This window comes from Microbacterium sp. UBA7513 (assembly GCF_002478345.1).
In the GTDB taxonomy this organism is placed as follows: Bacteria; Actinomycetota; Actinomycetes; order Actinomycetales; family Microbacteriaceae; genus Microbacterium.
On the sequence record NZ_DLNJ01000020.1, the window covers coordinates 1 to 57,410 of the forward strand.

The following is a 57,410-nucleotide window of genomic DNA, read 5'->3' on the forward strand; positions in this document are numbered from 1 at the left end:
ACCACTCAAACGGACGCGGCCGCTGTCGCGGAGGTCGAGTGCGTTCGCAGCACTCCCTCCGGGCAGTTGCCCAAGAGACACCATCCGTCTGCCTCGTTGCTGCCCCGCGACTTGTCAGAGAACTACCGAGTTCTCGGTCGCGACAACAGTAAGGAGGTGGGACGAATGGTGCGAAGCATCGTCATCCCGCATGACCCAGCCCGTTCCCCGCGGCTGAGACACCTGGCCACGGCCGGCGAGTTTCAGGACGTCGTGGACGGCTGGCTGGGCCTGGTCGAGATGCCCGCCCTGGGCGTCACGGTCTATGTCAACGAGGCAGCGAGGCGCGACCGCGCCCCGATCAACTGCCGCGCGATGGCGCTGTGGTGGCTGTATACCGCTGACCCGATGCAGGGCCCGATCATCCTCGGCGACGTCATCCTCACCGGCAACGGCGAGCTCGATGCTACCGGCGATGTGCCCGAGGTCCTGGTGCAGGACATCTTCGAAGCACGGAGGTTCATCATCGAGGGACGACGTCATGGAGAGGACGCGTGGCGCGACACCTACGCGCGCTTCGACAGCATCTTCGACGCCGCCACCTGGTGCCTCGTGCTCAGCAACACGCTACGCGCGGCGCTCGAGCTGCGGCTTACCAGCCGCGCGGTAAAGGCCGCGACGTGCTTCGATGACCCGTTCCGAGAAAGTGATGCGCTGTGGTGAGGGCGCTGCGCATTCCGGCGGACCAGGATGAACCGATCACGGAGCTGTACGTCGACAAGCTCGAGGACTACCAAGCCGCGGTGGGCGGCTGGATCGAACCGGTCGACATCCCGGAGCTCGGGATCACGCTCTACGTCCACGAGGAAGGTCTGGTGCTGGGGTTGCCCTTCAACCCCCGCGCCACCTTCCTCTGGTGGTACTTCGTCCTCGAAGCGCGGCAGAAGGCGATGCTGGTCGGGCCGGCGCTCATCGTCGGGCTCCCGGACCGGAATGGTGACAGCACCAGCATCCCCGGCGGAGTTGTCGACGTACTCACGGGCACCGGGCCCTGGCGCGTCGAGGTGAAAGTCCACGGCGATCAAAAGTGGTACGGCAACCAGGCGACGTACTCGGACTACTTCGAAGCGCTCGTCTGGGCGATGGTCACGCTGGAACGCTGGACTCAAGCCGAAGACGTTTGCGTCGTTCCCGCGGGTCCCGGCCCTGGCGAGAAGCTCGCCGAGGGAGCGGACCGCACCGAACCCGCCGCCTGACGGACTCAGGCACACGCATCACCACAGCGGCGACCGCCCGGACCTAGAGAACTTCGAGTACTCGGTCCGGTGCGGTTGCCGCCTTCTTCATGTCCGGAACGAAGCGTTGCGGCCCATTGACCATTCGACTGGGCTTTCGTATAACTAGGGCAGGAGCGACCTCATGACACGAGCCGCTCAGCACCTTCGATCGACTGTCGCGGGCCCGCCCACTTGTGGGGACCGCGCAAGTCGTGCCGCCGTACGCCCGGTCTCTTTTTGGTTGAGTGAGGCGTGCGGCACCCTTGGCGCCACTCGCCTGAACCGAGCTCACTGCGAGGTCGGTCCGGACGAATGCTGCCACGGCTGTGGATAACTCCGTCGACGCCTGCGCCTCGGCGCTAGCGTGATCCCATGCTGCTCCAGTTCCCCGGCGACCCGCTCGAGTTCGCCACCAGGAACTGCCCCGGCTGCCTGTCGCCGCTGGAGGCACGCAGCTTCGGTTGGTGGTGTCCTTCGTGCGAGGCGGCGACCGCTCCCGACGAGAGTTCCGCGGTGTCCGACACGGGAGCTAGCATCGAACATCTCTACGACGATGGGGATGATAATGCGAGTTCCGGTACGTGAGGACATCCAACTCTGGTGTGAGGCTGGTGTACCCCGCCGGCTCGTCTGGCGCCAGGAACGCTGGCGTGTGATCGACACGCCCACTCTCCAATCAAGCGGCAATCTATGGGACGCCTGGCGTTTCACCGCCAGGTCAGACCAGGACCACCGCACCGTCGTCGTCGACGTCGAGCGCGTTGGAGAGCGCTGGCTGCTCGTCGCTGCCTGGGACTAAGGGCCGGTGGGCCAGAACCGGCGCTACGACCTCGTCGGACGGGACATCGAGCGCGCAGACCGGGCTCGCGCGCAGCGCGGCACTCCGCTCGGGCTCTCGATCGACGAGGTGCGCGCCACCGGTCGGCGCCGCGACGCCCGAGAACCCATCCCAGTGACAGCGCGGCTCCAGTTCCAGGTTGCCCATGTCGAGCCGAGAGTCGTCGAAGCCGTCGCCGTCGCATGGACCGATGCCGCGGTGCTTGTGCGGTGGCTTAGTGAGTACCGGCAAGAGCATCACGCTTGGGTGTACGCCGGTGCTGTGACACGAGCGTCGTCGCGCGGCCAGGTCCCACGCGACTGTTAGCCTCCAACCATGAGTCAGCAGGCGCCCGCAGGATGGTTCGCGGATCCCTTCGGCCGTCACGAGCACCGCTACTGGGACGGCGCCCAGTGGACGGAACACGTCGGCTCGCAGGGCCGCCAGATGGTTGATGCACCTGTTGTTGCGCCACCGGCTCCAGTCGTCGCTCAGCAGCAGACTGTCGCGGTCGTGCAGACCGTCGCCCCGACTCCGGTCGCCAACAAGAAGGTGCAGCGGCAGCTACAGAAACTGGGCGTCGGCGATCCGAGTCGCGTAGGCGGCGGAACGCTCTTCACAGAGCAGGTGCTTGTGGTCAACCAGAAGGCGAAGCTCTGGGAGAAGAAGGCCGAGTACGCCGTCTTCAATCAGCACGGGCACAAGGTCGGTGGCGTTCGCGAGTACGGCGCGAGCATGTCGCGAATGGTCGTGGGTCGCGAGAACTCGACCAAGCGTCTTCAGATTGTCGACGCCGACGGCCGACCAGTGCTGACGCTCACGCGACCCGCGACCATGCTCAAGTCCAAAGTGATCGTGATGGGTGAAGACGGCACGCCTGTCGGCCAGATCGCACAGGAGAACTTCGGCCTCATGGCCTCAGTCCTCGGAGGCCGTTTCAACATCCGGTTCCGTATGGAAGCGGGCGGCGAGACGCTCGGGACGATCAATGCGGAGAGCTGGCGCGCCTGGGACTTCAGCATTCAAGATCCACAGGGCGCCGAGATCGGCCGCATCACGAAGGCCTGGGCCGGGTTCGGCAAAGAGAACTTCACGAAGGCGGACAACTACGTGCTGGAGATCTACCGCCCGCTCGAGGATCCGCTGCACTCACTCGTCGTGTCCGCGGCGCTCGTGGTGGACACGGTGCTCAAGCAAGGCAGCAGCGAACAGCGCAGTCGCTGAGCCGCCGTGCGCGGGCGCTCATTCGCCGTCACTGGTCTTGTCGTCGCTCGCTGCGCCTCGACCTCGGAGCCTGTCGCTGATAGTCCCGACTACCTTCTCTGCGCCAGTCTTGGCGCCCTCGAACGTCCGAACACCGAACTCACCGACGGCTTTGGCGCCCTTCTCCGTGATCTCGACCGCGTCGTCCCGGGCGTCGCTGATCGCCTCACGCCAGGGCTTCGGCTCGATGGCATGGCGGTCGCCCTCGACGCCGATCTTCTCGTGGAAGACGATCACGTCGCCCGCCACTTCGTTGCCCGAGCGCACGACGCGGCCAGCCTTGAGCGGATGAAAGAGCACCTGCTCGTTGGCGCCCACGGCGGCTGCGTCCATTCGCGATAGGAGTCGAGCAGTGCTGGTCGAGATGAGGTCTCGCCGCTTCTGCCGAGCCGCTCGAATCGCCGCCCGGTGGCGGTCGACGTCCCCTGGGCTTGAATCCAGCACTCTGTCGAGTTCGAGCACAGCGAGGCCCTCCTGAAGCTGGAAGCAGCGCGCCAGCACAGCGAGCCATTCCTCGACGGTGGCTTCCGCGGTGTCGGCGAGCTTGTCGAGTTCGCCGACGCGCGACTTCTTTTCCATCTTCTCGGCGAGGGCGTCGAGCTGGCGGAGTGCATAGGCCTGCGTCGTTGCGATGCTCTGCGCGGCGCCGTGCAGGCTCGACCACGTCACTTCGGAGACCCGGCCTACGTGCTCGCGCTTGAGCATGGCGTCATCGATGACCATCCCAACACCGATCATTTCAGCGATGGCCGCATCCTTCTGGGCGCGGAGGATGTCATCGACCTTCTCGTCGATGACCTTGAGGTAATCGGTGATCTCCTCCATGGTCTGCTGCATGGCCATCTGCGCCATGATCCCGGCCGCGCCGGCCAGCATCGCGGGATGGGTCAGCATCGACCCAACGGAGCCGGGCTTGGCGAACTCGAAGATCTTCGTGACCTTGCCCTTGCTTGTGGTCGCGATCGCCCGACTGACGCCTTCCGATGAACCCTTCATCGCGTTGCCTAGCTTCAACGCCTTGGCGGACTCCTCGGTCAGCTTCACCCACCGGCCAGAGTTCGCCGCGAGTTGCGACCCAGCCTGCGCGACGCCCGATCCCGCGTTGAGCGCCGAGCCGAGCTTTTGGTGCAGCTGCAGATCCTTCGAGGGAACGCCAGCGGAGGAGAGGAACAGCTCGACGGCCGTGGCGTCGCCGATGACGGCGAGCCCGTCGCCGTCGCTGATGAGTTCGATCTCGTCGCCCACCGTTCGCCCCATTCCGGGAGAGAAGCTCCCTGGGAGAACGTATCTCAGCCTGGAGACACCACGACCCGACGCAGACGTGAGCGGCTCATGTCCGTGTCGATGAATACAGTCGGAGTATGCGCCCGCTCTCGCCTACGCAGCTCTCGACGCTTCGGAAGATCGAGGAGTTCGGACTGACCGTTCCGACCGTCACGCTGGACGGGCCCTTCGCGATGACTCACCTCGACCTGCCGTGGCCGGGACACGAGATCGTGCGCGTCCAGACCGCTCGTCGCTTGGCGCGCGACGGGCTCATTGCGCCGCTGCAGTACACCCCACCGCCTGGGGAGATCATTATCGAATGGGAGATCACGGACGCTGGACGAGCGCTCCTGCGCGCTGTTGACGAAGCGACTCACGCCGGGGAGTTCGCATCATGAGCGAGGACTTCAAGGCAATCGCGGCGCGCATCGAGGCGAACCCGCTCGGTCGCCTCATGTACGGTCAGCGCGAACTCTTCCACTCCAACCTGATCGGCTGGTACTTCGACCAGCTGCCGGAAGTGGCCGACGCGACCTTCCGGCCGCTGGCTGCTCCCGGCGAGGACTCGCGCCGCTTCGTGGAGCGCGAGCGCGGCCATATGGATCTCGTGTTCCACTGGTCCGATCGTGCCCCGCTGGTGATCGAGAACAAGGTCTTCTCGCTGCCCCACAGAGACCAGCTCGAGGAGTACGAGGCGGCCGCGAGCAAGTGGCCGCACTCGCCGGCCCTCGTGTTGCTGTCCGTCAGCGAGCCGAACTTCGATCTGGTGGAGTGGCGGTATCTGAGCTACGCGGAGTTTGCCGATCGGATCATGGACGCGCTCCCCGCCTCCGACACGTCCTACGAGGTCGAGACGATGCGCCGCTACGCGGCGCTTGTCGCACACCTGCACCAGCTGGTGTCGGCGGTTGACGTGCAATCCGATGAGGAGCGCGTCTGGCTACCGGACAGCCTTCTCTCGGCGATCTCCAGCTCGCAGATGCGCGCAGCGCTTCGCAAGGCACGAGCCCAGCGGGTTGCCCGCGTTATCAATGACCTTCTGCCTGACTTGGAGCAACCCGCTGCCGGCGGTATGAGCAACGCGACACCGCTGGTCGAGTCCTTCGAGTACGTCTACACCCGCGGCATGCATCTGCATCTCGGATGGCAACTCCAGGGTGACCAGTTCCGCCGCGCAGCCGTCTACCACGACCAGTCCATTTCGGGCAGGAGCCAGGACTCTCGGCGGCGCCGCGAAGACGTCAGCCGCGAGCATCCCGAGTTCTACTCATTTCCTGCTCAGCTCCCGCAGGCGGTCGGCGGGCGCAAGGAGTTCAACCACTTCGCTCCATCCTTCGTCTACAAGTACGTCAAGGCGCCCGGCCTGACCATCGCGGACCTCAAGGCAGCGGCGGCCGATGTGCACGCGGAGATCCAGCGGTTTCGTGTTGAGGGCGCTACGGAAACGACGCCGGACGACGCGGTGCGCAAAGCGCCGTAGCCTTCCGAGCGACATAGGCAGCGCTGGCTACGCTCGGGGACGTGGAAGCGTTCGAACAGTTCGTCGCCCTAGCGCTGGAGGTGGAAGGGCTGGTTGTCTCCAGCGCGCTCAAGTTCCCGGTCAAGCGGCGGACGCGAAAGGCCGCTTACGAGGAGTGGCAGACACACGGCTTCGAGGTCGACCTTGTCGCGGCGCGGGCCGACAAGCTCGTGCTCGCGACGGTGAAGTCCTTCTTTGGATCGCGTGGTGTTGTGGCGGCGCACGTGCGCGGCGAGAGCGAGAATCGCACCTGGAACGCCGCCTATGCGCTCCTTAACGATGAGCAGATTCGCTCGACCGTGGTTGCGGCCGCAGCTGAGCGGTTCGGCTTTGATGTGTGCCAGGTGGAGCTGCGGCTCTACGTCGGAAAGTTCGCGGGTGGCGGCAACGAAGCGGCCGTGCGCGAGTGGTGCGCACAGCAGGATGTCGGGGTTGGACCCATTGTTGTCGTTGGCGCGGCCGAGGTCGTGAAGATCGTCCGCAACGTGGCGGGCTCTACGCAGTACCGCGACAACGCGGTCTTGGCAACGCTGAAGGTGCTGGATGCCGCGGGGTCGCTCGTCTAAACCCCACCGCGCCACGCTTGGCCAGATCAAAGCGCTGTCTGTGCGCCTCGCTACCCTGAGGGAGAACCATCTTCTCGGAGGTCCGGGAAGCGACGAAGGAGCGCCGTGACCCGGATCTTTGACAACATCGAGCTTCGCCTCGGTGAACACCTGCAGGCGACACTGCAGGATTTCGATCGCATGGACGTCGCGGTGGGGTACTTCAACCTCCGGGGGTGGAGCGAGTTCGACGAGATCGTCGCCGCGAAGGACGCGACGAGTGCGCCCGTCGCGCGCATCCTCATCGGCATGGTGTTCGCCGGCCCGGAAGAGGAGACCCTCGATCAGCTCCAGGCGACGGTCGACGGACAACCTCGTCCTGATGCCGACGCTCAGATCTCGAAGGAGCGCAAGGCGCAGCTCCTTGAGCACCTCCGGGTGCAGCTCATGCGCGGTGCCCCGACTGCCGCGGACCGCCGGACACTCGCCGCGCTCCGCGGGCACCTTGAGTCCGGAAAGGTCGAGGTGAAGGTATTCACCCGACGTCCGCTCCATGGCAAGACGTTCATCTTCCATCGGCAAGATCTCAACTCGCCGATCATGGGGTTCGTCGGCAGCAGCAACCTGACAGCGCCCGGACTGAATTCCAATCTTGAATTGAACGTCGACGTGCCGGACTCGTTCGGCGGCGGCAAGGATTTGTCCGCTTGGTTCGAAGCTCGCTGGAACGACCCCCACAGCCGGGTCGTCACCGCTGACTTGCTGACGCTCCTCGATGATTCGTGGGCATCGGTGCAGCCCAAGCCGCCCTACGAGGTGTTCCTGAAGCTCTGCTACGACTTGTCGCGCGACGTGCGCGAAGGTCAAGACGAGTACTCGGTGCCGCTCGAGGTGCAGTCGGAGTTGCTGGACTACCAGGCAACTGCGGTGCGCACGCTCGCTCGCCGGATCGTGACCCGCGGTGGCACGATGCTCGGCGACGTGGTCGGGCTTGGTAAGACCATTACTGCGGTGGCTGTCGCCTTGATGCTTCGCGAGGAGCACGGGTACTTGCCGCTGGTTGTGTGCCCGAAGAACTTGAAGCAGATGTGGGAGGACTACTTCGACGCCTACGAGGTGCCGGGTCGCGTTGTCTCATACACCGAGGCACACACAGTGCTGCCGACGATCAGCCGGTACCGGTTCGTCATCGTTGACGAGTCCCACACCCTGCGCAACGACAAGCGCCGAGACTACCAGGCAGTCCTCGAGTATCTCGACCGCGTAGGGGCGAAGGCGTTGCTCCTGACAGCCACGCCGTACAACCGCCGCTTCGAGGACGTGGCCAATCAGCTCGGCCTCTTCATCCAGCCTGACGAAGACCTCGGAATCTCTCCGGTGAACGCCCTGGCGGCGGACCCGAAGCTCGCCGACCGCGTCGATGGCAAAGTGACGACACTGCAAGCGTTCAAGCGTTCCGAGGATCCGGACGACTGGAAGCGCCTCATGAGTGAGCACCTCGTGCGCCGCACGCGCTCCTTCATCAAGAACAACTACTCCGAAACAGATGACGACGGCTCGAAGTACCTCCGCTTCGCCGACGGCACGAAGTTCCGGTTCCCGGACCGCGTTGCGCGCCCGATCGACCACCCGTTTGAAGGTGACGATCCGGCAGCGCTCATGGTGAGCGACAACACGCTGAACACGCTCCAGAACCTCGTCTTACCGCGATACTCCCTGATCGTCTACGTCGATGAGAAGCGAAAGTCCGAGTGGTCGGACGACGACAAGCAACTGGTCGAGAACCTGCGTCGGGCGCGTGGGCAGGTCGCTGGGTTCGTTCGTACGACGCTGTACAAGCGCCTGTCGTCGGGCGGCTACGCCTTCACGTTGTCGCTCCGCCGTCACGTCGCCCGCAACGAACTCTTCCTCTACGCGATCGACAACGGGCTGCCGCTCCCTACCGGCACTATCCAAGAGGCAGATCTGCTCGATGACGACGACATCATCGAGCATGAGGTTGATGATATGGAGCGGCTCGGAGACGCTGCGGCGCAGCGCTACCAGGCGCTGGTCGACACGGACCCCGCCTACATCACCTGGGTGCGACCGGAGCTGTTCACGCCTTCACTCCGCGACGCGTTGGCGGCTGACACGGAGGCGCTGGCTGCACTCCTCGATGCGTACGGCCCGTGGGAGATCGGGCGTGACTCCAAGCTCGCGGCGCTCGCGCATCTGATCACGGAGGACCACCCGAACGAGAAAGTTCTGGTCTTCACGGAGTACAAGGACACCGCGAACTACGTCGCGACCGCCCTTCGATCGCTTGGCATCGATGCGGTAGATGCAGCAACGGGTGACGACGACGACCCGACGCAGCTTGCGCGGCGCTTCTCGCCGAAGTCCAACAAACTGCGCGGGAAGTCCGAAGCATCGGACGCTGGCGACGAGTTGCGGGTGCTGATCTCGACTGACGTTCTGAGTGAGGGTCAGAACCTGCAGGACGCCCACATCGTGGTGAACTACGACCTGCCGTGGGCCATCGTTCGCCTGATTCAGCGGGCTGGTCGAGTCGACCGTGTCGGCCAAGAATCGCCCGAAGTGCTGCTCTACTCGATATTCCACGGCTCGCTGAATAACGTCCTCTCGCTTCGTCAGCGCATCGCCGATCGGTTGCAGCAGAACGCACAAGCCTTCGGGTCGGACGAGCAGTTCTTCGGTTCGGAGGACGAGGTGCGGACGATTACTGACCTGTACGACGGAACACTTGATGAAGCGGAGGATGTCGAGGACATCGACGCCGCGAGCCTCGCCTTCCAGTACTGGAGCAACGCTCTGCAGCAGACCCCGGAAGCCGCTGAGCGTGCGCGCCGATTGCCGGATCTTGTCGACGCGACCAGAGCGCGCCGCGTCACCGACCTCGAAGACGGCGTGGCTTGCTATGTCCGTACCGAGGCGGGTATTGACGGATTCGGCTGGACGACGTCGGACGGCGAAACACGACTGCTCACGGGCTTCGAGACGCTGCGCGTGTTCGAGAGCACACCCGACGAAGTGTCCGTTGAGCGCCTCGCGAACCATGACGAACTTGTGGGTGAGCTGGTGCGCGGACCGTTGGCGAATCCAGCAGTTGCCGCGGGTCGGCTCCGCGGCGTCCGGCGCCAGATCTGGAAGCGCCTTGGCGAGAGCCTCTTCGATTTCGGCCCCGAGGCCTCCGCGGCGCTCGATCTGCTGTACCAGCACCCGCTCACGAATGAGGCCGACCGTCGGTTGCGGAATGCCGTCCGCAACGGCGCCTCCGACGACGAGCTGGCCAATCGCGTCGCAGCGCTGGCACGCGAGGACAAGCTGGTCATCGAGCGCCGTTCGGGGAGCGACTCGATCCGAATCGTCAGCACCATGGGAGTGAGCCAGTAGTGGATAGTGCAGTGCTGCTCGGTCTTGTCGATCACCGCGAGTTCCGTGACCTCTTCGTCGATCACCTCGGCTGGAGCAACCCCGACCAGGGCGAGCTCAGCGTTGAGGTGGACGACGGTGCACACACCTTGACGCAGGTCGCGGGTTTCAAGGGACTTCGTGTCTGGTTCCATGACGGGTTGCCCTCGCGGTCAATTCAGCGTCAGATTGACCAGGCCGTCGGAGCGAAGAACCTCGAGCGACTCGTCATTTTTGCCGATGAACATAACCAGGCGTGGCGTTGGCCACGACGGGCTCAGATGGGCGGCGCGAACGCCAAACTCGTGCTCCACGAGCGCCGTGTCGGCGACAGTGATGCCCGACTAGTCCGTCAGCTCGAGGCGATCGCCATCGGCTTCGAGGAGGAACTCACCCTCGTTGACCTGCTATCGCGTATGCGCGGAGCATTCGATCACGAGGCGGAGACCACCGCGGCCCAGGCGGCTCGCCTCATGAGCACGCTGTATGCCGAGCTTGAGGCGGCGGGGTGGGATCAGCACAACTCGACGCTCCTTCTCGCTCGCCTTCTGTTCCTCTACTTCGCCGACGACTCTGGCATGTGGAAGCACTCGGGACGGCCGGACCAGTTCCAGGCATTTCTGGTCAACGACACCACAGACGAAACGCTTGCGGACGACCTGAGCGCGCTGTTCGAAGCGCTGAGCCACGAGCAGCGCAGAGCCGACCTGCCGGAAGTAGTTCGCGCGTTCCGTTATGTCAACGGCGGCCTGTTCACGGACGAGTTCACGATGGGTCCGCTCACCGAGACGTTCCGTGCTGAACTGATCGATGCTGGCGACTTCGACTGGTCCGTGATCTCGCCAGCAGTCTTCGGATCGATGTTCCAGACCGTCAAGACCCGCTCGGACCGTCGAGGCGGCGGCGAGCACTACACGACCGAGACCAACATTCTTCGGACGATCAACCCGTTATTCATGGATGGCCTGCGAGATCGGCTTGAGCGTGCATGGAACGATCGCGGCCAATTGACTCGGCTGCACAACGAGCTCGGCAAGATCCGTGTACTCGACCCAGCGTGTGGCTGCGGCAACTTCTTGATCGTCGCCTACCGAGAGCTTCGCGCGCTGGAGCTCGAGCTGTTGCTTCGGCAGCGCGAGCTCGACCTGCAGGACAAGGGAAAGGACTACGCGCAGCTCTCGTTCGACGTCACGGGCGATCTCAAGGTTCGTCTCGATCACTTCTACGGCATTGAGATCGAAGAGTGGCCGGCCCGCATCGCGGAGACCGCGATGCTGCTCGTCGACCACCTAGCCAACCAGCGGATGGCAGAGGACTTCGGACTCGCGCCGGACCGTCTGCCGATTCGGATCGCTCCGACGATCCACCTTGGCAGTGCGCTGACCATCGACTGGAACGATGTGGTTCCCGCTGATCAACTCGCATTCATCGTTGGGAACCCACCGTTCTACGGGTCGCGGAAGATGGACAAGACGCAGAAGGCGGAGTTGCGGGCGGTTGCGCACGGAATCCGCGAGGCAGGCTTTCTCGACTTCGTCGCTGCGTGGTACCTCTTGGCCGCGCGAATGATGGCGGCCAATCCAAAGATTCGTGCCGCTCTCGTCTCGACGAACTCAATTGCGCAGGGAGAGCAGCCAGCGATCTTGTGGCGACCGCTCTACAACGCCGGAGTGCACATCGACTTCGCGCACCAGACGTTCGACTGGCAGAACGAGGCTCCAGATCAGGCCGCCGTCGACTGTGTGATCGTAGGGTTTTCCGCCCAAGACGAGAAGCCAAAGCGACTCTTCACGTATGAGGGCGACGGTGCCGAGCCAATCGAGGTGAAAGTGACCACAATTAGTCCCTACCTGCTTGCGGGATCGGAGTACGTCGTTGGGAACCGACACACGCAGATTTCTGGGCATCGCGAGATGGCCTTCGGAAACATGGCGGCCGACGACGGCAACCTGATCTTCAGCGTCGCTGAGCGGCAGCAGCTGATAGGGGCCCACCCCGAGGCGGAAGATTGGCTACTCCCGTTCTATGGTTCGCGCGAGTACATCAATGGGAGGCTTCGCTACTGCCTCTGGCTTGACGGTGTAGAGCAACACGCCTGGCGCGCGGTCCCCGAAATCGTTCGGCGAGTGGAATCCAATCGCGTCACGCGAGCGGATTCTGCGCGTCCACAGCTTGCTGCAATTCCGCACCTCTTCGCGCAGATCACCCAGCGACCGAGTGGAAGTTTCCTTCTCGTCCCCAGAACATCATCGGAGCGCCGTCGTTACGTCCCGATGGGATTCTTCGAGGCCGGCGTTGTGGCGTCGGATGGCTGTCTCGTTGTCCCGGACGCCAGTTCGGCTGATTTCGCGCTTATGACAAGTGAGATCCACATGGACTGGATGCGAACGATCGGAGGTCGGCTCGAGAGCCGTTACCGATACTCGAAGGACGTGGTCTACAACAATTTCGTCTTCCCTGACGTGGATGACGCTGCTCAGGTGCAGCTTGCGCAGTTGGGGCACGACGTACTCGAGGTCCGACACCGATATGACGATCGAACGCTGGCTTGGATGTATGACGAGAGGACCATGCCCGCGGACCTTCGCGCGGCACATGGCGCCATCGATCAGTACGTCGACAGCCTCTACCGCCCCCAGGCGTTCACGGGCGGGAGTGAGCGCGTCGCGTTCCTACTAAGGCTCCACCAGGCGAGAGAGGCTGGTCTGCTAGGCCGCGTCGACGGACGGCGTCGAGCGCGCTAGTCTTCGCTGCTCAGACACGCCGAGAGTAAAAAAAAACGCGCGATATACTGACTCTCGTGTACCTTGATCTCATGACCGCAGAAGATGACGCCCTCTCCGCTCTCCAGGCTTCTGGACTCCTCGATGTCCTGAAGTGGGGTGCTCCGGTGGCATTCGCTACGACGGATCAGCACCACGACGAGGATCAGGGCCACGACCAGGGTGTCGTCGGTTATCTCAACTTCAAGCACCTGCGAGATCTCCTCGACCGGGCCACTGCGAACGGGCGCTTCAAGCTGGCCGATGGGCTTGGGAGCCTCGGCGAGGACGTGTTGAAGCGCGGGATCACCCCGAAGGCGTTCGACTCGATGCCGACTCTCCCGACGGACGCGGTCGTCCGCCGGGACTACAAGCAGTCCCCGGGATGGGCGATCGAAGGCTACCGCGTGCTGCTGCAGTCGTACCCGTTCGGCAAGATCGACGAGATCAAGTGGGTGCAGCGCAGCGATGCGAAGAAGCGCGTCGCGGACCAGCTATTCGTCGGCGACAACACCCTCTTCGATGACGAGGAGTTCGGGCTCGAGTCCATCCCTGGCATCCCGGATGACGACGACTTCGTCGGCGTGACGCTCGTTGCGGCGCACGCCTTCAACCCGACGACCAAGCAGTTCGAGCTCTACATCGGCCAGAGCAAGAACCCGGTGTCCGCCGACGATGACTGCTGGTACTGGAAGAAGCTGCTTCTCTCCGGCGGCACTCCGATCGGCGGGTCGGGGCTGCCGGTCACGCCGCAGATGCCAAGCGGCGGCGCCTCGACGGACGTCGAGGATGTGCCGGTGCGGATCAAGCGGACGGGTGCGGGCGAAGGGTCGGGCGCCGCGAATGGCTGAGGTGCGTCGACCGTCCCAGACGCTCGCCGCCGCAGCTTCGTTCTTCAACGGTGAGCGCCTCACCATGGCCCGTCAGCTCCAGGGGCTCAAGAAGTCCCACCTGGCCAGCCTCATCGAGATGTCGCCTGCCTCGGTAACGGCGTGGGAGAGCGGCGCCAAGCAGCCGAATCGTGCAACGGTGGCGAAGCTCGCGCTAGCGCTCCGGGTAGAGCCCCAGTTCTTCGGGGGAGGTGCGCCGCCCAACGTCAGCAAGCCGAACTTCCGATCGCTGCGCTCGACTCCGCAGGTGGCCCAGGATGAGGCCGAGGCGTACGGACGATTCGTGGCGGAAATCACCGGGATGCTCGACAACGCCGTCGAGTTCCCCGAGGCGCTTCTACCGGATCTGCCAGTCGACCCCGACGAACGGTCGATGACCCCGGAGCAGGCGGCACGGGAGGCTCGTGAGTACTTCGGCATCGCGCCGGGGCCGGTGCAGCATGTCGTGCGCCTGGTCGAGCGCAGCGGAGTCGTCGTGGTGTTCAGCGAGCCAGGTGTGGCGTCGATCGACGCGTACTCGCTGCACTCGGCAACGCGTCCGATTATCGTGCTGAACCCGGTAAAGGACGACTACTACCGGCAGCGCTTCGACGCGGCCCACGAGCTTGGGCACCTGATCATGCACCACGATGCCGAACCGGGTGGGAAGGTCGCCGAAGAGCAAGCCAACCGGTTCGCGTCTGAGTTTCTGATGCCAGCCGAGGAGATCGCGCCGTCTCTTCCCACCTCTACCGCAGGCAAGGCATGGGCAACGCTGGCCGAGCTCAAGGAGTACTGGGGTGTCAGCCTGGCGGCGCTGCTCTATCGGGCGCGGGCGCTCGGGATCATGAGCGACGTCTCGTACCGGAACGCGGTCATCCGTATGTCTCAGAACGGCTGGCGCCGGTCGGAACCCGGGCGGATCTCGTCGTTGGAGATGCCGTCGATGCTGCCGCGCGCCCGGGAGGTACTGCGCGAAGCGGGTGTCGATGAGGCGTCCTTCCTTGCAGGCTCTGGCCTACCGGTCGGGCTGTACGAGATCGCGGCGTCACGAGTGCCGGTTTCGGTGGCGCTGTCATGAGGGTCGCCAAGATCCGGATCGAGCGTTTCCGGGGCTTTGAGAGCGCGAGTTTCTTGCTGCCTGCGGATCTAGTTGTCGCCGGAGAGCCGCGGGCCGGACGGAGCGACTTCGTCGAGGCGCTCCGACGCGTGCTAGATCCGAGGAGCACCCGCGCGCGGGTCAACCCTCTCGACATCTTCCGGCCCGTGGGGGCCGGCACGGACGAGTTGCTGACCGAGGTGGAGGTCACACTCCTTGATCTGGGGGAGCTACTCGAAGCTATTCTGAATGACAGCCTCGAGGCGTTCGACGGTGCGACCGCGGAGCCCGCCGGGACGAGTGGTGCCGGCGAGGCGGTGCTTGGTGTCCGGCTTTGCTACCGGATCCGCTATGACCTCGATTCGGACAGTGGCGATCACTGGGTGGACTTCCCAGCGCGAAGCGATCCGGCGGCGAACTCGTTCAAGCGTGTTAGCCGGGTGGAGCGCGAGGCGCTTCCGGTGCAGTTCATCGACAGCTCGCCTGCGTTGCAGCTCCGTGCTGAAGGCGCCCTGCGCACCCTTCTTGTAGCGGCGGATTCGAGCGCACTCGACGAGGCGCTGTCACAGCTCGATCAAGACGTACAGTCGGCGACCGGCGATTTCGCAAGCGCGTCGGTCGTGACTGAGGTGCTCGGCAATGTGCTGGATGCGGGTCCAGAAGTGCTTTTCGGCATTGAAGATCCGGACGCAGTGGAGTTCGCCGCGGATGACGGATCGCTCGCGGCGCTCCTTCGGGCGCTGCAGCCCGCTCTCGCACTGAACGCAGCTGGACCGCTCCCCATCCGTTCCCACGCATCCACGATCCAGAGCGTGTTCTCGGTGGCTGAGGCGATCGCGGCAGCGCGTGACGCAGGCTCCGGTGTCGTCGTCATCGCGGATGACTTCGGGGATGGCTTGGATGCCTCATCGTCTGAGTACATGGCGGGCCTGCTCCACTCGACCGCCGGCCAGTCAATCCTGACCACGCGTCGTTCTGAAGTCGTTCGCGCGTTTAAGCCGGAGGAACTCGTGCGCTTCGTGCGCACCGAGGAGGGTCGCGCTCAGTATCGACTCCCTGAGACGACAGACAAGGCCGCCCGCATCACGCGGCGGCTGGTGCTCGATCAGTTGCTTTCCGCGCTCAGTGCGCGCGTTGTTGCGCTGGTGGAGGGCCCCCTGGACGTCGAAGGCTACGGCCCGCTTGCCGCGAGACTCTTCAAGAAGTCCGGAGATCGCAAGCACAGTCTGGCCGCGAACGGCATCCGTCTGATCGCCCCTCCAGGCACTGATGGCGGCATCACGCGGCTGCCGGCCGTGGCCGAGATAGCGCTTCAGCTCGGGTTCCGCGTCCGCGCCGTTGTGGACAACGACAAGCCTGGGCAGGAGGATCCCGCCGTCGCTCGCTTGGCCGAACTCTGCGAACAGCTCGTGGTGCTCCCCGACCGTACGGCGGTCGAAGCTGCGCTCATTCGCGGGATTCCGGGGGAGAAGCTGCGCGACGTCGCCGAATCGCTTGCGGAGCTCGGAATGCCTCCGCTGCCGGATGGCATCGATGACGATGCAATTGCAGAGCACCTCATCACGAAGAAGATCTTGAAGAAGCAAGGTTTGGGACCGGCATGGGTCGAAGCCTTGACCCATCAGCCGCCAATAGCTCGAGCTGTCATCGAGGCACTGTGCGGCGGCGACCTGGGGCGCATCGATATCCCTCCGCAGTCATGACCTGGGAAGCGCAGAACCCCGAACAGGCGCAGGTAGTTGCCACTGAAGCGGAGCTGACGGTCGTGCTTGGCGGGGCCGGAGTTGGAAAGACGACGAGCGCGCTGGCTGCCGCGGCCGCGCATCTTGAACGCGTTCGCGAGTCCAAGCCGCACGAGAGGGTGTTGTTCCTTTCATTCTCCAGAGCGTCGGTGGCGCGGATTGCTTCGAGAATGAGTGCGGTCCTCGGGAGTCATGCTGACCGCGTTGATGTGATGACGTTCCACTCCCTGGCCTTCTCCGTGGTGCGGAGGTTCGGGAGTCTCGTCGGCCAAGCTGATGCGGTACTGGTGAGTCCCGCCCGAGAGAAGCTCGGACTGGCGCCCAAGGAGATCGGATACGGGCGGCTGATCCCGCTTGCTCTGGAGATTGCTCGGGCGGCGCCAGCGGTCGCGGCGCACCTTCGTTCTCGGTGGGGGCTTGTGATCGTCGATGAGTTCCAGGACACCGGCGATGCGCAGCAGGAACTGCTCGAGCTCATTGCCCCATCCAGCCGCATGATCCTGCTTGGCGACCCCAACCAATGTATCTACAGCGCGTTCCTGGCGGCTGATGGAGTGCGTGTTGAGCGGATCACCGAGGCGTGCGCGTCAGCTGGGCAAGGGAACACGATCCTCCTCCCAGAAACGTCCTTCCGGGATCCATCCGGCGTTATCCCAGCCGTGGCGAACGCCGTCCGAACCCGTGCGTTCGGCTCGCCTGCGATAGCCGCAGCTAGCGGGGACGGTCGCCTAATCGTAAAGAGTGGGATCGACCTCAGCGACGAGGCATCCACCGTGGCGCAACTTGTAACCGAGCTGAGTGCTGAGGGGCTCGGTGTCGCCGTGTTCACCCACCACAACGACATGCTCGCCTCCCTATCGGACGCGCTGGAAGCCGACGGGATTGAGCATGAGATCGCCGGACTAAGCGACGCTCTGGCATCCGCGTTGGATGCACAAGCCACCATGTTGCGGTTCCGGTTCGGCGAGGCAGCGTGGGACCACGTCCTCGAGTCGCTTGCGGTCTTCCTCACAAGCGCACAGCGAGGATCGCAAGTGCCCGTTCTCGCGACCCAGGTTCTCAACGGCACAGGGCCGCAGACACTCCGTCAGCGGCTCGATGCGTTACGCACCAGGCTCACTGAAGCATCGTCTGTGGACGTGGCTGTCAGCGAGGCGCGAGAAGCACACGACACCCTCGGGCTGCCCCAGAAGTCGGGCGCGTGGCAACAGGCAGGGGTCCTTCTCTCGGTGATGAACGCTCGGGCAGCGCGCGTGGGTCGCGACCTGAGCGGCGTGCAGATCGTTGCGTCGATTTGCGCGGAGGCGCGCGAGGCAAGTTACGCGGCACTGACCGAGTCGGCTCTGAACCCACGAGAAGTGCAGCTGATGAATCTCTACCAGACGAAAGGTCGGGAGGCAGACGCGACCGTGGTCGTTCTCCGGGAGGGCGACTTCATGGGCTACGAGACCGAGCCATTTCCGAACACGAGCCGACTGCTCTACGTCGTGTTCTCTCGCGCGCGCCAGCGAATCATCGTGCTGCTCGTTGGGAGCCAGTGGCACGCGGCTGTCGCGCCGCTCGCACGTCTGGCGACATAGAGATCCGTGGATATCTCGATGCGAGGCGTCGCACCAGGATTCTCGGGCCACTTCGGCGCTCGGGCAAGGATGCCGTCGAATCAGCCCGTTTAAGCAGTTATGCCTTTCTCCGAGGGGCACGCGGACGCATGTTTACGCCCACGCGGTGCAGAGCGCGTGCGACAGCACCCTGGGAGAGCTCATGCTTCGTCTGAAGCTCCCGGATTGTGGCGCCCGAGTCGTATTCTCTCGCCATCCGGCGAGCTTCAGCATCGGTAACGATGCGCTTCTTCACGACCACGGCGTTGTCGCGTAGCAGATTCGTCACGGCCGACGCCGAGACCCCGTGCTTCTCTGCCAAGCTACGGGCGCTCTCGCCCGCCTCGTATCGACGCACGATGTCCTCAACCTTCTTTGGTCCGAGACGCTCGGATAGGCCGTGAGCTCGGTACGCAGTGCGATCGCTCAGACCTTCGCTTCTGTTGCCAGGAACCGCGAGATTCCGCAGTTCCTCGATTGTCAACGGGATGTTCCAATGGTTAGAACAGAGGTCTCTTACGTCAGCCAGTCAGAGAAGGCCCGGATTCACGGCGAAGAGCCGCGATCCGGGCCTCTGTCGTTCCCGGGCAGGACGGGGCCCACGAGGCGTCCGTGACGCGGATGAGGTTGCCGTTCCGTAGGCTGGAGGCATGGGATTCCGCGAGACCGTCCGCCGCCTGAACGACGCGAACAGCGTGACGCACGGGGTGGTGACCACTGTCCTCACGGCCGGCCTCGCGGCGATCGAACCGCGCCGACTCACGACCGGACGCCGGGTGGCTTATCGGAGCGCCATCGCCGCGCTGACCGCGTGGACCGTGTGGGCGAGTCTCCGGCCCGCCGACGAGCCGGACCTCCTCGGTCCGATCGGCCGCGGGGCGGTGGCCACGGGCGCCGGCGGCACTGCGTTCGGACTCGCCGAAGCGGGCGAGGCTCTCGACGCGCGCCTCCACGACGGTCTCGTCCGCGCCGGCGCGCGGCGCCCGCGGTTGTGGCTCGTCGCAGGACAGGCTCTTCTGTCGCTCGGATCCTGGTGGGTCGGCCGACAGGGCACGCGAGCCGATTCGGAGCGCACCGAGGATGCCGAGCCGGCGGATCACGTCGAGCTGACGGCGGAACTGCGTGCCCTCGCCGAACTCCTGCTGTCCGCAACGGATGATCACGGTGCTCCGGCGCTGCGTGCGCAGCTCGTCGACGCGCGGCTGGTGCGCGACGACCCTGAGGAGGCGTTCTGGCCCTGGCTGAGCCTGGAGACGCCGACCGAGGGGCCACGGGCCGTGCCGGGCACGGCGACCTTCCCGGTGCTCGGCCGGTACCGCACGCTCGACGACCGTTCGTTCGACGTGCGTCTGCGTGTCGAAGGCGGACGGATCGACGGCCTGCACATCGACGAGGGCGATGACTGGACGGACGAGCAACGGACGCGCTGGGATGAAGCGGACCTCGATCTGAGCGCTCTCGGGAGCTGGCCGACGGCGGACGCGCTCGAGCTCTTCATCGAGACCCCCGACGGGTATCGGTCGGCGGCGCAGTGAGGCTGTGCGCCGAGCCCGGTCGCCCTCGGCTGAGGAGCGCTCACGCGGCATCGAGGAAGGGCTCGTACCGGTAGCCCGTCTCGTCGAGGATCGACACCGTCGATTCGGGGACCTCGAGGAACGCGCCCGGCAGATCGTTCAGCGGCTCGGAGACGATCACGTGCGCATGCCGACCGAAGACGCGCAGACGATCCGCATCGGGGTACATCCCACGAAGCGTCTCGATGTCCGTGGAGTGGAAGAGGGAGCGGGAACGTCCGACGGTCGAGTAGCGGAAGGCCCACACGGTGGTGCCGTCGGACACCGCGAAGGTTCCCTGCACGGGGAATCGGACACCGTGCTCGTGCCCCACGCGCTCGGCCTCCCGAACCGCCGCCCGCATCCCCGCGATCGGATCGTCCTGCAGGCCGAGGGTCAGGGCGAGGTGGAACAGCACCTCAGAGTCGGTGGTGCCCTGGATCTCCGGGTAGAGGGAGGGATCGACGGCGAGGGTGAGGTCGCGTTTCACGGTCAGGAACTCCGCCACGCCGCCGTTGTGCATGAAGAGCCAGTTCGCGTGCCGGAACGGGTGGCAGTTGGTCTGCTGGACCGGCGGCCCGGCGGCAGCTCTCACATGGCTGAAGAACAGCGGGCTGCGTATCGTGCGGGAGATCTCGCGGAGGTTCAGGTCGTTCCAGGCGGGCTCCATGCTGCGGAACAGTGCAGGCATCGGAGGCTGCCCAGAGCCGTCACCGTTCGACACCGGATACCAGCCGAGGCCGAACCCATCCCCGTTCACGGTCTCCGCGCCGAGCGGCGAGTCCAGGGACTGCGCCACGAGGGAATGTCGCGCGTCGAGGATCACCTCCGACGGATGCAGCGGTTCTCCCACGTACGCCAGCCACCGACACATGTCGACACCTCGTCCCCGACCCGATCAGGTCTGTGCCCGACGATACGCCCGCTCGCCCTTCCCGGCGACAGCGGCGGATGGGGAACCGGCTACTCGCACTCCCCGAGGAACCCGAGATAGCACACGGCCTCATGCGTGACGGCCGGCTCGGCATCGTCGTTCGAGACCTGGCGCGTCGCCGTCTCCGGCGTCCGGGTGAGATGCCCGAAGTCGCCCAGGGAGGCCACGTACATCCCGTCCGCGTCCTCCGCGATCATCCGGTCGATCTCGGCGCGGTGCTGCGCGCACAGGTCCGCGGAGGCGGGGACGAGGTCGACCCCGGCGCACGCGCCCGCGTACTCGGCCTCCATGAGGCCGATGCAGTCGGTCCAGTCCTGGTCCACTGCGCACGGGCTCACGCCGTCGTCGGCGACGAGGTACTTGCCGGTCTCGTACTCCTCGCTGTGGAAGGTCTCGGGCTTCTCCGGCACGTCGATCTTGGTCCAGTGACGTGCTGTCGTGAGGGCGAACACCGTCACGATCGCGGCGATCAGGAGCAGCGCGCCCACGATGCCCAGCGTCACCCAGAGTCCGACCCGGCTCTTCCGCTCCGGGCTCTCCGCGGGCGCGGGGGCCCACGGGTCGGCCGCGGGTGCGGGCGGGGGTGCCGCGGCGAATCCTGGAGCGGCGGCGACGGGGAGCTCGTGTCCCCCGAGCGGTGCCGCTGCGGGCTCGGACGCCACCGGCGCCGTGGTCGCGAGGAGATAGTCGTACCAGGCCCGGCTCGCCTGCTCGTCCGCGGCGACCTGCTGCGCTTCGGCGTCGGTGAGCACGAGACCCCACGCGTCACGGGCCGGTGCATGGGGGAGGGCGGAACGGAATTCTTCGAACGACACGGGCATGCTCGCAGAATATCGGCTTCTTCCCCGCGACCCCGGCGGTCATCCGATGTCCCCGGCTCCTGGAACAATGACGAGGTGATCGGTATGAAGTCCTTCTGGAACGCGTTGCCCACCGAGGGGCGCTGGCTGCTGTCGACCGTGGCGATCCAGACCCTCGGGCGGGGGATGACGCTGCCCTTCACGATCATCTACCTCCACGAGGTCCGCGGATTCGACCTCGGGTTCTCAGGTGCCCTCATGAGCCTCATCGCGATCACGGGGCTCGTCGTCACCGGTCCCGGGGGCACGCTCATCGATCGCTTCGGCGCCCGGCGCGTGCTGATCGTGGGCCTGCTGGCGATGATCGCGGGGTGCACGCTCCTCGCCTATGCCACGCATCCCGCCGTCGCGACCGTCGCGGTCGTGCTCATCGGAATCAACTTCGGGGTCTCCTGGCCCGGCTTCAACGCGCTCATCGCCTCGGTGGTCGACGGCGAGGTCCGTCAGCAGTACTTCGGCGTGAACTTCGCCCTCGTCAACCTCGGCATCGGCGTGGGCGGGATCATCGGCGGCTTCTTCGTCGACGTGACGGAGCCGTCGACCTTCACCACGATCTTCCTCATCGACGCGGCCACGAGCCTCATCCCGCTCGCTCTGCTCCTCGGCCCGCTCCGGCACGTGCGCACGCAGCCGGACCCCGACCCGTCGGCCACCACCGAGGGCGGCTACCGGGAGATCCTGCGGCGCCCTGCGGTGCTCTGGATGACGCTGCTGACCTTCTTCTCCGTCTTCATCGGCTACGGACAGATCGAGGCGGGATTCCCCGCCTACGCCCGTCAGATCGCCCAGGTCTCGACCGCCGTCGTCGGCATCTCGTTCGCGGTGAACACGGCCGTCATCGTGCTGCTGCAGTTCGCCGTCCTCCGGCTCATCACCGGGCGCCGGCGCACCAGAGTCATGCAGGTCATGGCGCTCATCTGGGCCGTCTCCTGGGTCATGCTCGGCGCCGCGGGCCTGCTTCCCGACTCGGTCACGGCCGCGATCGCGGTGATCGCGTTCATGGGCGTGTTCGCGTTCGGCGAGACCATGATGCAGCCGACGATCCCGGCCATCTACAACGATCTCGCGACGGACCGCACCCGTGGGCGCTACAACGCCCTCAACTCCGCGGCCTTCCAGGGCGGGGCGATCCTCGGCCCGCTCGTTGCGGGGGTGCTCCTGGGGGTCGGCGTCAGTGGGTGGTTCATCGCGGTCATGGTCGCGGGCAGCCTCGCCGTCGGCGTGCTGGCGGTGGTGCTGGAGCGGGTGCTCCCGGCGGCGGCCAACGGCAGCAGCGCCGAGGTCCATCGAACGGACGAGGTCGAACGGACGCCGCCGGTCTAGGCTCCGAGTATGGCCCTCGAACCGCTCTTCCTCCGTCTCGACCGGATCGCGGGTGGGCGGCAGGCCGGTGTGCTGATCAGCGACGCCGGTCGCACCCATCCGCGGACCGTCCGTGCCTTCACCTGGATCCTCTGGCTCCTCGTCGCCGAACTGGTGCTCGGGGTGGGTGCCGTGGTGGTCGCCCTGGTGCTCGCCGCCGACGGCGACAGCGTGCCCTTCGCCGTGTGGATGCGCACCCTCGTGGTGCTGGCGATGACGGCGACGCTGTTCTACTTCGCGTGGCGCGCGCGCCGCGGATGGCGCTGGGCCTACCTCCGGCTGCGGTTGTTCGCGCAGATATTCCCCGTCATCACGCTCGTCATGGCGGCGATCCCCGGCCTCTACCCGGTGTGGATGGTCACCGAGCAGATCGTCTTCAGCCTGATCATGATCGGGATCGCGGACTTCCTCACCAGCGACCACATGCGGGCGGTCTTCGCGAAGGACGCCGACGCGGATAGCACGCCGGCGGGGTGAGACGCCACTCCCTTCCCGCCGAGACTGCGGTCACTCCACACTCGGAGGAGCTGCACGGCGGGAGGAGAGACGCATGGCGCGACTGGTGCGAGTGGTACCCGGCCAGGACCCGGGTTTCACGCGGAAGCGGACGAGCTCGGGATTCCGGTACGTCGATCCGACGGGGGAGCCGGCGCCCGAGGCGGATCGCGAACGCATCAGCGACCTGGTGATCCCGCCGGCATGGCAGGACGTGTGGATCGCGGCCGACCCGCTCGCGCACATCCAGGCCGTGGGCATCGACACGGCCGGGCGCAAGCAGTACCTCTACCATCCGCTCTGGCGGGTCTCCCGCGACCGTCGCAAGTTCGTCCGTGCGCTGGACCTCGCCGCGGCCCTGCCCAGCGCCCGGGCGCAGGTCACCAAGGCTCTCAAGGAGGACGGGCAGACGAAGGAGCGCGCTCTCGCGATCGCCTTCCGCCTCCTCGACGACGCCGCGCTGCGGATCGGTTCGGAACGCTACCTGGCGCGCCACGGCAGCCGGGGCCTGACCACGCTCCGCCGCCGCGACGTCCGCATCGACGGCGGCGACGTCGCCCTCTCCTTCCCGGCGAAGAGCGGACAGACCGCCGCGATCGAGATCACCGACGAATCCCTCGCCGAAGCCCTCACCGACTTCGCGAGCGGCGCCTCGACCGCCTTCCTCCTGGCGTACCGCAAGGGTCGGCGGCGGGTGAAGATCACAGCCGCCGAGGTCAACACGTACCTCAAGGACGTGCTGGGTGCCAGCTTCTCCGCCAAGGACTTCCGGACGCTGCACGGCACGATCATCGCGGCGGACGCCCTCGCCCGCATCGGAGCCCTCGACCGCCGCGGTCACCGGAACCAGGCCGAACGCCTCGCGGTGCAGGCGGCGGCGACCGCCCTCGGCAACACGACCGCGGTCGCCCGCAACAGCTACATCGATCCCCGCGTGTTCCGGCAGTACGCTCGGGGGCGGACGCTCGATCTCGACGTGACCCCGGAGACCGCGATCCGGCGACTGCTGGGCGGACCGGAGACGTCGCGCAAGGTCAACCGGCGAGGAACGGGGCGGCGCGGCTGAACGCGCCGATGCTCCCCGGTCGCCCCCGGGAAGATGCCAGGATGGGGGGATGCACACCGCGAACCTGACCCGCGAGGAGACCGCGGCGCGATCCGCCGCGATCACCCTGCACCGCATCCGCGTCGAGCTGGACCTGACCGGAGCCCCGGAGCGGGCGCGCACGGGCTTCCCGACCACGACGGTCCTGGAGTTCGATGCGACCGTCCAGAGCACGTGGCTGGACTTCATCGGCGAGGAGGTCGTCCGCGTCGAGGTGAACGGCGAGGAGCGGGCCGTCGTCTATGACGGGGCGCACCTCGCGATCGACGGCCTCGCGGCCTCGAACGTGGTCCTGGTCGAGGCGGTCGGTGCGTACAGCCGGTCGGGGGAGGGCCTGCATCGGTTCCACGACCCGGCTGACGACCGCACCTACCTGTACACCCAGTACGAGCCCGCGGACTCCCGTCGGGTGATGGCCTGCTTCGAGCAGCCGGACATGAAGGCGGAGTACACCTTCGTCGTCGACGCACCGTCCGGGTGGGAGGTGCTCTCGAACCAGTCGCCGGCACACGTCGACCTCGGCGTCGGCGTGCAACGGGTGCAGTTCGCCCCCACGCTGCCGATCTCCAGTTACATCACCGCGGTCGCGGCCGGTCCCTATGCCCGCGTCGACGGGGAGTGGACCAGAGACGAGCAGCGGGTGGCCCTCGGGGTGTTCGTCCGCCGCTCGCTCGTCGACCACCTCGAGGCCGACGAGATCCTGGAGGTCGCTCGACAGGGGCTCGACTTCTTCACCGACGCCTTCGCCTATCCCTACCCGTGGGGCAAGTACGACCAGATCTTCGTCCCCGAGTACAACCTCGGCGCGATGGAGAACCCCGGTCTGGTCACCTTCACGGAGGGCTATCTCTCGCGCGGTGCGGCCACCGAGGCGCAGCGGGCGGGCCGGGCCAACACGATCCTCCACGAGATGGCGCACATGTGGTTCGGCGACCTCGTCACGATGACATGGTGGGACGACCTCTGGCTCAAGGAGTCGTTCGCCGATTACATGGGCTCGCACGCCTCGGCGGTGGCCACCCGCTTCCACGATGCGTGGGTGACGTTCGCCATGCGTCGCAAGGCCTGGGCTTATCAGCAGGATCAGCTCCCCACGACCCACCCCATCGTCGCCGACATCCCCGATCTTGAGGCCGCGAAGCTGAACTTCGACGGCATCACCTACGCCAAGGGCGCCTCGGTGCTGAAGCAGCTCGTCGCTTTCGTGGGCGACGAGGCGTTCTTCGAAGGCGCCCGGCGGTACTTCGCCGCCAACGCGTTCGGCAACACCACCCTCGACGACTTCCTCGTCGAGCTCAGCGCGGTGTCCGGCCGGGACATGACCGACTGGGCCGCCGCCTGGCTGCAGACGACGGGCGTCTCGACGATCTGGACGGAGACCGACGCGGACGGAGGACACCACCTCGTGCAGGACGATGTGCGTCCGCACCGCCTGCGGATCGGGCTGTATGACCGCGTGGACGGCCGCATCGTGCGGCGGGAGCAGCGGGAGCTGGACCTGATCGGGGAGCGCGCGGACGTCGACCTCCCCGAGGCCGATCTCGTGCTACTCAACGACGACGACCTCACCTATGCGAAGGCGCGCCTCGACGAGCGGTCCCTCCGCACCGTCGAGGAGTCGTTGTCCGACATCGAGGACCCGCTCGCCCGTGCGCTCGTGTGGTCGTCGCTCTGGAACGCCACCCGCGACGGCGAGCTCGACGCGGTCCGCTTCGTCGCGATCGTGCGGGCGCACGCCCCGCGGGAGTCGAACGGCGGTCTGCTGGCCGCGGCGCTCCTCGACGCTGCTTTCGCGCTGCGGCATTTCGTCCGCGACGACCGACGCGATGCGGAGCAGCGCGCCTGGACCGAGGCCACGTGGTCGGCGCTGCAGCAGGCGGAGGCCGGCAGCGACGCCCAGCTCTCCTGGGCGCGCGCTCTGGCGGCGGCTTCGGCTTTCGACGACGTCCGCCACGCCGAGATCCGCACCCTGCTCGACGGCGACGTGCCGGAAGGGCTCGTCGTCGATCCCGATCTCCGGTGGCAGCTGCTCACAGCCCTCGTCACGACGGGTCACGCCGACCTCGCGGACGTCGCGGCGGAGGAGCAGCGGGACGACACCGGGGACGGACGCACTGCGGCGCGCCGCGCCCGCGCCTCCGTCCCCGACGCGGCGGCGCGCGCGGCCGCCTGGACGGCCGCGTGGGACGACCGGTCGCTCACCAACGACCACCTCGATGCCGAGATCGGGGGCTTCCGCGCCGGCGGCCGCCGCGACCTCATCGAGTCCTTCGACGAGGAGTACTTCGATCGGATCGGAGCCGCGTGGACGGAGCGGAGCATCGAGATCGCTCGTCGACTGGTGATCGGTCTGTTCCCCGCGCGGTCTTCGCTGGACCTGGTCGATGCCTGGCTGTCGGCCAGCCCCGAGGCCCCGGCGGCGCTGCGACGACTCCTCATCGAGCAGCGAGACCACCTCGCGCGTGACCTGCGGGTGCGGGGCGCTCAGGGCTAGGTCGCGGCCTCCACAGCCATGCCCATCACCGTCCGCACGATCCACGGATGCGCATGGTCGTCGGCGATGTGGGTCATGCCGAGCTTCTCCGCGACCCCTCGTGACGCCTGGTTCTCGGGGTGGATGATGGCGGTGAGGAGTATCGGCGCGAACGTCTGGGCGACAAGGTCGACGCAGGCGCGCGCCGCTTCGGTCGCATAGCCGCGTCGCTGGCGGTCGGTGCGGACGTGATAACCGACTTCGAGCACGGGGGAGCCGTTTACCGACTGCCAGGTGAGACCGCAGTCGCCGAGGAACTCCCCGTCATGCGTCTCGATGATCCAGAGACCGTGGCCGTCCTCGCGGTAGCGCTGCTGCATGCGCGCGATCCACTCGGCGGCCTCCGTTCGCGACTTCGGTGCCGGGTAGTGGGCCATGACCTCCGGATCCCCGAGGAGCGCCGCCATCTTGTCGAGGTCGTCGGCGGTCATCTCTCGGAAGGCGAGCCGCGGCGTCGGGGCGGGCAGGAGGCGTCGCGGTGGGGTCACAGATCCACGGTGTCGCCGGGTTCGAGCACGAGGAACTCGCCGCCGCCCTGCTCGGTCGCCCACTGCAGTCGCTGGCGGTGCATGTTCTTGCCGATCACGGACAGGGTCATGTCGTGCGTGCCGAACGCCCGGCGGGGCTTCACGGCGAGCACGTAGTCGATGGCCTCCCCGATCTTGAGCCACGGGGCTCCGAGCGGCGCGGCGAGGGTGCCGACCTCGACGCCCTCGGGCACCGCATAGGAGTCACCGGGGTAGTAGAACGTGTCGTTGACGAGCACGCCCACGTTGTCGATCGTCGGGATCGACGAGTGGATCACCGCGTGCGTGCCGCCGAAGAAGCGCAGGGTGAAGGCGCCGACCTCCACGGTCTCGCCGGGGGAGACGACGGTGACCTCATAGCCCTGCGCAGCTTTCGCCACGCCCTCCGGCCCGAAGATCGGGGTCCCAGGGGCCGCGCGCAGAATCCGGTCGAGGTGCTCCGGCGTCCAGTGATCGGGGTGCTCGTGCGTGAGCACGATGGCGACCAGTCCGCTGAGATCGTGCAGCGGGGCGGTGAAGGAGCCCGGATCGATCAGGAGGGTGTCGTCGTTCTGGTCCAGACGAAGGGTGGCATGTTCGAACTTGGTGACGCGCATGAGTCGAGTCAACTCCTTCCCGGAGCCTGCGGCAAACAGAAATCGGCGCGCCACGCCCGGGATCACGGGTGGACCGGCCTCGATTTGGCGCAGTGAGAATCGCCGTGGCATACTTGAACGGTTGTCGCGGAACGGAAAAGTTCCGCAAGACGGCCCCATCGTATAGCGGCCTAGTACGCCGCCCTCTCACGGCGGTAACGCGGGTTCGAATCCCGCTGGGGTCACACAACACGACGAAAGCCCTCCGGTTCTCCGGGGGGCTTTCGTCGTTCCGGAGCGTGCGCGTCAGTCGTCCGCGCGCAGCGACAGCGTACGGAACGCGCGAGCCCGGAGCGGCACGAGCATGAGCGCCATCATCGCGCCACCGGCCACGACGAACGGCACCCAGACGGCGGTGAGGGAGGCGAGTGCGCCGAAGCCCGCCATCGCGAGCGGCATCAGGCAGTCGTCGCCGAGCCGGGTGAGGGAGCCCATCCGACCGAGGAACGCGGTGTCCACCGTCGCGGCGAACGTCGCGCTCAGCAACACGGAGGCGTATCCCGCGGTGGCACCGACCACAGCCGCGGCGACGGCCACCGTCCAGACGGGGCCGAACCCGAGCGCGACGATGCCCGCTCCCTGCACGAGGAGAGCGCCGAATCCGCTCCGCGCCTCGTGGCGCGGCCGCCATCTCGCGACCGCGGCCGCGCCCACGGCGGCACCGAGGCCGAGGAGGCCCTCGAACAGGCCGACCGCGGGAGCTCCCCAGCCTTCGGCGTGCGCCCGCAGGGCGAGGCCGATGCCGACGGCCGGCCCGACCGCGAGGTTGAGCCCGGAGAGGGCGATGACGAGCGTGCGCGTCGTGGGGTTCGCGCCGAGGTGGGCGAACGCCGCGCCGATCGCGCGCAGGGACGACGTGCGCGGGGCCCGGGCGAGCCGGAACCGCGGGCGCAGGGCGATCGCCAGGAACCCGACGACCAGGGCGAAGGTCACCGCGTTCGCCGACGCGCTCCCCGCGAGACCGGCCTGGGCGACGAGCAGGCCGCCCAGCGCGGCACCGCCCATCGTGCCGAGGCGGGACGCGGTCTGGATGACAGCCGCGTAGGAGGGGAGGTCGTCGGTGCGCACCAGCTGTCGCCCGATGGTGCCGGCCGAGGGTTCGTAGAACGCGTCGCACACCCCGAACGCCACAGCGGCGGCGAGCAGGACGGGCACGGTGGGCGCATGCGAGACCGTCCACACGGCAGCGGCGACGAGCACGCCCACACGCACCGCGTTGCAGACGATCATCACCCGGCGGGCGTCGGCACGATCCGCGATGACTCCGCCGAAGAGCAGGACCATGGCGCGCGGAATCGTGCCGGCGGCGACGATGAGTCCGGCGATGGCGGGGGAGGCGATCTGCACGGCCGTCCACGCCAACGCGATCGTCCACACGGCGTCGCCGGCGTCGGACAGAGCCTTGACGCCGATCCACGCGTGCACCATCCGGTCACGCCGGAACGGAGGGGGAGGGGAGAGCTCGACGGGCGGGGTGAGCGCGGTCATCACGGCTCCGTGGGGAACGCGTGGGCGAAGAAGAACACCGGCGTGCGCGCCTGGCCGTCGCCTTCGTCGATCGAGGTCTGCCACTCCCGCACCACGCGCAGCACGCGCGTGGAGAGGTCCCGCAGTTCCTCCGGGGTCGCCCACGCGGTGGTCTCCGTGTTGGAGGCGTCGTAGTCCGCGACGGCGGGGTCGCCTCGGCGGCGGTGCCAGCGCTGCAGACGGTCGATCTGCATGCGGATGCCCTGCCGCTGCGCCTCCCGGGCGAGGAGTGCATCGCCGGGGGAATCGGCGAAGTCCTCCACCGACCAGGTCAGGCCGCGCCGGGCGACCGTCCACCAGCTCGTGCGCCGATCGCCGGTCGGGTCGGCGGCGCGCTCGACGATGCCGGCACGCTCGAGCATCCGGAGGTGATGGCTGATGCTGCCGACCTGACTCTCGAGCGCGCGGGCGATCGCCGTCACCTGCGAGGTGTCGTACAGCAGGAGGTAGTCGTAGATGCGTCGTCGCAGCGGATGGTGCACGGCGGTGATCACGGAGATGTCTTCCACGCCCCGAAGGCTATGCAGCGGTTCGGAGACGCACAAGACTTCTTGTATACCGCGGAACGGCGGGCTACTCCTCCGTGCGCAGGGAAACGGCCGCCGCCTTCCGGCGCCGTCGGCCGCGACGGACGAGCCAGACGATCAGCACGACGACAGCGGCCACCGCGAGCCAGGGGAGGAGGAAGCCGAACGCGACCACCAGGGCGTTCAGCGAGACCACCAGACCGTTCCATCCGGCTCGCAGCCCGTCGCCGAAGCCCGCGGGGTCCGCCGCGGCCGGTGCGTCCGCCCTCGACAGATCCACGGTGAGAGACGACAGGGCCACCTGGTCCTCCAGCGCGGCGAGCTGCTGTTCGTACGACTCGAGCTGTGCCTGGCGATCGGTGAGCGCGACCTCGGCCTCGATGAGATCGGCGACCGTGCCCGACTGGCTCATGAGCTCCGTCAGCCGCTGCACCGAGGCGCGGGTCGACTCCACGCGGGCGCGGAGATCGATCGCGGTGGCGGTGACGTCCTGCTTCGTGACGGAGGACGAGAGCACCTCCCCGGTGTCGCCGAGGGCGGCGATCACCGTGGTCAGGTCGTCGGCGGGGACGCGGACCGTGATCCAGCCGTATCCGGAGTCGGCGGGGACCCGCTCGGCGGGAGCATCCGACGCGACCGCCTTGCCGACCTCGGTGCTCTCGACGTAGCCGCCGTGCTCGACAGCGAGGTCGCCGATGGCGGCGGCGGCCTCGGCGATGTCCTTCACCTGCATCGACGCCTGGGCCGAAGCGACGATCTCCCGGCCGTCTTCCGCGGATGCTGCCGCGTCCGATCCGACGGCACCGGGCAGGGTCGCCCCCTCGACAGCGCGGTCCGGCACGGCCGACCCCGCCTCGTCGGTCGACCAGCCCACGACTCCGTCCGCTGTGGACACGGAGGAGCCGCCCCCGCCCACGGCGCCGAGGATTGGCGGCGTCACCAGGACTCCGACGACGAAGGCCGCCGCGATCCCGCCGGCGGTGAGCCATCGGCGTCGACGTCTCCTGGCGCGCTCTGCGCGCGGCGAGACAGGTGGCCGTTCGCCCTGGATCTCGGTGAAGACGGCCTCCTCGATCCGTGCGATGGTCGCGTCGGACACGGGCGGGAGGCTCTGTTGCGGGGTCTGGTCGTTCATGCGTCCCTCACTTCCTTGACAGCGCCGCGCAGCTGGGTGCGCACGCGTGAGAGACGGTTCCGGACGACGGCGTGCGTCACACCGAGCTCGTCGGCGGCGGCCTGGTAGGCGTAGCCCTCGGACGCGCACAGCCGGAAGATCTCCCGGTCGAGCTCGTTCAGGGTGCCCACCTCCGCGGCGATCCTCGCGGCGAGCGCCGCCGTGATCACCTGGTCCTCGACGCTGACGACGTCGGGGAGCTGGTCGTCGGCCGCGTCCGTCGTGTGCGCCTGGTCGCGGCGACGCTGGCGCAGCCGGTTCGCGGCCTGGAAGCGGCAGATCGTCGCGAGCCAGGGGAGGATCGACTCTCCCTGCAGCTCCAGGCCCGGAAGCTTGCGCCAGGCGACCACGAAGGTCTCCTGCGTCACGTCTTCCGCGTCGGCGACGACGCCGAGGATGCCATGGGCGATCCAGTACACGGGCCGCACGTGGGCGCGGTACAGGGCGCGGAAGGCGCTCTGATCGCCGGTCGCCGCCTGGGCGGCCCAGCGCTGGTCACTCGTCTGTCCGGGCATCCTGATTCCGTTCGGTGTCTCTCCTGGAGAGTGTCGGCGGATGTCCCATCGTCTCAGCACGGATTCGGATCCGCCGTCGTATGTCGACTTCCTCGTCCCGACGACCCCCACCTCCGGTAGCATGGCCCGGGCGAGAGGGAGTATCCCGAATCCGCGCGTAACGTCATCACGAGCACCGACATCGCTGCTCCGGGCGCGCGCCGCACATCTGCGGGGGAGAGACTTTCGACTCATTCCCGACCCCTCGCGAAAGGTGCACAGCGCCCGTGGACATCCCTGTCTGGTTCGAGATCACGTCGATGGTCGTCCTCACGATCATCCTGATCGCCGACCTGCTCCTCATCCGGCTGCGACCGCACATCCCCTCCACCAAGGAGTCGACGCTGTGGGTCGTGTTCTACGTGGGCCTCGCGCTGCTCTTCGCGGTGCTGTTGGGGAACGTGGGCGGATGGCAGAACGCCGGGGACTTCATCACCGGGTGGGCGCTGGAGTACAGCCTCTCCGTCGACAACCTGTTCGTCTTCGTGCTGATCATGGCGCAGTTCGCGGTGCCGCGACGCCTCCAGCAGCAGGTGCTCATGGTCGGCATCATCATCGCGCTGATCCTGCGCGGGCTGTTCATCCTCGTCGGCGTGACGATCATCGAGAACTTCTCGCCGATCTTCTACCTGTTCGGCGCCTTCCTCGTCTACACGGCCATCCGCCAGGCGATGCCGGAAGGCGAGCACGAGGACGACGTCAAGCGCGAGAACTTCATCGTCCGGCTGCTCCGCCGCCGGATCGACATCAGCGAGACCTACGACGGCTCGAAGATCCGCACGACCGTTGACGGGAAGCGGATGTGGACGCCGATGATCATCGTGTTCATCACGATCGGCGTCACCGACCTCATCTTCGCGATCGACTCGATCCCCGCGATCTTCGAGATCACGACCAACGGCTTCCTCGTCTTCGCCGCCAACATCTTCGCGCTCATGGGGCTGCGCCAGCTCTACTTCCTCCTCGGCGACCTCCTGGACCGCCTCCGCTACCTGCACTATGGCATCGCCGTGATCCTCGGGTTCATCGGCATCAAGCTGATCCTGCATGCGCTGCACGTCAATGAGCTCCCCTTCATCAACGGCGGCGAGCACGTGGAGTGGGTGCCGGACATCGACAACATGGTGTCGCTCGCCGTGATCCTCGTCTCGATGACCGTGGCGACGATTGCGAGCCTGGTCGCGTCGTCCCGGGAGAAGCGCGCCGAGAAGCGCGCGGCCGCGATCCGGGACTGATCCGGCACTGATCCGGCGAGGCGCGGGTCAGAACGCCTGCAGATTGGCCTGCAGGCCGCCGTCCGCGTACTCGCGCCGGAGGAGCCCGCGACGGCGGAGGATCGGCACCAGCTCATCAAGGGTGCGGTGCAGGGTGACCGGATGGAAGTCACCCCAGAGGAGCACGCCGTCGTTGCCCCACTCGCCGAGCTCCTCGACGAGATCGGCGAACTCCTCCGCGGTGCCCACGAAGCCGCTGCGATCATGCAGGCGCCCGGTCCTGGCGAGTGCGGTCAGGTGCGCGCGGAGCGGGGCATCCTCCCCGCGATCCCCGATGAGCCGCTGGATGCTCCCGCGGGAGACGTGGGCTCCGAAGATCGAGGGGTCGAGCGGGCTGTCCAGATCGAGGGCCGTGAGGTCGGTCTCCAGGTCGCTGGACTGCTTCCGGGCGATCTGTGCGAGCGCGGCGTCGTCCGGGTGGGCGGAGGCGGCCACGATCCGGTCGGCCTCCTCGGCGGACGCCGTGATCACGGGCTGGATGGCGAAGAGGACCTTGACGTCCTCGGCCCGGCGTCCGCGGGCGAGAGCCGCGTCGTGCACCCGCTGGCGATACTCCCGCACCGCCTTCTCGTGCAAGGGGGCGAGCGCCAGCTGGACGTCGGAGTTCGCCCCCGCGAACGCCAGGCCGCGTCCGGAGCCGCCGGGGGAGACGATGGCCGGCTCGCCGTCCGTGAAGGGCAGGGCGTTCAGAGGGCCGTCGAAGTCGTAGTGGGCGCCGCGGTGCTGCACCGGACGCATGCGCGTGCCGTCCGCGTAGACCCCGGAGACGGGATCGGCGACCAGTGCACCGTCGTCCCAGCTCCGCCAGAGCGCGCGGATGCCGGCGAGCCATTCCTCCGCACGGTCGTACGCCTCGTCGTGGCCGAGCTGCGGGGCCGCGGAGAAGTGCCGGGCGCTGCCGGTGTCGGTGACCACGTTGAGGCCGAGCCGGTGTCCGCTGAGATGCTGCAGGGTCGCGAACTGACGGGCCGACGTGTAGGGCAGCGAAGCCGCCGGGTTCACCGTGGGCACCACCCCGAGATGACGGGTCGCCTGGAAGAGGTACGGTGCGAGCAGCAGGGGGTCGTGCTTCGGGCCGCCGAACGCATGACGCACGCGCAGATCGATGGTGTCCGCCGACCCGAGCGAGGGGCTGTCCTCGATGATCACGAGGTCGAAACCGGCCTGCTCCAGGGTGCGCGCGGCCTCCTGGTAGACCTCCGGGCGCGTCCAGTCGTAGTCCCAGTCCAGGGACGGATACCCCCACCCCTGAGGGCCGAAGCCCCGGGCGAGGAACCACCCGAAGTGCTGCAGGCGGCTCATGCCACCGTCTCCCTGACGCTCTCGAGCACCCGCGCGAGGTCGCCGATCAGGTCGTCGACATCCTCGATGCCGATCGACAGCCGCAGGGTGCCGGGGCCGACACCGAGGGTCCGACGTTCCTCGTCCGTGCGCTGCGCGTGGCTGGTCGTGCCGGGATGCAGCACGAGCGACCGCACGTCGCCGATGTGCGTCATGTGCGTGAAGACGGACACCTCCTCCACGAAGCGACGGGCCGCGGAGAGACCGCCGCGCAGGGTGAAGGTGAAGATGGAGCCGAACCCGCCCTCGAGGTAGCGCAGCGCGGTCTCGTGGTGAGGATGCGAGGGCAGGCCGACGTAGTCCACGCTCTCCACGGCGTCGTGAGCGGCGAGCCAGCGGGCGACGGCGAGGGCGTTCTGCGACTGGCGCTCCACACGCAGGCCGAGCGTCTCGGTGCCCTGGCCGATGAGGAACGCGTTGAGGGGCGAGGGGGACGCACCGAACCGCGGGGCCACCGACTCCCTGGCGTACCCGATGCGGGCGCGGCCGCCGTGCCGCGCGAAGACGCTGGGTGCGCCGCCCCGCCCCGGCAGCACGAGGTGCGGGGCATTGTGCCCGGCGCGCTCGGCATCGAACCGGCCGTCGTCGATCACCACGCCGCCGAGCACCGCGCCCTGGCCCGCGAGGAACTTCGACGCGGAGTGCACCACGATGGCCGCGCCGTGCTCCAGCGGCCGGAGGAGGGCCGGGGTGGCCAGGGTGTTGTCGACGATCAGGGGGACGGCGATCTCGTCGGCCACGGCACTGACCGCCGCCATGTCGAGGATGTCGTTCCGCGCATTCGCGAGCGACTCCGCGAACAGCGCCCTGGTCGTCGGGCGCACGGCGTCGCGCCAGGCATCCGGGTCCGCGATGTCATCCACGAACGTCGTCTCGATGCCGAGGCGGGCGAGGTTGTCCAGGAACAGCCCGCGGGTGCCCTCGTAGATGTGGGTCGAGGAGACGATATGGTCGCCGGCCCCCACGACCGAGAGCAGGGCGGTCGTCACCGCGGCCTGTCCGCTGGCCACGAGGACGGCGTCGGCACCGGATTCCAGACTCGCGAGCTGCCGCTCCACCGCATGCACGGTGGGGTTCCCGGTGCGCGTGTACCCGAATCCGGTGCCCGTGCCGAAGTGGTCGGCAGCGTGATCGAAGTCGTCGAATTCGAACCCGGCCGTCAGGTAGATCGGGGTCACGCGGGAGGCGGCAGCGGCCCGGCCTCTCGCGGCGTGCACGGCGCGGGTGGCGAAACGGGCGGTGTCGGCGGTCATGCGGGGCCTCTCGGTCGGTCGGGTGAGCAACAGAGTGTCACGGCGTGTCTCGGCGTGTCCCAGCGGTGGTAACCTGACGTCATGCGGACCGTGCTCCTTCTTAGCGGCCGCGGCGAGACCTCGATCTGAGCCCCTCCTCGTCGCGGAGTCCATCGTGGGCCGAACCGCCATCCACAGGAGACACGCCATGACCACCACCGCCGGTGCGGATTCCGCACGCCCCAGGACCCTCGCCGAGAAGGTCTGGGATGACCACCTCGTCGTCAAGGGCGAGGACGGCCAGCCCGACCTCATCTACATCGACCTGCACCTCGTGCACGAGGTCACCAGCCCGCAGGCCTTCGACGGCCTCCGCAGCGAGGGGCGCCCGCTCCGCCGGCTCGACCTGACCATCGCCACGGAGGACCACAACACGCCGACGTGGGAGATCGACAAGCCCATCGCCGACCTGACCAGCCGGACGCAGATCGAGACGCTGCGCCGCAACGCCGCCGAGTTCGGCGTGCGTCTGCACTCGCTGGGGGACGCGGAGCAGGGCATCGTGCACGTCGTCGGCCCGCAGCTCGGCCTGACCATGCCCGGCATCACCGTGGTCTGCGGCGACTCGCACACGTCCACGCACGGTGCGTTCGGCGCGATGGCGTTCGGCATCGGCACCAGCGAGGTCGAGCACGTCATGGCGACCCAGACGCTGCCGCTGAAGCCGTTCAAGACGATGGCCATCACCGTCGAGGGCACGCTGCGTCCCGGCGTCACGGCGAAGGACATCATCCTCGCCGTGATCGCCAAGATCGGCACCGGCGGCGGTCAGGGCTATGTGCTCGAGTACCGCGGCAGCGCGATCCGCGCGCTCTCCATGGAGGGCCGCATGACGATCTGCAACATGTCCATCGAGGCGGGCGCCCGCGCCGGCATGGTGGCTCCGGACGAGACGACGTTCGCCTACCTCGAGGGCCGTCCGCACGCGCCGAAGGGCCAGGACTGGGACGACGCCGTCGCCTACTGGCGCACGCTGCCGACCGACGAGGGCGCCACGTTCGACGCCGAGGTCTTCATCGACGCCGACGAGCTGGAGCCGTTCGTGACGTGGGGGACGAACCCCGGTCAGGGCAGCTCGCTCTCCGCCACGGTGCCGAACCCGGCGGAGATCGCCGACCCGAACGAGCGGGCCGCGGCCGAGCGGGCTCTGGAGTACATGGACCTGACGCCGGGAACGCCCCTGAAAGAGGTACCGGTCGACGCGGTGTTCATGGGCTCGTGCACGAACAGCCGCATCGAGGACCTCCGGGCCTTCGCCTCCATCATCCAGGGCAAGAAGAAGGCAGACGGCGTCCGGGTGATGGTCGTTCCCGGCTCCGCCCGCGTGCGACTGGAGGCCGAGGCCGAGGGCCTGGATCAGGTCATCAAGGACTTCGGGGCGGAGTGGCGCTTCGCAGGGTGCTCGATGTGCCTGGGCATGAACCCCGATCAGCTCGCCCCGGGGGAGCGCTGCGCCTCCACCTCGAACCGCAACTTCGAAGGGCGCCAGGGCAAGGGCGGCCGCACCCACCTCGTGTCGCCGCTCGTCGCGGCGGCGACCGCCATCCGCGGCACCCTGTCCAGCCCGAGCGATCTGGAGGCCTGACCATGGAGAAGTTCACCACCCACACGGGCATCGCCGCGCCGCTGAAGCGGTCGAACGTCGACACCGACCAGATCATCCCTGCGGTGTTCCTCAAGCGCGTCACCAAGACGGGCTTCGAGGACGCGCTCTTCCACGGCTGGCGTCAGGATCCCGCCTTCGTGCTCAACCAGGCGCCGTACCAGGGAGCGTCCATCCTCGTCGCCGGCCCCGACTTCGGCACCGGTTCCAGCCGTGAGCACGCGGTCTGGGCCCTTCGCGACTTCGGCTTCAAGGTCGTGCTGAGCCCCCGGTTCGCCGACATCTTCCGCGGGAACGCGGGCAAACAGGGGCTTCTCGCGGCGACCATCTCCGAAGCGGACCTGGAACGGTTCTGGGCCTTCATGGACGCTGTTCCCGGTGCGCGGATGACCGTCGACCTCGAGGCGCGCACCGCCGCCGTCGGCGACCCCGCCGGGGGCGCGGAGGGTGGCTTCCAGGCCGACATCGGGATCGACGATTACACTAGATGGCGGCTCCTCGAAGGGCTCGATGACATCGGGCTCACGCTGCGCAACGAAGACAAGATCGCGCAGTTCGAGGCCCGTCGCGAGTCGTGGCGGCCGCGGACCCTCCCCGTCCAGTGAGACGGAGGGGGCGGGGGAGCCAGGGGTAAACCCGCCCCCGATGAACGAAGTGAGGCCCCGAATGACGACACCCGTGCGCGACGCTCTCTCCGACGACGTCCCCGCGCTGACCGGAGACGTCCTCGCCATCCGTGGAGGTCGTCCGCTGCGCGGACGCGTCGACGTGAAGGGCGCGAAGAACCTCGCCACCAAGGCGATGGTCGCGTCCCTGCTCGGGGAGACCACGAGCGTCCTGCGCGACGTGCCGGCCATCAGCGACGTCGCCGTGGTGCGCTCGCTGCTCGAGGTGCACGGGGTCCGGGTGTCGGAGGGAGACGAGCCCGGCTCGCTGGTGTTCGACCCCAGTGACGTCGAGTCGGCGCATTTCGAGGAGATCGACGCCCACGCGGGCGCCTCGCGGATCCCGATCCTCTTCTGCGGCCCGCTGCTGCACCGCCTGGGTCAGGCGTTCATCCCCGACCTCGGCGGCTGCCGCATCGGCGACCGTCCGATCGACTTCCACCTGGACGCTCTCCGCAAGTTCGGGGCGATCGTCGAGAAGCTGCCCAGCGGCATCCGCCTCTCGACGGGAGGGACCCGCCTGCACGGCGCGAACATCCACCTGCCCTACCCGAGCGTCGGCGCCACGGAGCAGGTGCTCCTCACCGCGGTGCGCGCCGAGGGCATCACCGAGCTCCGCAACGCGGCGATCGAGCCGGAGATCATGGACCTGATCGCCGTCCTGCAGAAGATGGGCGCGATCATCTCCTACGAGCCGAACCGCGTCATCCTCATCGAGGGCGTCGAGAAGCTCCGCGGCTATGACCACCGGTCGATCTTCGACCGCAACGAGGCGGCCTCGTGGGCGTCGGCCGCTCTGGCCACGGACGGCGAGATCTTCGTCGGCGGTGCCAAGCAGCAGGAGATGCTGACCTTCCTCAACGTCTTCCGCAAGGCCGGCGGCTGGTTCGACATCCAGGAGGACGGGATCCTCTTCCGGCGCGATGGCGACATCAAACCGGTCGTGATCGAGACCGACGTGCACCCGGGCTTCATGACCGACTGGCAGCAGCCGCTCGTCGTCGCGCTCACCCAGGCCCACGGCCGCTCGGTCGTGCACGAGACCGTGTACGAGAACCGGATGGGCTTCACCGAGGCGCTGGTCAAGATGGGCGCCGACATCGTCGTGCACCCGCGCGGTCTGCAGGACGGGCCCCGGCGCGTGCCGCGTCGTGATCTGGAGCAGGCAGCCGTCATCACCGGTCCCACGCCTCTGCACGGCGCCGACATCGTGGTGCCCGACCTGCGCGGCGGCTACAGCCACGTGATCGCGGCCCTGACGGCCACGGGCGAGTCGAAGGTGTCGGGCGTCGACATCCTGAGCCGCGGATACGAGAAGTTCCTCGCCAAGCTCGACGCGCTCGGCGCCGACTTCGACGTCCTCCGGTGAGCCCCATGGCTTCCCGGTCTCCGGAGAAGACCCGGCCGAGCGTGTTCTGGCCGCTCGCGGCGATCGTCGTCCCGCTGGTGTCGCTGATCGCGAAGGTCCGCATCATCGGTGCGGAGAAGGTCCCGCGAGAGGGCGCGTTCGTCCTGGCCCCGAACCACTACTCGGAGTTCGACCCGCTGATCGTCGCTTTGGCGGTCTGGCGGATCGGGCGCGCTCCGCGGTTCATGGCCAAGGAGAGCCTCTTCCGCGTGCCCGTGCTCGGGTGGTTCCTGCGCAAGACGGGGATGATCCCGGTCGCACGCACCTCGTCGGCGTCGTCCGCGAAGCAGACGATGGCCCAGTCGGCAGCTCTCGTGGAGCACGGCCGCGGTGTCATCGTGTACCCGGAGGGCACGCTCACCCGTGACCCCGACATGTGGCCGATGCGCGGCAAGTCGGGGGCGGTGCGGCTCGCCCTCGCCGACGGCATCCCGCTCATCCCGATGGCGCAGTGGGGCACCCAGGCGATCATGGGCCGCTACCAGAAGGGGCTGAGCCTCTGGCCGCTCCGCAAGCCCGTGACCGTGATCGTCGGCGACCCCGTCGACGTCTCCGACCTCCGCGGTCGCGCCGGCGAGCCGGCGGCTCTCACGGAAGCCACCAACCGACTCATGAACGCGATCACCGCGCTGCTGGAGCAGGTGCGCGGCGAGAAGGCCCCCGCGGAGCGCTGGAACCCGGCGAGCCACGGCCAGAAGGAGACCGGACGCCTTGACCCCTAAGAGAACCCTGCCGGCCGGACCCCGCGTCGCCGTGATCGGCGCCGGCAGCTGGGGCACCACGTTCGGCAAGATCCTCGCCGACGGCGGCGCCCACGTGACGATGTGGGCGCGCCGTGCGGAACTGGCGCATGAGATCGACGAGGCGAAGCGCAACTCTCGCTACCTGCCGGGCATCAATCTGCCCCGGACGATGGCGGCCACACACGAGCTGGCGACGGCGCTCGACGGCGTCGACCAGGTGTACCTGTCCGTGCCGAGCCAGTCGCTGCGGGAGAACCTCAAGGCGCTGCGCCCGCTGATTGCCACGGGCGACGCCAAGATCGTCAGCCTCATGAAGGGCGTCGAGCGGGGCACCGGCCTGCGCATGAGCCAGGTCATCCAGCAGGAGCTGCAGTGCGATCCCGACCGGATCGCCGTGGCCTCCGGACCGAATCTCGCCCTGGAGATCGCGCGGGAGCAGCCGACCGCGGCCGTGATCTCGTCGCGCAGCCAGGAGACGGCGGACGTCGTGGCTCGGGCCGCGCGCAACTCCTACTTCCGGACGTTCGTGAACACGGACGTCATCGGCACAGAGTTCGGCGGGGTGCTCAAGAACCTCATCGCCGTCGCCATCGGGATCGTCGACGGCGTCGGCTACGGCGAGAACACGAAGGCGTCGATCATCACCCGCGGCCTCGTCGAGATGACCGACTTCGCAGTCGCGAACGGTGCCCAGCCGGAGACCCTGCAGGGGCTGGCGGGGCTCGGCGACCTCATCGCGACATGTCAGTCGCCGCTGAGCCGCAACAACACGGCCGGGCGGCTGCTCGGACAGGGCTACAGCTTCCAGGATGTGGTGAAGCAGATGCAGCAGACCGCGGAGGGTCTGGCCTCGGTCGCTCCCGTGCTGCAGCTCGCCCGCGAAGCCGATGTGCACATGCCGATCGTGGAGCAGGTGAAGATGGTGCTCGACGGCAAGATGGATCCCCGGGACATCGCCCCGCACCTCACGACGGACGACGACACCCCGCAGGGGGAGAGGACCAACCATGGACAAGCAGACGGTGGTGGTGCTCTTCGGAGGGCGCTCCAGCGAGCATTCGATCAGTTCCGCAACGGCGGGGGGAGTGCTGGGCGCGATCGATCGTGACCGGTATGCCGTGATCCCGGTGGGGATCACCCGCGAGGGCGCCTTCGTCCTGGAGGACGACGACCCGGCGAAGTTCCCGCTCGACGCCGCACATCTCCCGGAGGTCGTCGACAACGGCACCCGGGTGCTCTGGCCGGAACCCGGCGGCGATCGCACCCTGCGGGTCGTGCACCCGGGCGGCGAGACCGAGGGGCTCGGCGAGATCGACGTCGTGCTGCCGATCCTGCACGGACCCCACGGCGAGGACGGCACGATCCAGGGCTACTTCGACACGCTCGAGGTCCCGTACGCCGGCGGCGGCGTCCTCGACTCGGCGCTGTGCATGGACAAGCACTTCATGAAGATCGCCCTGCAGGCCGCTGGGATCTCGGTGGCGCAGGGCGTGACCGTGCGTCGCCGGGACTGGGACGCCGATCCTGATGCTCTCCGCGCCCGCGCTGCCGACCTCGGCCTGCCCGTCTTCGTGAAGCCGGCGCGCGCCGGGTCGAGCGTCGGCGTCTCGAAGGTGTCGGCGCCGGAGGAACTCGACGCCGCCCTCGCGATCGCGTTCGCCGAGGACGACAAGGTGCTCATCGAGGCCGGCGTCACCGGGCGGGAGATCGAGGTGGCTGTCCTCGAGACGGCCGACGGCGTCCGCGCCTCCCTCCCCGGCGAGATCGTGCTGAGCGACCGCGGCTTCTACGACTTCGAGGGGAAGTACCTCGGCGGTGACGGCGTCGAGGTGGTGTGCCCGGCGGAGCTGACCGACGCCGAGGTGGCCGCGGTTCAGGAGGCCGGCGTGCGGGCCTTCCGGGCGGTCGACGGTCGCGGCCTCGCCCGGGTGGACATGTTCCTCACCCCGACCGGCGAGCTCGTCGTGAACGAGCTCAACACCATGCCCGGCTTCACGCCCATCTCGATGTTCCCGAAGTGCTGGGTCGCCTCCGGACTGAGCTACGGCGACCTCATCACCGAGCTCGTCGAGGCGGGCCTGCGTCGCTGACGTGGACGATTCCCCGCGCGCTCAGCTCGCGGGGAACTCCACACGGTCCGTGCACTGCGCGGTGGCCGGCGCGAGCCCGGACTGGATGTTCGACGAGAGGCTGTCGACGATCGATTGGAAGTCGACCTGCTCGCCGCGGCGGATGATCACCTCGACGGCCGGCTCGCGACCGTAGGTGACGAGGCGCTGGCGCTCTTCCTCCTGCTCCAGGACCAACCAGTCGACGCCGCCCAGAGTGGTGCAGACGAGGTCGGACGGAGCGGGCGGCTCCACCCCGCAGCGCAGGACGACCGTGGGATCCCCCCACGCGCCCGTGGCCTGCGCGTCGGTCCACACGCGCTCGTACCCGCCGACGCTGTCCGGCAGGAGCACGGAGACGTTCGCGCAGGCCGGGTCGTTCGCGTCGGCCGCCGGCTCGAGGTGCACGGTGGTGGAGCATCCGGTGAGTCCGGCGGCGAGGGCGATCGCCCCCGCGACGGCAGCGAGGCGGCGGGAACGAAGCATGTATCCAGGCTACCTTTGACGACATGCCCTCCCGACCCGACTCCGACGATCCGCGCCTGGGAGATCTCTCGGAGGGGCGCATCCTCCGCGCCATCCTCCAGCGCACTGCGCCGGGCGCGCACACGCTCCTCGGTCCCGGGGACGATGCCGCCGTGGTCGCCGCCCCCTCGGCATCGGTCGTCGCGACGACGGACACGCTCGTGCACGGTCCGGACTTCCGGCTGGCCTGGACGAGCGGGTACGACCTCGGCTGGAAGGCGGCGGCGGTCAACCTCGCCGACATCGCCGCCATGGGCGCACGCCCGACCGCGCTGCTCGTGGCCCTGGCCGTGCCGCGCGACCTCCGACTGTCGTTCGTGGAGCGCCTGGCCGACGGCTTCCGCGATGCCTGCGCGGCGCTCGCCCCCGGGTGCGCGGTGGTCGGCGGCGACCTCACGGTGTCCGAGGTGCTCACGGTGGCTGTGACGGCGCTCGGCGACCTCGAAGGGCGCCCGCCGGTGACCAGGGCGGGGGCGCGACCGGGTGATGTCGTCGCCGTCGCCGGAGAGCTGGGTCATGCCGCACACGGGTTGGCGGTGCTGTTCGGACGCTTCCGGGACGGCGAGACACCGGTGCCGGTCGATCCCGCGGCTCTCGCGTCCGGGGAGAGCGCTGCGGTCGAGGCGCAACTGCGACCGTCACCGCCCATCGGCCTCGGCGTGGTCGCGGCAGCGGCCGGGGCGACCGCGATGATGGATGTCTCGGACGGGCTCGCGCTCGACGCGCGTCGGCTCGCGGACGCCTCCGGGGTCACCCTCGCGCTGGACGGCGCAGCGCTCGGCGCGAACCCGCAGCGCGCGCTCGCGGGCGGGGAGGACCACGCCCTGCTCGCGACGTTCCCGGACGGTGTGCTGCCCCCGGGCTTCCGCGTCATCGGTGTCGTGCGTCCGCGCGGCGAGGTGGACCTGCTCTGCGACGACGGTCCCGTGGACGTCAGCGGCTGGGATCCTTACCGGGACTGGGACTCCGTCGCCGGCTGAGCCGTGGCGGAGGCGGTGTCCTCGCGGTCGGGCTCCGCCCACCAGAGGGTCGTGTCGCCGTAGGTCTTCTCCCGGAACACCCGGAGCCCGGCCGCGGCGAAGTCGGGTGTGGACGAACGCCGGGCGCGCTCCACGACCACGACGGCGTCGTCGCTGAGCAGCGGAGCCAGGGCGGCGAGGTCGCCGTCCATCGCCTCATCGTCGATGTCGTACGGCGGATCGGTGAAAACGAGGTCGTACGGGCCGGTCGTCCGCCCGAGGAACGCCCGGACGGTCGCCTCCTGCACCCGTGCGGTCGCGGTGCCGGAGGCCTTCGCGACGGCCGCGACGTTGCGCCGCACGACGGCTGCGGCCTGCCGCCCGCGCTCGACGAGGTCGGCGCTCCGGGCGCCGCGGCTCAGGGCCTCGAGCCCGAGCGCCCCCGAGCCTGCGTAAAGGTCGAGCACCCGGGCGTCCGCGACCGCGTCGAGCGACTCCAGGGCGCCGAACAGCGATTCGCGCACGCGGTCGCTGGTGGGCCTGGTCCCGGCGCCGGGGACGTCGAGCCGGGTGCCGCGTGCCGTTCCGGCGATGATCCTCGTCACCCGTTCACGATACGACAGGCCGCGGACGGTCGTGTCCGTGCGGTTCCCTAGACTCGGAGCATGTCGCTCACGCTCGAATCCTCGCTGGAGGAGGCCCTCGGCGCGGCGTCGGCCAAGACGCTCGACCGGGCCTTCGGCATGAAGACCGTCGGCGACCTGCTCGCGCACTACCCGCGCCGGTACGCCGACCCGGGGGAGCTCACCCCCATCCGCGACCTCCCGATCGGGGAGACCGTCACGATCGTGGCCGAGGTGCTCTCGTCGAGCTTCCGCCGGATGCGCAACCGGCCGGGAGCCATGGTCGACGTCGTCATCGGCGACGGCGTCGGTCGCATGTCGCTGACCTTCTTCGCGAAGAACGTCGGCGCGGCGGAGTGGCGCTCCAAGGATCTGGCTGTCGGGCGCCGAGGGGTCTTCTCCGGCAAGGTCGGCGAGTTCAACGGGATGACGCAGTTCGCGCACCCGGAGTACGAGCTGTTCGACGACGAGGACGCGGCACGCCGGCGGGCGGATGCCAGGGCGGCCGTGCCGATCCCGATCTACCCGGCCACCTCCGCGATCCAGACGTGGCAGATCGCCCGGCTCGTCGGGCGCGTCCTCGACGACCTCCCGACCGTCCCCGACCCGCTGACACCGGAGATCCGCACCCGCGAGGAGCTGCTGACGGCGCGGGCGGCGTTGGAGGCGATCCACCGCCCGCGCTCCCGCAACGACATCGACCCCGCCGTCCGCACGTTGCGCATGCACGAGGCACTGACGCTCCAGACGGCCCTGCTCCAGCAGCGCGACGCGGTGCGCGCCCTGGCCGCCACCTCGCGGCCGGCGGCACCCGGCGGGCTGCTGGAGCGCTTCGACGCCGCCCTGCCCTACACGCTCACGCCGGATCAGCAGACCGTCGGCGCCCAGATCGCAGACGATCTCGTCGGCTCCTGGCCGATGAACCGGCTCGTGCAGGGCGAGGTCGGTTCGGGAAAGACGCTGGTGGCCCTGCGGGCGATGCTCCAGGTCGCCGAGAGCGGGGGACAGGCGGCCCTGATCGCCCCGACGGAAGTCCTTGCGGCGCAGCATCTGCGTTCGATCACGAAGATGCTCGGCCCGCAGCTCGCCCCGCTGCTGATGCCGACGCTGCTCACCGGGCAGATGCCGGCGGCGGATCGCCGCAAGGCCGCGCTGCGCGTCGCCTCCGGCCAGGCGCTGATCGTGGTCGGCACCCACGCGCTCCTCGGGGAGAAGACCACGTTCGCCGATCTCGGTCTCGTCGTGGTCGACGAGCAGCACCGCTTCGGGGTCGAGCAGCGGGAGGCGCTGCGGGCGAAGGGGTCAAGCCCGCACGCGCTCGTCCTCACCGCGACGCCGATCCCGCGGACGGTCGCGATGACGGTCTTCGGCGACCTCGACACCTCGGTCATCCGCACGATGCCGGCGGGGCGCGCCGGCATCGAGTCGTACGTCGCGCCGTTGGCCGAGCACCCGGGCTGGTTCAACCGGGTGTGGGAACGGGCGGCGGAGGAGATCGCGCAGGGGCGGCAGGTGTTCGCGGTCTGCGCGGCCATCGACACCGCGGCGAAGACGGCCGAGGCGGGGGAGCAGGCGCTGCTCGCCCCGGAGGGCGGCAAAGGCCCTCGGTGGGGTGTCGTGCAGCTCGACGAGGCGCTGGCCACGCATCCGACCCTCGGCGGTCTGCGACGCGCGGTGCTCCACGGGAAGATGCCCTCGGAGGAGAAGGACGCCGTCATGCAGGCCTTCGCCCGCGGGGAGATCGACCTCCTGCTCGCGACGACCGTGATCGAGGTGGGCGTGGACGTCCCCAACGCCTCGACGATGATCGTGCTGGACGCCGACCGTTTCGGCGTCTCCCAGCTGCACCAGCTCCGTGGTCGGGTGGGCCGAGGAGGAGTCCCGGGGCTGTGCCTGCTCGTCACGGAGGCCGAGGCCGGATCGGTGGCCCGTGAGCGTGTCGACGCGGTCGCCGCCACCCTCGACGGGTTCGCGCTGGCCGAGGTCGACCTCGAACTCCGCGGCGAAGGCGACGTGCTCGGCGCGGCACAGGCCGGGGTGCGGTCGTCCCTCAAGCTGCTGCGCGTCGTCAAGGATGCCGCTCTCATCACCCGGGCCCGCGAGCTCGCGGAGGACATCCTCGCTGCCGACCCCGAGCTGGCCGCTCACCCCGGGCTCCGGGAGGCCATCGGACGGCGCGTCACCGACGAGGATCGCGCGGCGCTCGCGAAGAACTGATCGCCGTTCCGGGTGCCCTAGGCTGGATTCCATGAGCAGCCGGATCGCCGTCGTCCCGGGTTCCTTCGATCCGCCGACCCTGGGTCACCTCGACGTGATCCGGCGCGCGGCCGCCCTCTACGACGAGCTGCATGTGCTCGTGGTGCACAACCCGGGCAAGGAGGCGATGCTGCCGATCGCGCAGCGGCTCTCCCTCCTGGAGCGTTCGATCGCCGAGGACGGCATGGCGGGCAACATCGTCATCGGATCCTGGAGCATGGGACTCCTCGTCGACTATGCGCGCGACGTGAACGCCGGTGTGCTCGTGAAGGGCATCCGCTCGCAGGTCGACGTGGCGTACGAGTCGCCCATGGCGATCGTCAACCGACACCTCGCCGACATCGAGACCGTCTTCCTGCTGCCCGATCCTGCGCATGCGATGGTCTCGAGCTCGCTGGTGCGTCAGGTCGCCGGTCTCGGGGGCGACGTCTCGCCGTTCGTCCCGCCGGCTGTCGCCTCGTTCCTGGACACCGGCGCGCGCGGGATCTGATCGGGGATCGCGGTCCGGTTCCCGGCGGTCTCCCGGCCCTCCTCGCCGGTGACCCGGGTAGCATGGCGGGGTGCGTTCCCGACTCAACAGCCCTTTCGTCCTCCCCGTCCGTGACATCGTCCGGCGCCCGGGGGAGATGCGCGAGCACTCCTTCTCGGTGCCCCTGACGGAGCAGTGGGGGGAGGGCATCGTCTCCTTCGAGGCGGGCTCGGAACTCGATCTCGACGTGCGGCTGGAGTCCGTCCACGAGGGCATCCTCGTCACCGGAGAGGCGGAGGGCGAGTACGTCGGCGTGTGCGGTCGATGCCTCACCGATATCGCTCGGCCCGTCGAAGTCGAGTTCCAGGAGCTTTTCGCGTATCCTGGTGAGGAAGAAACTGACTTCGAGGTTCAAGACGACCACGTGGATCTTGAAACTCTCGTCAGGGATGCGGCCGTACTGGCCCTTCCTTTTCAGCCGGTGTGTCAGCCGGATTGCCTCGGGCTCGACCCGGTCACAGGCGAGAGGCTGACCGAGAGCACCGGAACGGAGCAGGCCGCTCCCATCGATCCTCGGTGGAGCGCGCTCCAGCAGATCACAGACCAGGACGGCACGGCAGAACGCGGTGCCGCCGAGAAAGAAGAGAGCTAGTCATGGCTGGTAACCCCCCGAAGCGCAAGGTCTCCCGTTCGAACACCCGCTCGCGCCGCGCGCAGTGGAAGGCCGAGGCCCCCGCGCTCGTCAAGACCATCGAGAACGGCAAGGTCGTCTACAGCCGTCCGCACCAGGCGAAGGTCGTCACCGACTCGCAGGGCACCGAGCTCTTCCTCGAGTACAAGGGCCGCAAGGTCGCCGACGTCTGAGTCGCGAACCGTGACGGAGGTCCCCGGGGGGACGAGGCCTCTCCCAGATAAGCTCCGCGTCGATCTCGACGCGGAGCTTCTGGAGTTGGCCCTCACCCACCGCTCCTACGCGTACGAGCACGGCGGCATCCCGCACAACGAGCGTCTCGAGTTCCTCGGCGACTCGGTGCTGGGTCAGGCCGTGACCGTCATGCTGTTCACGCGGCACCCCGAGCTCGACGAGGGGGAGCTGGCGAAGCGCCGGGCGAGCGTCGTGTCGACGGTCGCGCTGGCGGAGGTCGCTCGCGGCATCGATCTCGGCAGCCACCTGCTGCTCGGGCGCGGTGAGGAGCAGACCGGTGGGCGCGACAAGGACTCGATCCTCGCGGACACCATGGAGGCCGTCATCGGCGCCACCTATCTGTCCGCCGGGCCCGAGGCTGCGACGGCGCTCGTCCTGCGTCTGACCGAGCCGCTGCTCGCCGACCCCGAGCGGTACGGCGCGGCGATGGACCCGAAGACGAGCCTGCAGGAGCTCGCGGCCCGCCTCGGCGCCACGCCGCCGCAGTACTCGGTCGAGGCCAGCGGCCCCGACCACGACCGGCGCTTCACGGCGACCGTCGCCGTCGGCGACGTGCGGATGACGGGCGCCGGCAGCAGCAAGAAGACGGCGGAGATGGCCGCGGCCCTCAGCGCCTGGCGCACGCTCAGCGAGCGTGCCTGAGCTCCCCGAGGTCGAGGTCGTCCGCTCCGGCCTCGCACCGGCTGCCGTGGATGCCGTCATCACGGGCGTCAGCGTCTTCGACGAACGCGCCCTCACCCGGCACACCGCCGGAGCGGCGGACTTCGTCCAGCGTCTGGAGGGTCGCCGCTTCACCGCGGCCGCGCGGCGCGGCAAGTTCCTCTGGCTCCCCGTGGACGATGGCGACTCCGCTCTGATCGCGCATCTGGGCATGAGCGGCCAGATGCTGCTCCGCGCGCCGGACGCGCCGACCGAGCGCCACGAGCGCGTCCGCCTCGGGATCGAGCATCCCCGGCACGGCGAGCTCGCGATCGTGTTCGCGGATCAGCGGACGTTCGGCTCCCTTGCCGTCGACGCTCTCATCGCCGACGGCCCCTCCCGCATCCCGACACAGGTCGCGCACATCGCGCGCGACCCGCTCGACCCGTTCTTCGACGACCGGGTCTTCCGGGCCGCTCTCGCCCGGCGGCACAGCGCGATCAAGCGGGTGCTGCTGGACCAGGGCGTGGTGAGCGGCATCGGCAACATCTACGCCGACGAGTCGCTGTGGGCGGCCCGCATCCATCCGGAGACACCGGCCGACGCTCTGCCGACCCGAGCCGTGAATCGCCTGCTCGCGGAAGTGCGATCGGTCCTGCAGAAGGCTCTCGCCGAGGGCGGCACGAGCTTCGACGCCCAGTACGTCAACGTCAACGGGCAGGCCGGTTACTTCGCGCACTCGCTGAACGCCTACGGTCGCGGAGGGAAGCCCTGTCCGCGCTGCGGCACGCCGATCACCCGTGCCGCTTTCATGAACCGCTCCTCGCACTTCTGCCCGCGCTGCCAACGGAGACGCTGACCGGGGCCGAGTCGCGCGTGGCGGGCCGGACGCACCCGGCCCGCCATCTCCTCACGCCGGAGCGAACGCGCGATCCAGCAGCGGGCGGGTCGCCCAGGTGCTCGCCCACACGACACCGATGCCGACGGCGACGACGGTCGCGATGGTCATCAGCGAGAGGGGCGCGACGATCAGCGCGATGCCCACCAGCGGGAACACGAGCACCGCAGCGCACAGCGCGGATCCGACCGCCGTGACCAGCAGTGGCGACATGATCGCGCGACGGCGCGCGCGGTCCACGGTCTCGACCGGCATGCCCAGGTGGTGCAGGCTCTGGTGCAGGTCGTTCTTGTCGAGCACGTCCGAGGCCTGATTCACGCCGACGGAGGCGGCCACCATGAGGAACGACCCGATGAGGGTGATGATGAGACCGGTCCGGATGTCCTCTGCGAGCGCGATGCTGGAGGGATCGTCGCTCGCCCCGATCGTGTCGAGGAGCGCGACGCCGGTGCCCGCGAAGACGGCCATGAAGCTCGCCATCGCGATGCCGCCGACCTGACGCCAGGCCGCTTTCGGAGAGTCGAGAACGAGGCGAGCGGCGAGCAGCCGCTCCGGGCGCTCCGCCCGCCGGAGCTGGCGTCCCGCCGAGACTTTCAGCACCCACGGTCCCAGCAGGTTGAGCACCATGAGCGCGAGGGCGAACATCGCCGCGAGCACGGCGATGGTCGCCACGACCCCGCCGATCATGGGGAAGACCTTGATGAGCACGAACGCGGTGGCGATGCCCACGACCGCGATGACGGCGCGGATCCAGTGCACGTTCGTCGGCGCCGTGCGCGTGCGAACCCCGAGCGGCGAGATCACGACCCGACGAAGCCCCACCACGGCGCTGCCCGCGGCGAGCAGCAGGACGCCGCCCACGACGGCGGCGATCATCGCCGGAGGGAGCATGACCGCCTGCGTGCCGAGCGGTTCTCCCCGGAACGGGATGAGACCGATCACCGGGCTCAGGGCCAGGTGGCCGCCGATGCCGATGACGGCGCCGGCGGCGGCGACGAGGACAGACTCGACGACGGTGGCCGTCGTGACCCCTCCCGGGGTCACCCCGAGCAGGCGCAGCGTGGACAGCCTCTCGTCGCGGCGTCGGGCGGACAACCGGGCAGCGGCGCCGCCGAGGGAGGTCAGCGGCACGACGAGGAGGACGAGCGCGATGGCGGCGAGAGCCTGGTAGAGCACGGCATCATCGTCGGTCCAGGTCCAGAAGGCCTGGGCGCCGCCGATCACTGTGAGCACGAGGGTCGTGACCACGCCGAACGCGACGATCGGCAGGGCGAGGACGCTGCGCTGTCCGGGAGCCGGACGCAGAAGCAGGGTGAGGACGGAGAGATTCATGCGTTCACCGCCGAGCCGAGGATACGGCCGTCGCGGACGGCGACCGTGCGAGTGCAGCGTGCGGCGACGTCGGCGTCGTGCGTGACGACGATGAGGGTGCGGCGCTGCCCGGTCGTGGACCACAGGAGCGCGTCCATGACCTCGGCGGAGGTGTGCGAGTCCAGGGCCCCGGTCGGTTCGTCCGCGAAGACGAGGTCCGCACCCGTCGCCTGGGCCCGCGCGATCGCCACACGCTGCGCCTGTCCTCCCGACAGCTCGCCGATGCGCCGATCCTCCATGCCGCCGAGGCCCAGAGCCGCGAGCCACGACGCCGCGTGGGGGAGCGCGTCCTTCTTGGCGACGCCGTTGATCATCGAGGCGAGGGCGACGTTCTCCACCGCCGTCAGCTCGGGGATCAGCAGTCCCTGCTGGAAGACGAACCCGAAGCGCTCGCGACGCAGCCGGGAGCGCGCCGCCTCACCCAGCGCGGTCACGTCGATGGCCGTGCCCGTCGAGGGCTGGAAGACCACGCGGCCGCTGTCCGGGGCGGTGATTCCCGCCAGCACATGCAGGAGCGTCGTCTTCCCCGAGCCCGACGCGCCCATGATGGCGACGGACTCGCCACGGTGCACCGCGAGGTCGACACCGGCGAGGGCGTGGGTGACGCCGTAGGTCTTGACGAGGGCGTGGGCTTCGATCACGGGAGTGTTCATGTTCCCAGCCTCGCTGTGGGGCCGTGGCGGTGTCGTCGGCCTGGCGGATGAAGCTGAGCGGCAGCCGTCATCCGGGAGGATGACGGCCACCGCTCGTCGTCAGATCTTCTTCTGCCACGCCCCCGCGTACGACACGGGCACGAAGCCGATCGCCTCGTTGATGTCGAGCATCGGCCGGTTCTCCTCCGCGTTGAAGGTGGAGACCACGGTGGAGTCCGGAACGAGCTCCCGCCAGCGGAGGAGATTGGCGCACTTGACGATCGTGCCGAGGCGGTGACCGCGGTGATCCTTCGCGACCAGCGTCCCGAACTGGTGGGTGGTCCCGGTCTTCTCCGCGCCGATCAGCAGCTCGTTGTACGCGACCAGCGTGCCGGTGGGGACGTGCTCCACCGCCACCACGGAGACCGTCTGCCCGGCTCCGGTGAGACGCGCATCGCGGCGGACCACCCGCTCCGCGTCATAGACCTCGGCGACGAAGTCCATGTCTCCGCTGGGGGCGTCGGTCGACAGCCGGGCGAGGATGTCGGCGTAGCCCGCGCGGAACTCGGGCGGAGTGGGGAGCTGCCACTCGACCACGCGATAGTCCGGTCCCGCCGCCGTGAGCGCGGCGTCCAACGCCCGGTGCAGGGGCTCCGGATCGGCGCGCAGGTCGAGCTCGCTGTTGCGCTCGACCTGTTCCAGCGTGAAGCCGTGCGCCTCGACGACGTCGCTCAGCGGTGTCGCCGGGACCCGTCCCCAGCCGGTCCGGGGCCGGAGCATGCGGTCGGCCTCCTCGGGCCGGTGCAGGGTCCAGATCTGGAGGACGCTCCGACCGCGCTCCCTCGCCTCGGTCTCGGCGCGGTCGAGCAGCGCCTCCTCGACACCGCGCCCGGTGTGGGCGGCCGGAACGAGGAGGTCGATCTCCGCGGCGCGCGCGTCCTCCTCCTGCGCGAAGGACAGGGTCACCATGCCGATGATGTCGTCCCCCTCCCGGGCGACGAATCCGAGATCCAGCGCATCGGAGTCGTCCTGCCAGTTCGGCAGCATCTGCGCGGCGTCCGGGGCGAGGTCGGGGAGACCGACCTGCTCGTCGCAGATCTGTCGGTTGAGGGCACCGTAGGCCCGGAAGTCCGCGGCGTTCGCATCGGTGAGGGTGGCCGGGACGATCAGCGGCGTGATCGTCAGTGCGGCGGTCGTCATGTCAGGTCCTTCGTGTCGGAGGGAGGAGGAGGTGCCGGGTGCCCCGGCGTCCGTCCGCAGGTGCACGGACGGACGCCGGGCCGGTGTCGAGGCGGTCGTCATCGCCCGGTCAGCGCATTCCGCGCTGCATGTCGTACATGAGGAGGGCGTGCGATTCCGCGACCGAGCGGTGACGCTGCTCTCCGACGAGGAACAGGTCGCCGGGATCGACGGTCCACGACCGGTGCGGACGACGGGGCCGCTGCGCCCGCTGGAACAGCCAGAGGCCGATCCGGAGCGAGAGGCGGTCCGCGATGCCGAGCTCACGGAGCTCGTCGTCGCGGGGGATCTGGAGGACCTCGCGGTCCTCGGTATCGGGCGGATGGGTGGTGCTGCGTGACAGCGTGATGTTCACGATGGTTCCTTCGAAAGGGATGGATGGGTGCGGAAGCACCACGCCAGGACCGAGTCGTCGGCCGCGGCGGGTGCGGACGAGAGCAGCGCCTGTGGCGACGCGGAATGCGGAGGCCGGAGGCGGCGGGGATCCATGATCCAAGGGGATCAGAGGGTGGGTCGCGACAGAACAGGCGGGAGAAGACCCGGATCGGGCCTGCGTTCCCAGGCTGCGGTTCTAGCCGAGCGAGCCGTGACGGACGCCGGCGGTCACCGATGCCGCGAGGCGCGGCGCGGAGTGCGCGGGCGCGGCGAGGCCAAAGACCTCTGCGGTGTGCTGAGTGATCATCATCGGTAACCTCCTTTCGTGTGGCGATCCGGAGGCCACCGTAGCGAAACTCTCAGGAGATCGTCAAGCATTTCGTGGTAGCACCGGCGTGTCGCGATCGCACCGGGTCCGCGATGACCGCGCGGGATACCGGCCGTTCCGCGGGTTTCCGGTAGCGTAGCGGCGTGAATCTCCCCGGACGAGCGGTCGCCCCATGCACCTGAAGAGCCTGACGCTCAAGGGGTTCAAGTCGTTCGCGCAGCCCACGTCCTTCGTGTTCGAGCCCGGCGTCACGTGCATCGTCGGGCCGAACGGCTCCGGCAAGTCCAACGTCGTCGACGCCCTCGCCTGGGTGATGGGGGAGCAGGGGGCGAAGACGCTTCGCGGCGGCAAGATGGAGGACGTCATCTTCGCGGGCACCTCGACCCGCGGACCCCTCGGGCGCGCCGAGGTGCAGCTCACGATCGACAATGCCGACGGCGCGCTGCCGATCGAGTACGCCGAGGTGACGATCAGCCGCACCCTCTTCCGCAACGGCTCCAGCGAGTACGCCATCAACGGCGAGAGCTGCCGTCTGCTCGATGTGCAGGAGCTGCTCAGCGACTCCGGCCTGGGCCGGGAGATGCACGTCATCGTGGGTCAGGGGCGGCTCGACACCGTGCTCCAGGCCTCGCCGGAGGATCGACGCGGCTTCATCGAGGAGGCGGCCGGCATCCTGAAGCACCGTCGGCGCAAGGAAAAGACGCTGCGCAAGCTCGACGCGATGGAGGCTAACCTCACCCGTCTGAGCGACCTTGCCGGGGAGATCCGCCGTCAGCTCAAGCCCCTCGGACGCCAGGCGGAGATCGCGCGCGAGGCGCAGACCATCGCCGCCGTCGTGCGCGATGCCAAGGCACGACTGTTCGCCGACGACGTCGTGGCGCTGCGCACGGCCCTCGCGGACCACACCCGGACCGAGCAGGAGCGGCACACGGAGCGTCTCGTGCTGTCCGACCAAGCCGAGACCGTGCGCGCCGGGATCGCTCGTCTGGAGAAGAACCAGAACTCGATCGCGGTCGACGAGGCGCGCAGCGTCGCGTTCGGACTCGAACAGGTGCAGGAGCGCATGCGGGGCCTGTACACGCTCGCCAACCAGCGCCTTGCGCTCCTCGGGTCCGAGGAGGACGACGCGGCCGTGACCGCGGTGACCGTCACACAGGCGACCATCGACGAGGCGAAGGAGGACATCGAGACGATCTCCTCCGGCCTCGGCGACGCTCAGGATGCCGCGGCTGCGGCCAGCCGCGAGGTCGTGAACGCCCGCGCCGAGCTCGACACGCTCGATGTCGACATCGCGGAGCAGAGCGCGCTCGTCTCCGAGTACGACATGCGGCTTTCGTCTCTCCGCGGGAACGCCGATGCGGCCGCGTCGGCATTGGCCGCGGTCCGCGGCGCGGTGCTGCGTCAGGAGAACGCGCTCGAGGCCGCGCACGCCCGACGACGCGAGGCCGAAGAGGCCCTGGACGCGATCGACGATGCGGAAGCTCCCGAGGGCACGGCCGTCGAGTACGCCGCCGCCTACGAGAGCGCCCAGCGTGCGGCGACGGCGGCGGAGGCGGAGCGCGAGAGCCTGCGTGAACGCCTGCACGCCGCGGAGCGCGAGGTCGACGCCCTCACGGCGAAGGCCGCTGCGTTGAGCAGTGCGCTGTCGCTGTCAGGAGGTGCCGCCGAGATCGTTGCGGAGGGCGGCCCCGGAATCCGCGGTCTCGTCGGCGATGCCGTGCAGGTGCGGGCGGGATACGAAGCCGCGATCGCGGCCGTGCTCGGTCCGCTGGCCGAGGGTGTGCTGGTCGGTTCCCCGGACGATGCCTTCGCCCTCGCGGCGGAGGCCGCAGAGCGCCGCCGGGGCGTGGTCGACTTCGTGGTCGCCGACGCCCCGAGGGAGCGGGCGCCGCGCCCGGCCGTCGACGGCGTGATCGCCGCGACCGAGACGGTGACCGCGCCGGACGGCGTTCTCGGGATCCTGGCCCATGTGCTCATCGCCGACGACCTCGATGCCGCGCGGGCCGCACGGCGCGCTCTCGATGCTGCGGGCGACGCGTCGACCACGATCGTGACCACCGGAGGCGACGTCATCACCGCCCAGACCCTGCGCACGGGGTCCGGCGGCGAGCGCTCCCGCCTCGAGCTCGCGGCGGAGCGGGACGCCGCGACCGAGCGGCTCACCGAGATCCAGATCGTCGTCGACTCCCTGCGCGAGGCCCGCATCGACGCCGACGAGGCCGTGGAGGAGACGCGGCGGCAGGCGAAGGACGCGCTGCGCGCCCTTCGCGAGCACGACGCCGCCCTCGCGACGCACGCGGAGCAGGTCAACAAGGTGACCGTGCGCCATGAGGCCGCTGTCGCCGAATGCGACCGCCTCGAGACCGGGCTCGCTCAGGCGCAGGCCGCCGTGGCTGACGCAGAGGCGAAGGCGGAGGCCGCGAAGGCGGAGCTCGATGCCGCGATCGCCGCGCCCCGTCCGGTGCTCGACGCCTCGGCGCGCGACGGTCTGCTGGAGGCCCTGGAGCGTGCCCGCGAGGGCGAGGTCCGTGCCCGCCTGGAGGTCGAGACGCTGCGCGAGCGCGTCCGTGCCGCGCAGTCTCGGGTGACCGCGTTGGAGCGGCAGCGCGAGCAGGAGCGGGACGCGGCCGCGGAGGCCGCCCGCCGCGCTGTCATCCGCCGGGCGCAGCGCGAGGCGGCGTCCGGAGTCGTGGACGAGCTGCCGCGCATCCTCGACTCCCTCGACCGCTCGGTCACCGAGGCCCGCGTCGCGCTGGCGGAGGCGGAAGCCGCGCGGTCGGCGCAGAACGAGGAACTGATCGCGCTGCGCACCCAGGAATCGTCGCTGCGGGAGCGTCTGGCCGGGCTCACGGAGAGCGTGCACGGCCTGGAGCTGCAGATCCACGAGAAGAAGCTCCACCTGAACAGCCTGTTGGAGCGCGTGTCCTCGGAGCTCGCCCTCGACGAGGACGTGCTCGTCGCCGAGTACGGTCCTGACCAGCTCGTGCCGCGGGATCCCGGGGCGGAGCCGGCCGACGGCGAACTGCTCGACGACACCGCGATCCCGTTCGACCGGCGCATCCAGCAGCGGCGCCTCGCGGACGCGGAGCGGAAGCTCGCCCAGCTCGGTCGGGTCAACCCGCTCGCGCTGGAGGAGTTCGCCGCCCTGGAGCAGCGCCACGCGTTCCTCACCACGCAGCTCGCGGACCTGACGCAGACCCGGCAGGACCTCTTGACGATCATCGCCGACCTCGACGAGCGCATGCAGACGATCTTCGCCAGCGCGTTCGAGGACACCAAGGAGGCGTTCGGCCAGGTCTTCCCCCTGCTGTTCCCCGGCGGCACGGGCAGCATCTCGTTGACCGATCCGGAGAACATGCTGACGACGGGGATCGAGGTCTCGGTCCGTCCCGTCGGGAAGAAGATCGAGCGGCTGTCGCTGCTGTCCGGCGGCGAGCGGTCTCTGGCCGCGGTGGCGCTCCTGGTGGCGATCTTCAAGGCGCGTCCCAGCCCGTTCTACATCCTCGACGAGGTCGAAGCGGCGCTCGACGACGCGAACCTCGGCCGGCTCCTCACGGTGTTCGAGCAGCTGCGCGAGAGCTCCCAGCTCCTCGTGATCACGCACCAGAAGCGGACGATGGAGATCGCGGACGCGCTCTACGGGGTCTCGATGCGCCAGGACGGCGTCTCCGCGGTGGTCGGGCAGCGTGTCGGCGACCGCGCTGCCGCCGCCGTCTGACTCCGGCTGCCTCCGTCCCCGGGCACGGCTTCGGAGATCGGAGCCTCCACCCGGCGTGTCGGCCGTCTGATCCGGCGCGTCGC

General features: G+C 68.7%; 52 protein-coding genes and 1 tRNA gene. 34 read left to right on the forward strand and 19 right to left on the reverse strand.

From position 1 onward, the window contains the following. The 3 genes from B2W79_RS10545 to B2W79_RS10555 all read left to right on the forward strand — a co-directional run. Positions 1-702: DUF3846 domain-containing protein (locus B2W79_RS10545; RefSeq protein WP_292789389.1), on the forward strand; the 702-nt coding region annotated here is incomplete at its 5' end. Continuing rightward, positions 699-1,235 (forward strand): DUF3846 domain-containing protein, encoded by a 537-nt coding sequence (locus B2W79_RS10550; RefSeq protein ID WP_292789391.1) that lies wholly within the window; start codon positions 699-701, stop codon positions 1,233-1,235. The genes B2W79_RS10545 and B2W79_RS10550, both read left to right, overlap by 4 nt. A 393-nt stretch (positions 1,236-1,628) precedes the next feature. Continuing rightward, on the forward strand, positions 1,629-1,841 hold the full coding sequence (locus tag B2W79_RS10555) for a hypothetical protein (protein ID WP_292789393.1): 213 nt from the start codon (positions 1,629-1,631) through the stop codon (positions 1,839-1,841). Positions 1,842-1,974: 133 nt separating this feature from the next. Here the strand turns inward: B2W79_RS10555 and B2W79_RS10560 are convergent, their stop codons facing one another. Next, positions 1,975-2,331, reverse strand: coding sequence for a hypothetical protein (locus B2W79_RS10560; protein WP_292789395.1), 357 nt, complete (start codon positions 2,329-2,331; stop codon positions 1,975-1,977). A 78-nt stretch (positions 2,332-2,409) separates the two neighbouring features. Between B2W79_RS10560 and B2W79_RS10565 the strand changes: the two genes are divergently transcribed. Further along, entirely contained in the window at positions 2,410-3,297 is an 888-nt protein-coding gene (locus B2W79_RS10565; RefSeq protein WP_292789397.1) for a phospholipid scramblase-related protein, read from the forward strand. Between the two features lie 18 nt (positions 3,298-3,315). Here B2W79_RS10565 and B2W79_RS10570 read toward each other — a convergent pair whose 3' ends face one another. Next, positions 3,316-4,581 carry a hypothetical protein gene (locus B2W79_RS10570; RefSeq protein WP_292789399.1) on the reverse strand — a complete coding sequence of 422 codons (1,266 nt, stop codon included), beginning with the start codon at positions 4,579-4,581 and terminating at the stop codon, positions 3,316-3,318. 116 nt (positions 4,582-4,697) lie between these two features. Between B2W79_RS10570 and B2W79_RS10575 the strand changes: the two genes are divergently transcribed. From B2W79_RS10575 to B2W79_RS10615, 9 genes are all read left to right on the forward strand, one after another. Further along, positions 4,698-5,000: a hypothetical protein gene (locus tag B2W79_RS10575; RefSeq protein ID WP_292789401.1), complete on the forward strand. Its 303-nt coding sequence runs from the start codon at positions 4,698-4,700 to the stop codon at positions 4,998-5,000. Next, positions 4,997-6,082, forward strand: coding sequence for a PD-(D/E)XK nuclease family protein (locus B2W79_RS10580; protein ID WP_292789403.1), 1,086 nt, complete (start codon positions 4,997-4,999; stop codon positions 6,080-6,082). Before B2W79_RS10575 ends, B2W79_RS10580 begins: the two co-directional genes overlap by 4 nt. Positions 6,083-6,123: 41 nt before the next feature. After that, positions 6,124-6,687, forward strand: coding sequence for a hypothetical protein (locus tag B2W79_RS10585; RefSeq protein WP_292789405.1), 564 nt, complete (start codon positions 6,124-6,126; stop codon positions 6,685-6,687). A gap of 105 nt (positions 6,688-6,792) precedes the next feature. Next, entirely contained in the window at positions 6,793-10,062 is a 3,270-nt protein-coding gene (locus B2W79_RS10590; protein WP_292789407.1) for a helicase-related protein, read from the forward strand. Positions 10,063-10,073: 11 nt separating this feature from the next. After that, positions 10,074-12,824, forward strand: a complete 2,751-nt coding sequence (locus tag B2W79_RS10595; protein ID WP_292789409.1) for a class I SAM-dependent DNA methyltransferase — start codon at positions 10,074-10,076, stop codon at positions 12,822-12,824. 71 nt (positions 12,825-12,895) lie between these two features. Further along, positions 12,896-13,693 (forward strand): hypothetical protein, encoded by a 798-nt coding sequence (locus tag B2W79_RS10600; protein WP_292789411.1) that lies wholly within the window; start codon positions 12,896-12,898, stop codon positions 13,691-13,693. Then, entirely contained in the window at positions 13,686-14,792 is a 1,107-nt protein-coding gene (locus B2W79_RS10605; RefSeq protein ID WP_292789413.1) for an XRE family transcriptional regulator, read from the forward strand. Before B2W79_RS10600 ends, B2W79_RS10605 begins: the two co-directional genes overlap by 8 nt. Continuing rightward, positions 14,789-16,513, forward strand: a complete 1,725-nt coding sequence (locus B2W79_RS10610) for a hypothetical protein (protein WP_292789415.1) — start codon at positions 14,789-14,791, stop codon at positions 16,511-16,513. The genes B2W79_RS10605 and B2W79_RS10610 overlap by 4 nt, the downstream gene beginning before the upstream one ends. Next, positions 16,510-18,132 (forward strand): UvrD-helicase domain-containing protein, encoded by a 1,623-nt coding sequence (locus tag B2W79_RS10615; protein ID WP_292789417.1) that lies wholly within the window; start codon positions 16,510-16,512, stop codon positions 18,130-18,132. Before B2W79_RS10610 ends, B2W79_RS10615 begins: the two co-directional genes overlap by 4 nt. A 97-nt stretch (positions 18,133-18,229) precedes the next feature. Here B2W79_RS10615 and B2W79_RS17655 read toward each other — a convergent pair whose 3' ends face one another. Beyond that, positions 18,230-18,508: a helix-turn-helix domain-containing protein gene (locus B2W79_RS17655; RefSeq protein ID WP_396654745.1), complete on the reverse strand. Its 279-nt coding sequence runs from the start codon at positions 18,506-18,508 to the stop codon at positions 18,230-18,232. Between the two features lie 292 nt (positions 18,509-18,800). Here B2W79_RS17655 and B2W79_RS10620 point away from each other — a divergent pair, with 292 nt between their 5' ends. Further along, positions 18,801-19,685 carry a hypothetical protein gene (locus tag B2W79_RS10620; protein WP_071328482.1) on the forward strand — a complete coding sequence of 295 codons (885 nt, stop codon included), beginning with the start codon at positions 18,801-18,803 and terminating at the stop codon, positions 19,683-19,685. A gap of 40 nt (positions 19,686-19,725) precedes the next feature. On the opposite strand, the gene B2W79_RS10625 is transcribed toward B2W79_RS10620, so the two are convergent. Beyond that, entirely contained in the window at positions 19,726-20,577 is an 852-nt protein-coding gene (locus B2W79_RS10625; RefSeq protein ID WP_071328483.1) for a class II glutamine amidotransferase, read from the reverse strand. Between the two features lie 89 nt (positions 20,578-20,666). Next, positions 20,667-21,458: a hypothetical protein gene (locus B2W79_RS10630; protein WP_071328484.1), complete on the reverse strand. Its 792-nt coding sequence runs from the start codon at positions 21,456-21,458 to the stop codon at positions 20,667-20,669. A 75-nt stretch (positions 21,459-21,533) separates the two neighbouring features. Between B2W79_RS10630 and B2W79_RS10635 the strand changes: the two genes are divergently transcribed. The 4 genes from B2W79_RS10635 (at position 21,534) to pepN (ending at position 26,953) form a co-directional block, all read left to right on the forward strand. Continuing rightward, positions 21,534-22,820 (forward strand): MFS transporter, encoded by a 1,287-nt coding sequence (locus B2W79_RS10635; protein ID WP_349680467.1) that lies wholly within the window; start codon positions 21,534-21,536, stop codon positions 22,818-22,820. A 9-nt stretch (positions 22,821-22,829) separates the two neighbouring features. Further along, positions 22,830-23,336: a hypothetical protein gene (locus tag B2W79_RS10640; protein ID WP_071328486.1), complete on the forward strand. Its 507-nt coding sequence runs from the start codon at positions 22,830-22,832 to the stop codon at positions 23,334-23,336. A gap of 73 nt (positions 23,337-23,409) precedes the next feature. Beyond that, positions 23,410-24,420 (forward strand): DNA topoisomerase IB, encoded by a 1,011-nt coding sequence (locus B2W79_RS10645; protein ID WP_292789423.1) that lies wholly within the window; start codon positions 23,410-23,412, stop codon positions 24,418-24,420. A 49-nt stretch (positions 24,421-24,469) separates the two neighbouring features. Beyond that, positions 24,470-26,953: an aminopeptidase N gene (gene pepN, locus B2W79_RS10650; RefSeq protein ID WP_292789425.1), complete on the forward strand. Its 2,484-nt coding sequence runs from the start codon at positions 24,470-24,472 to the stop codon at positions 26,951-26,953. On the opposite strand, the gene B2W79_RS10655 is transcribed toward pepN, so the two are convergent. Next, on the reverse strand, positions 26,950-27,480 hold the full coding sequence (locus B2W79_RS10655) for a GNAT family N-acetyltransferase (protein ID WP_292789427.1): 531 nt from the start codon (positions 27,478-27,480) through the stop codon (positions 26,950-26,952). The genes pepN and B2W79_RS10655 overlap by 4 nt on opposite strands. Continuing rightward, positions 27,477-28,115, reverse strand: coding sequence for an MBL fold metallo-hydrolase (locus tag B2W79_RS10660; protein ID WP_292789429.1), 639 nt, complete (start codon positions 28,113-28,115; stop codon positions 27,477-27,479). The genes B2W79_RS10655 and B2W79_RS10660 overlap by 4 nt, the downstream gene beginning before the upstream one ends. Before the next feature lie 151 nt (positions 28,116-28,266). On the opposite strand from B2W79_RS10660, the gene B2W79_RS10665 reads away from it, so the two are divergent. Continuing rightward, positions 28,267-28,339: transfer RNA gene (locus tag B2W79_RS10665), tRNA-Glu, on the forward strand. 61 nt (positions 28,340-28,400) lie between these two features. On the opposite strand, the gene B2W79_RS10670 is transcribed toward B2W79_RS10665, so the two are convergent. The 4 genes from B2W79_RS10670 to B2W79_RS10685 form a co-directional block, all read right to left on the reverse strand. Beyond that, a complete protein-coding gene (locus B2W79_RS10670; protein ID WP_292789431.1) occupies positions 28,401-29,642 on the reverse strand; it encodes an MFS transporter in 1,242 nt (413 codons plus the stop codon). Beyond that, a complete protein-coding gene (locus tag B2W79_RS10675) occupies positions 29,642-30,190 on the reverse strand; it encodes a helix-turn-helix domain-containing protein (protein ID WP_292789433.1) in 549 nt (182 codons plus the stop codon). Before B2W79_RS10675 ends, B2W79_RS10670 begins: the two co-directional genes overlap by 1 nt. A 64-nt stretch (positions 30,191-30,254) precedes the next feature. Beyond that, entirely contained in the window at positions 30,255-31,343 is a 1,089-nt protein-coding gene (locus tag B2W79_RS10680; RefSeq protein ID WP_071328493.1) for a DUF4349 domain-containing protein, read from the reverse strand. Continuing rightward, positions 31,340-31,897: an RNA polymerase sigma factor gene (locus B2W79_RS10685; RefSeq protein WP_292789436.1), complete on the reverse strand. Its 558-nt coding sequence runs from the start codon at positions 31,895-31,897 to the stop codon at positions 31,340-31,342. The genes B2W79_RS10680 and B2W79_RS10685 overlap by 4 nt, the downstream gene beginning before the upstream one ends. Before the next feature lie 266 nt (positions 31,898-32,163). Here B2W79_RS10685 and B2W79_RS10690 point away from each other — a divergent pair, with 266 nt between their 5' ends. Then, positions 32,164-33,171 carry a TerC/Alx family metal homeostasis membrane protein gene (locus B2W79_RS10690; RefSeq protein WP_292789438.1) on the forward strand — a complete coding sequence of 336 codons (1,008 nt, stop codon included), beginning with the start codon at positions 32,164-32,166 and terminating at the stop codon, positions 33,169-33,171. 27 nt (positions 33,172-33,198) lie between these two features. Here B2W79_RS10690 and B2W79_RS10695 read toward each other — a convergent pair whose 3' ends face one another. Further along, a complete protein-coding gene (locus B2W79_RS10695) occupies positions 33,199-34,512 on the reverse strand; it encodes an LLM class flavin-dependent oxidoreductase (protein WP_292789440.1) in 1,314 nt (437 codons plus the stop codon). Continuing rightward, positions 34,509-35,804 (reverse strand): O-acetylhomoserine aminocarboxypropyltransferase/cysteine synthase family protein, encoded by a 1,296-nt coding sequence (locus tag B2W79_RS10700; protein WP_292789442.1) that lies wholly within the window; start codon positions 35,802-35,804, stop codon positions 34,509-34,511. Before B2W79_RS10700 ends, B2W79_RS10695 begins: the two co-directional genes overlap by 4 nt. Positions 35,805-35,991: 187 nt before the next feature. Here B2W79_RS10700 and leuC point away from each other — a divergent pair, with 187 nt between their 5' ends. From leuC to B2W79_RS10730, 6 genes are all read left to right on the forward strand, one after another. Next, entirely contained in the window at positions 35,992-37,428 is a 1,437-nt protein-coding gene (gene leuC, locus B2W79_RS10705) for a 3-isopropylmalate dehydratase large subunit (protein WP_136052180.1), read from the forward strand. Between the two features lie 2 nt (positions 37,429-37,430). Beyond that, positions 37,431-38,051 carry a 3-isopropylmalate dehydratase small subunit gene (leuD, locus tag B2W79_RS10710; RefSeq protein ID WP_292789446.1) on the forward strand — a complete coding sequence of 207 codons (621 nt, stop codon included), beginning with the start codon at positions 37,431-37,433 and terminating at the stop codon, positions 38,049-38,051. Between the two features lie 61 nt (positions 38,052-38,112). After that, complete coding sequence (gene murA / locus B2W79_RS10715; RefSeq protein ID WP_060922898.1) at positions 38,113-39,480, forward strand: UDP-N-acetylglucosamine 1-carboxyvinyltransferase; 1,368 nt, start codon at positions 38,113-38,115, stop codon at positions 39,478-39,480. Positions 39,481-39,485: 5 nt separating this feature from the next. Further along, positions 39,486-40,241, forward strand: coding sequence for a lysophospholipid acyltransferase family protein (locus tag B2W79_RS10720; protein WP_071328501.1), 756 nt, complete (start codon positions 39,486-39,488; stop codon positions 40,239-40,241). Then, the gene (locus tag B2W79_RS10725; protein WP_292789449.1) at positions 40,231-41,370 is read left to right on the forward strand and encodes an NAD(P)H-dependent glycerol-3-phosphate dehydrogenase; all 1,140 of its coding nucleotides are present in this window, start codon (positions 40,231-40,233) and stop codon (positions 41,368-41,370) included. The genes B2W79_RS10720 and B2W79_RS10725 overlap by 11 nt, the downstream gene beginning before the upstream one ends. Then, complete coding sequence (locus B2W79_RS10730; RefSeq protein ID WP_071328503.1) at positions 41,270-42,352, forward strand: D-alanine--D-alanine ligase family protein; 1,083 nt, start codon at positions 41,270-41,272, stop codon at positions 42,350-42,352. The genes B2W79_RS10725 and B2W79_RS10730 overlap by 101 nt, the downstream gene beginning before the upstream one ends. Positions 42,353-42,373: 21 nt before the next feature. Here the strand turns inward: B2W79_RS10730 and B2W79_RS10735 are convergent, their stop codons facing one another. Beyond that, positions 42,374-42,856: a DUF3515 domain-containing protein gene (locus B2W79_RS10735; RefSeq protein ID WP_292789451.1), complete on the reverse strand. Its 483-nt coding sequence runs from the start codon at positions 42,854-42,856 to the stop codon at positions 42,374-42,376. A gap of 23 nt (positions 42,857-42,879) precedes the next feature. Here B2W79_RS10735 and thiL point away from each other — a divergent pair, with 23 nt between their 5' ends. Continuing rightward, positions 42,880-43,875, forward strand: coding sequence for a thiamine-phosphate kinase (gene thiL, locus B2W79_RS10740; RefSeq protein WP_292789453.1), 996 nt, complete (start codon positions 42,880-42,882; stop codon positions 43,873-43,875). Here the strand turns inward: thiL and rsmD are convergent. After that, positions 43,845-44,459: a 16S rRNA (guanine(966)-N(2))-methyltransferase RsmD gene (gene rsmD / locus B2W79_RS10745; protein WP_071328506.1), complete on the reverse strand. Its 615-nt coding sequence runs from the start codon at positions 44,457-44,459 to the stop codon at positions 43,845-43,847. The genes thiL and rsmD overlap by 31 nt on opposite strands. Before the next feature lie 60 nt (positions 44,460-44,519). Here rsmD and B2W79_RS10750 point away from each other — a divergent pair, with 60 nt between their 5' ends. The 6 genes from B2W79_RS10750 (at position 44,520) to mutM (ending at position 49,625) form a co-directional block, all read left to right on the forward strand. Then, positions 44,520-46,694 (forward strand): ATP-dependent DNA helicase RecG, encoded by a 2,175-nt coding sequence (locus B2W79_RS10750; RefSeq protein WP_292789457.1) that lies wholly within the window; start codon positions 44,520-44,522, stop codon positions 46,692-46,694. A gap of 31 nt (positions 46,695-46,725) precedes the next feature. Continuing rightward, entirely contained in the window at positions 46,726-47,223 is a 498-nt protein-coding gene (gene coaD, locus B2W79_RS10755; RefSeq protein WP_025103318.1) for a pantetheine-phosphate adenylyltransferase, read from the forward strand. Positions 47,224-47,359: 136 nt separating this feature from the next. Next, the gene (locus B2W79_RS10760; RefSeq protein WP_025103319.1) at positions 47,360-47,854 is read left to right on the forward strand and encodes a YceD family protein; all 495 of its coding nucleotides are present in this window, start codon (positions 47,360-47,362) and stop codon (positions 47,852-47,854) included. A 2-nt stretch (positions 47,855-47,856) separates the two neighbouring features. Then, entirely contained in the window at positions 47,857-48,066 is a 210-nt protein-coding gene (gene rpmF, locus B2W79_RS10765; protein ID WP_013586329.1) for a 50S ribosomal protein L32, read from the forward strand. Positions 48,067-48,076: 10 nt separating this feature from the next. Then, a complete protein-coding gene (gene rnc / locus B2W79_RS10770; protein WP_292789460.1) occupies positions 48,077-48,769 on the forward strand; it encodes a ribonuclease III in 693 nt (230 codons plus the stop codon). Next, the gene (gene mutM, locus B2W79_RS10775; protein ID WP_025103321.1) at positions 48,762-49,625 is read left to right on the forward strand and encodes a bifunctional DNA-formamidopyrimidine glycosylase/DNA-(apurinic or apyrimidinic site) lyase; all 864 of its coding nucleotides are present in this window, start codon (positions 48,762-48,764) and stop codon (positions 49,623-49,625) included. The genes rnc and mutM overlap by 8 nt, the downstream gene beginning before the upstream one ends. Before the next feature lie 51 nt (positions 49,626-49,676). Here mutM and B2W79_RS10780 read toward each other — a convergent pair whose 3' ends face one another. The 4 genes from B2W79_RS10780 to B2W79_RS10795 all read right to left on the reverse strand — a co-directional run bounded on the left by B2W79_RS10780 (position 49,677) and on the right by B2W79_RS10795 (position 53,261). Further along, complete coding sequence (locus tag B2W79_RS10780; RefSeq protein ID WP_292789462.1) at positions 49,677-50,996, reverse strand: FtsX-like permease family protein; 1,320 nt, start codon at positions 50,994-50,996, stop codon at positions 49,677-49,679. Beyond that, positions 50,993-51,688: an ABC transporter ATP-binding protein gene (locus tag B2W79_RS10785; protein WP_292789464.1), complete on the reverse strand. Its 696-nt coding sequence runs from the start codon at positions 51,686-51,688 to the stop codon at positions 50,993-50,995. Before B2W79_RS10785 ends, B2W79_RS10780 begins: the two co-directional genes overlap by 4 nt. Positions 51,689-51,787: 99 nt before the next feature. Then, the gene (locus tag B2W79_RS10790; protein ID WP_292789465.1) at positions 51,788-52,867 is read right to left on the reverse strand and encodes a GNAT family N-acetyltransferase; all 1,080 of its coding nucleotides are present in this window, start codon (positions 52,865-52,867) and stop codon (positions 51,788-51,790) included. Between the two features lie 109 nt (positions 52,868-52,976). Next, positions 52,977-53,261 carry a hypothetical protein gene (locus B2W79_RS10795; protein WP_292789467.1) on the reverse strand — a complete coding sequence of 95 codons (285 nt, stop codon included), beginning with the start codon at positions 53,259-53,261 and terminating at the stop codon, positions 52,977-52,979. 520 nt (positions 53,262-53,781) lie between these two features. Between B2W79_RS10795 and smc the strand changes: the two genes are divergently transcribed. Continuing rightward, a complete protein-coding gene (gene smc / locus B2W79_RS10800) occupies positions 53,782-57,327 on the forward strand; it encodes a chromosome segregation protein SMC (RefSeq protein WP_292789469.1) in 3,546 nt (1,181 codons plus the stop codon). The last annotated feature ends 83 nt before the right edge of the window (positions 57,328-57,410 follow it).

Excerpts from the sequence above, each read along its gene's own strand:
- B2W79_RS10555 (WP_292789393.1), top strand. The coding sequence starts at position 1,629 with ATGCTGCTCCAGTTCCCCGGCGACCCGCTCGAGTTCGCCACCAGGAAC.
- B2W79_RS10560 (WP_292789395.1), bottom strand. The coding sequence starts at position 2,331 with ATGCTCTTGCCGGTACTCACTAAGCCACCGCACAAGCACCGCGGCATC.
- B2W79_RS10565 (WP_292789397.1), top strand. The coding sequence starts at position 2,410 with ATGAGTCAGCAGGCGCCCGCAGGATGGTTCGCGGATCCCTTCGGCCGT.
- B2W79_RS10575 (WP_292789401.1), top strand. The coding sequence starts at position 4,698 with ATGCGCCCGCTCTCGCCTACGCAGCTCTCGACGCTTCGGAAGATCGAG.
- B2W79_RS10580 (WP_292789403.1), top strand. The coding sequence starts at position 4,997 with ATGAGCGAGGACTTCAAGGCAATCGCGGCGCGCATCGAGGCGAACCCG.
- B2W79_RS10600 (WP_292789411.1), top strand. The coding sequence starts at position 12,896 with ATGACCGCAGAAGATGACGCCCTCTCCGCTCTCCAGGCTTCTGGACTC.
- B2W79_RS10605 (WP_292789413.1), top strand. The coding sequence starts at position 13,686 with ATGGCTGAGGTGCGTCGACCGTCCCAGACGCTCGCCGCCGCAGCTTCG.
- B2W79_RS10610 (WP_292789415.1), top strand. The coding sequence starts at position 14,789 with ATGAGGGTCGCCAAGATCCGGATCGAGCGTTTCCGGGGCTTTGAGAGC.
- B2W79_RS10615 (WP_292789417.1), top strand. The coding sequence starts at position 16,510 with ATGACCTGGGAAGCGCAGAACCCCGAACAGGCGCAGGTAGTTGCCACT.
- B2W79_RS10620 (WP_071328482.1), top strand. The coding sequence starts at position 18,801 with ATGGGATTCCGCGAGACCGTCCGCCGCCTGAACGACGCGAACAGCGTG.
- B2W79_RS10625 (WP_071328483.1), bottom strand. The coding sequence starts at position 20,577 with ATGTGTCGGTGGCTGGCGTACGTGGGAGAACCGCTGCATCCGTCGGAG.
- B2W79_RS10630 (WP_071328484.1), bottom strand. The coding sequence starts at position 21,458 with ATGCCCGTGTCGTTCGAAGAATTCCGTTCCGCCCTCCCCCATGCACCG.
- B2W79_RS10640 (WP_071328486.1), top strand. The coding sequence starts at position 22,830 with ATGGCCCTCGAACCGCTCTTCCTCCGTCTCGACCGGATCGCGGGTGGG.
- B2W79_RS10645 (WP_292789423.1), top strand. The coding sequence starts at position 23,410 with ATGGCGCGACTGGTGCGAGTGGTACCCGGCCAGGACCCGGGTTTCACG.
- pepN (WP_292789425.1), top strand. The coding sequence starts at position 24,470 with ATGCACACCGCGAACCTGACCCGCGAGGAGACCGCGGCGCGATCCGCC.
- B2W79_RS10660 (WP_292789429.1), bottom strand. The coding sequence starts at position 28,115 with ATGCGCGTCACCAAGTTCGAACATGCCACCCTTCGTCTGGACCAGAAC.
- B2W79_RS10670 (WP_292789431.1), bottom strand. The coding sequence starts at position 29,642 with ATGACCGCGCTCACCCCGCCCGTCGAGCTCTCCCCTCCCCCTCCGTTC.
- B2W79_RS10680 (WP_071328493.1), bottom strand. The coding sequence starts at position 31,343 with ATGAACGACCAGACCCCGCAACAGAGCCTCCCGCCCGTGTCCGACGCG.
- B2W79_RS10685 (WP_292789436.1), bottom strand. The coding sequence starts at position 31,897 with ATGCCCGGACAGACGAGTGACCAGCGCTGGGCCGCCCAGGCGGCGACC.
- B2W79_RS10695 (WP_292789440.1), bottom strand. The coding sequence starts at position 34,512 with ATGAGCCGCCTGCAGCACTTCGGGTGGTTCCTCGCCCGGGGCTTCGGC.
- B2W79_RS10700 (WP_292789442.1), bottom strand. The coding sequence starts at position 35,804 with ATGACCGCCGACACCGCCCGTTTCGCCACCCGCGCCGTGCACGCCGCG.
- leuC (WP_136052180.1), top strand. The coding sequence starts at position 35,992 with ATGACCACCACCGCCGGTGCGGATTCCGCACGCCCCAGGACCCTCGCC.
- leuD (WP_292789446.1), top strand. The coding sequence starts at position 37,431 with ATGGAGAAGTTCACCACCCACACGGGCATCGCCGCGCCGCTGAAGCGG.
- murA (WP_060922898.1), top strand. The coding sequence starts at position 38,113 with ATGACGACACCCGTGCGCGACGCTCTCTCCGACGACGTCCCCGCGCTG.
- B2W79_RS10720 (WP_071328501.1), top strand. The coding sequence starts at position 39,486 with ATGGCTTCCCGGTCTCCGGAGAAGACCCGGCCGAGCGTGTTCTGGCCG.
- B2W79_RS10730 (WP_071328503.1), top strand. The coding sequence starts at position 41,270 with ATGGACAAGCAGACGGTGGTGGTGCTCTTCGGAGGGCGCTCCAGCGAG.
- B2W79_RS10735 (WP_292789451.1), bottom strand. The coding sequence starts at position 42,856 with ATGCTTCGTTCCCGCCGCCTCGCTGCCGTCGCGGGGGCGATCGCCCTC.
- thiL (WP_292789453.1), top strand. The coding sequence starts at position 42,880 with ATGCCCTCCCGACCCGACTCCGACGATCCGCGCCTGGGAGATCTCTCG.
- B2W79_RS10750 (WP_292789457.1), top strand. The coding sequence starts at position 44,520 with ATGTCGCTCACGCTCGAATCCTCGCTGGAGGAGGCCCTCGGCGCGGCG.
- coaD (WP_025103318.1), top strand. The coding sequence starts at position 46,726 with ATGAGCAGCCGGATCGCCGTCGTCCCGGGTTCCTTCGATCCGCCGACC.
- B2W79_RS10760 (WP_025103319.1), top strand. The coding sequence starts at position 47,360 with ATGCGCGAGCACTCCTTCTCGGTGCCCCTGACGGAGCAGTGGGGGGAG.
- rpmF (WP_013586329.1), top strand. The coding sequence starts at position 47,857 with ATGGCTGGTAACCCCCCGAAGCGCAAGGTCTCCCGTTCGAACACCCGC.
- B2W79_RS10780 (WP_292789462.1), bottom strand. The coding sequence starts at position 50,996 with ATGAATCTCTCCGTCCTCACCCTGCTTCTGCGTCCGGCTCCCGGACAG.
- B2W79_RS10785 (WP_292789464.1), bottom strand. The coding sequence starts at position 51,688 with ATGAACACTCCCGTGATCGAAGCCCACGCCCTCGTCAAGACCTACGGC.
- B2W79_RS10790 (WP_292789465.1), bottom strand. The coding sequence starts at position 52,867 with ATGACGACCGCCGCACTGACGATCACGCCGCTGATCGTCCCGGCCACC.
- smc (WP_292789469.1), top strand. The coding sequence starts at position 53,782 with ATGCACCTGAAGAGCCTGACGCTCAAGGGGTTCAAGTCGTTCGCGCAG.